Annotated in this window: 46 protein-coding genes; 22 read left to right on the top strand and 24 right to left on the bottom strand. The window is 73.1% G+C overall.

Annotation, left to right across the window (positions count from 1 at the left end):
- The 5 genes from E1291_RS11360 to E1291_RS11340 form a co-directional block, all read right to left on the bottom strand.
- Positions 1–2,348: sensor histidine kinase (locus tag E1291_RS11360; RefSeq protein WP_131737712.1), on the bottom strand; the 2,348-nt coding region annotated here is incomplete at its 3' end.
- Positions 2,349–2,449: 101 nt separating this feature from the next.
- Entirely contained in the window at positions 2,450–2,809 is a 360-nt protein-coding gene (locus E1291_RS11355; RefSeq protein ID WP_131737711.1) for a hypothetical protein, read from the bottom strand.
- Positions 2,790–3,194 (bottom strand): DUF742 domain-containing protein, encoded by a 405-nt coding sequence (locus E1291_RS11350; protein WP_242614078.1) that lies wholly within the window; start codon positions 3,192–3,194, stop codon positions 2,790–2,792. The genes E1291_RS11355 and E1291_RS11350 overlap by 20 nt, the downstream gene beginning before the upstream one ends.
- 38 nt (positions 3,195–3,232) lie before the next feature.
- Complete coding sequence (locus tag E1291_RS11345) at positions 3,233–3,706, bottom strand: roadblock/LC7 domain-containing protein (protein WP_131737720.1); 474 nt, start codon at positions 3,704–3,706, stop codon at positions 3,233–3,235.
- On the bottom strand, positions 3,706–6,276 hold the full coding sequence (locus tag E1291_RS11340; RefSeq protein ID WP_165495069.1) for a sensor histidine kinase: 2,571 nt from the start codon (positions 6,274–6,276) through the stop codon (positions 3,706–3,708). Before E1291_RS11340 ends, E1291_RS11345 begins: the two co-directional genes overlap by 1 nt.
- Positions 6,277–6,735: 459 nt before the next feature.
- Here E1291_RS11340 and E1291_RS11335 point away from each other — a divergent pair, with 459 nt between their 5' ends.
- On the top strand, positions 6,736–7,581 hold the full coding sequence (locus tag E1291_RS11335; protein ID WP_131737709.1) for a sirohydrochlorin chelatase: 846 nt from the start codon (positions 6,736–6,738) through the stop codon (positions 7,579–7,581).
- Positions 7,582–7,653: 72 nt separating this feature from the next.
- Here the strand turns inward: E1291_RS11335 and E1291_RS11330 are convergent, their stop codons facing one another.
- The gene (locus tag E1291_RS11330) at positions 7,654–8,556 is read right to left on the bottom strand and encodes an SDR family oxidoreductase (protein WP_131737708.1); all 903 of its coding nucleotides are present in this window, start codon (positions 8,554–8,556) and stop codon (positions 7,654–7,656) included.
- A gap of 302 nt (positions 8,557–8,858) precedes the next feature.
- Between E1291_RS11330 and E1291_RS11325 the strand changes: the two genes are divergently transcribed.
- On the top strand, positions 8,859–9,893 hold the full coding sequence (locus E1291_RS11325; protein WP_242614076.1) for an NAD(P)H-dependent amine dehydrogenase family protein: 1,035 nt from the start codon (positions 8,859–8,861) through the stop codon (positions 9,891–9,893).
- A 6-nt stretch (positions 9,894–9,899) separates the two neighbouring features.
- On the opposite strand, the gene E1291_RS11320 is transcribed toward E1291_RS11325, so the two are convergent.
- The gene (locus tag E1291_RS11320) at positions 9,900–10,568 is read right to left on the bottom strand and encodes a DedA family protein (RefSeq protein WP_131737706.1); all 669 of its coding nucleotides are present in this window, start codon (positions 10,566–10,568) and stop codon (positions 9,900–9,902) included.
- Positions 10,569–10,733: 165 nt separating this feature from the next.
- On the opposite strand from E1291_RS11320, the gene E1291_RS11315 reads away from it, so the two are divergent.
- The 6 genes from E1291_RS11315 (at position 10,734) to E1291_RS11290 (ending at position 18,383) form a co-directional block, all read left to right on the top strand.
- Positions 10,734–11,645, top strand: coding sequence for a glutathione S-transferase family protein (locus E1291_RS11315; protein WP_131737705.1), 912 nt, complete (start codon positions 10,734–10,736; stop codon positions 11,643–11,645).
- Between the two features lie 95 nt (positions 11,646–11,740).
- Positions 11,741–12,412: an AIM24 family protein gene (locus tag E1291_RS11310; RefSeq protein ID WP_131737704.1), complete on the top strand. Its 672-nt coding sequence runs from the start codon at positions 11,741–11,743 to the stop codon at positions 12,410–12,412.
- Positions 12,413–12,693: 281 nt separating this feature from the next.
- Positions 12,694–16,410, top strand: coding sequence for a multifunctional oxoglutarate decarboxylase/oxoglutarate dehydrogenase thiamine pyrophosphate-binding subunit/dihydrolipoyllysine-residue succinyltransferase subunit (locus tag E1291_RS11305; protein ID WP_131737703.1), 3,717 nt, complete (start codon positions 12,694–12,696; stop codon positions 16,408–16,410).
- 90 nt (positions 16,411–16,500) lie between these two features.
- Positions 16,501–16,680 carry a DUF6104 family protein gene (locus tag E1291_RS11300; protein ID WP_131737702.1) on the top strand — a complete coding sequence of 60 codons (180 nt, stop codon included), beginning with the start codon at positions 16,501–16,503 and terminating at the stop codon, positions 16,678–16,680.
- Positions 16,681–16,813: 133 nt separating this feature from the next.
- Positions 16,814–17,638: a DUF4097 family beta strand repeat-containing protein gene (locus tag E1291_RS11295; RefSeq protein WP_131737701.1), complete on the top strand. Its 825-nt coding sequence runs from the start codon at positions 16,814–16,816 to the stop codon at positions 17,636–17,638.
- 1 nt (position 17,639) lies between these two features.
- The gene (locus E1291_RS11290) at positions 17,640–18,383 is read left to right on the top strand and encodes a PadR family transcriptional regulator (RefSeq protein ID WP_131737700.1); all 744 of its coding nucleotides are present in this window, start codon (positions 17,640–17,642) and stop codon (positions 18,381–18,383) included.
- Between the two features lie 30 nt (positions 18,384–18,413).
- On the opposite strand, the gene E1291_RS11285 is transcribed toward E1291_RS11290, so the two are convergent.
- From E1291_RS11285 to E1291_RS11270, 4 genes are all read right to left on the bottom strand, one after another.
- On the bottom strand, positions 18,414–19,382 hold the full coding sequence (locus tag E1291_RS11285) for a zinc-binding dehydrogenase (RefSeq protein ID WP_131737699.1): 969 nt from the start codon (positions 19,380–19,382) through the stop codon (positions 18,414–18,416).
- A gap of 89 nt (positions 19,383–19,471) precedes the next feature.
- Positions 19,472–20,269, bottom strand: a complete 798-nt coding sequence (locus E1291_RS11280) for an amino acid ABC transporter ATP-binding protein (protein WP_278045249.1) — start codon at positions 20,267–20,269, stop codon at positions 19,472–19,474.
- Positions 20,266–21,237 (bottom strand): amino acid ABC transporter permease, encoded by a 972-nt coding sequence (locus E1291_RS11275; protein WP_131737698.1) that lies wholly within the window; start codon positions 21,235–21,237, stop codon positions 20,266–20,268. Before E1291_RS11275 ends, E1291_RS11280 begins: the two co-directional genes overlap by 4 nt.
- A 4-nt stretch (positions 21,238–21,241) precedes the next feature.
- Positions 21,242–22,150, bottom strand: a complete 909-nt coding sequence (locus tag E1291_RS11270) for an ABC transporter substrate-binding protein (RefSeq protein WP_207400681.1) — start codon at positions 22,148–22,150, stop codon at positions 21,242–21,244.
- A gap of 365 nt (positions 22,151–22,515) precedes the next feature.
- Here E1291_RS11270 and E1291_RS11265 point away from each other — a divergent pair, with 365 nt between their 5' ends.
- Both E1291_RS11265 and E1291_RS11260 read left to right on the top strand, forming a co-directional pair.
- Positions 22,516–23,703 carry an NAD(P)-dependent malic enzyme gene (locus E1291_RS11265; protein WP_131737696.1) on the top strand — a complete coding sequence of 396 codons (1,188 nt, stop codon included), beginning with the start codon at positions 22,516–22,518 and terminating at the stop codon, positions 23,701–23,703.
- Between the two features lie 204 nt (positions 23,704–23,907).
- The gene (locus tag E1291_RS11260) at positions 23,908–24,480 is read left to right on the top strand and encodes a CGNR zinc finger domain-containing protein (RefSeq protein WP_131737695.1); all 573 of its coding nucleotides are present in this window, start codon (positions 23,908–23,910) and stop codon (positions 24,478–24,480) included.
- Here the strand turns inward: E1291_RS11260 and sodX are convergent.
- Positions 24,372–24,860, bottom strand: a complete 489-nt coding sequence (gene sodX / locus E1291_RS11255) for a nickel-type superoxide dismutase maturation protease (RefSeq protein WP_242614075.1) — start codon at positions 24,858–24,860, stop codon at positions 24,372–24,374. The genes E1291_RS11260 and sodX overlap by 109 nt on opposite strands.
- Before the next feature lie 197 nt (positions 24,861–25,057).
- Here sodX and sodN point away from each other — a divergent pair, with 197 nt between their 5' ends.
- Together sodN and E1291_RS11245 are read left to right on the top strand one after the other, a co-directional pair.
- Positions 25,058–25,459 carry a superoxide dismutase, Ni gene (sodN, locus tag E1291_RS11250; RefSeq protein WP_207400680.1) on the top strand — a complete coding sequence of 134 codons (402 nt, stop codon included), beginning with the start codon at positions 25,058–25,060 and terminating at the stop codon, positions 25,457–25,459.
- Positions 25,460–25,593: 134 nt separating this feature from the next.
- Positions 25,594–27,051, top strand: coding sequence for a M1 family metallopeptidase (locus E1291_RS11245; RefSeq protein ID WP_131737693.1), 1,458 nt, complete (start codon positions 25,594–25,596; stop codon positions 27,049–27,051).
- A gap of 30 nt (positions 27,052–27,081) precedes the next feature.
- Here E1291_RS11245 and E1291_RS11240 read toward each other — a convergent pair whose 3' ends face one another.
- A complete protein-coding gene (locus E1291_RS11240; protein ID WP_131737692.1) occupies positions 27,082–27,567 on the bottom strand; it encodes a GNAT family N-acetyltransferase in 486 nt (161 codons plus the stop codon).
- A gap of 187 nt (positions 27,568–27,754) precedes the next feature.
- Here E1291_RS11240 and E1291_RS11235 point away from each other — a divergent pair, with 187 nt between their 5' ends.
- Together E1291_RS11235 and E1291_RS11230 are read left to right on the top strand one after the other, a co-directional pair.
- The gene (locus E1291_RS11235) at positions 27,755–28,183 is read left to right on the top strand and encodes an ATP-binding protein (RefSeq protein WP_131737691.1); all 429 of its coding nucleotides are present in this window, start codon (positions 27,755–27,757) and stop codon (positions 28,181–28,183) included.
- A complete protein-coding gene (locus E1291_RS11230; RefSeq protein ID WP_207400679.1) occupies positions 28,180–28,992 on the top strand; it encodes an RNA polymerase sigma factor SigF in 813 nt (270 codons plus the stop codon). Before E1291_RS11235 ends, E1291_RS11230 begins: the two co-directional genes overlap by 4 nt.
- Before the next feature lie 91 nt (positions 28,993–29,083).
- On the opposite strand, the gene E1291_RS11225 is transcribed toward E1291_RS11230, so the two are convergent.
- The gene (locus tag E1291_RS11225) at positions 29,084–29,584 is read right to left on the bottom strand and encodes a hypothetical protein (protein ID WP_242614079.1); all 501 of its coding nucleotides are present in this window, start codon (positions 29,582–29,584) and stop codon (positions 29,084–29,086) included.
- A gap of 111 nt (positions 29,585–29,695) precedes the next feature.
- On the opposite strand from E1291_RS11225, the gene E1291_RS11220 reads away from it, so the two are divergent.
- Both E1291_RS11220 and E1291_RS11215 read left to right on the top strand, forming a co-directional pair.
- Complete coding sequence (locus E1291_RS11220) at positions 29,696–30,637, top strand: diacylglycerol/lipid kinase family protein (protein WP_131737690.1); 942 nt, start codon at positions 29,696–29,698, stop codon at positions 30,635–30,637.
- 291 nt (positions 30,638–30,928) lie between these two features.
- Positions 30,929–31,189, top strand: coding sequence for a WhiB family transcriptional regulator (locus E1291_RS11215; protein WP_131737689.1), 261 nt, complete (start codon positions 30,929–30,931; stop codon positions 31,187–31,189).
- 306 nt (positions 31,190–31,495) lie between these two features.
- Here the strand turns inward: E1291_RS11215 and E1291_RS11210 are convergent, their stop codons facing one another.
- The gene (locus E1291_RS11210) at positions 31,496–33,205 is read right to left on the bottom strand and encodes a GAF domain-containing sensor histidine kinase (RefSeq protein WP_131737688.1); all 1,710 of its coding nucleotides are present in this window, start codon (positions 33,203–33,205) and stop codon (positions 31,496–31,498) included.
- Positions 33,206–33,279: 74 nt separating this feature from the next.
- Between E1291_RS11210 and E1291_RS11205 the strand changes: the two genes are divergently transcribed.
- Together E1291_RS11205 and E1291_RS11200 are read left to right on the top strand one after the other, a co-directional pair.
- Positions 33,280–34,452 carry an 8-amino-7-oxononanoate synthase gene (locus E1291_RS11205; RefSeq protein WP_131737687.1) on the top strand — a complete coding sequence of 391 codons (1,173 nt, stop codon included), beginning with the start codon at positions 33,280–33,282 and terminating at the stop codon, positions 34,450–34,452.
- 37 nt (positions 34,453–34,489) lie between these two features.
- Positions 34,490–35,299 carry a GntR family transcriptional regulator gene (locus E1291_RS11200; RefSeq protein WP_370770976.1) on the top strand — a complete coding sequence of 270 codons (810 nt, stop codon included), beginning with the start codon at positions 34,490–34,492 and terminating at the stop codon, positions 35,297–35,299.
- A gap of 19 nt (positions 35,300–35,318) precedes the next feature.
- Here E1291_RS11200 and bioD read toward each other — a convergent pair whose 3' ends face one another.
- The gene (bioD, locus tag E1291_RS11195; RefSeq protein WP_165495068.1) at positions 35,319–36,050 is read right to left on the bottom strand and encodes a dethiobiotin synthase; all 732 of its coding nucleotides are present in this window, start codon (positions 36,048–36,050) and stop codon (positions 35,319–35,321) included.
- A gap of 109 nt (positions 36,051–36,159) precedes the next feature.
- Here bioD and E1291_RS11190 point away from each other — a divergent pair, with 109 nt between their 5' ends.
- The gene (locus E1291_RS11190) at positions 36,160–36,957 is read left to right on the top strand and encodes a hypothetical protein (protein WP_131737685.1); all 798 of its coding nucleotides are present in this window, start codon (positions 36,160–36,162) and stop codon (positions 36,955–36,957) included.
- Positions 36,958–37,024: 67 nt separating this feature from the next.
- A complete protein-coding gene (locus E1291_RS11185; protein WP_131737684.1) occupies positions 37,025–37,525 on the top strand; it encodes a GNAT family N-acetyltransferase in 501 nt (166 codons plus the stop codon).
- Between the two features lie 15 nt (positions 37,526–37,540).
- Here E1291_RS11185 and E1291_RS11180 read toward each other — a convergent pair whose 3' ends face one another.
- The 6 genes from E1291_RS11180 to E1291_RS11155 form a co-directional block, all read right to left on the bottom strand.
- Entirely contained in the window at positions 37,541–38,878 is a 1,338-nt protein-coding gene (locus tag E1291_RS11180; protein ID WP_131737683.1) for an ATP-binding protein, read from the bottom strand.
- A gap of 95 nt (positions 38,879–38,973) precedes the next feature.
- Positions 38,974–40,320 (bottom strand): HD-GYP domain-containing protein, encoded by a 1,347-nt coding sequence (locus tag E1291_RS11175; protein ID WP_131737682.1) that lies wholly within the window; start codon positions 40,318–40,320, stop codon positions 38,974–38,976.
- Positions 40,321–40,331: 11 nt separating this feature from the next.
- The gene (locus E1291_RS11170) at positions 40,332–41,678 is read right to left on the bottom strand and encodes an HD-GYP domain-containing protein (RefSeq protein ID WP_131737681.1); all 1,347 of its coding nucleotides are present in this window, start codon (positions 41,676–41,678) and stop codon (positions 40,332–40,334) included.
- A gap of 507 nt (positions 41,679–42,185) precedes the next feature.
- On the bottom strand, positions 42,186–43,115 hold the full coding sequence (locus tag E1291_RS11165; protein ID WP_131737680.1) for an NAD-dependent epimerase/dehydratase family protein: 930 nt from the start codon (positions 43,113–43,115) through the stop codon (positions 42,186–42,188).
- A gap of 96 nt (positions 43,116–43,211) precedes the next feature.
- Positions 43,212–43,517, bottom strand: a complete 306-nt coding sequence (rsrA, locus tag E1291_RS11160; RefSeq protein WP_131737679.1) for a mycothiol system anti-sigma-R factor — start codon at positions 43,515–43,517, stop codon at positions 43,212–43,214.
- Positions 43,518–43,603: 86 nt separating this feature from the next.
- Complete coding sequence (locus E1291_RS11155) at positions 43,604–44,209, bottom strand: sigma-70 family RNA polymerase sigma factor (protein WP_207400683.1); 606 nt, start codon at positions 44,207–44,209, stop codon at positions 43,604–43,606.
- A 362-nt stretch (positions 44,210–44,571) separates the two neighbouring features.
- Between E1291_RS11155 and E1291_RS11145 the strand changes: the two genes are divergently transcribed.
- Entirely contained in the window at positions 44,572–45,615 is a 1,044-nt protein-coding gene (locus E1291_RS11145; protein WP_242614073.1) for a methyltransferase domain-containing protein, read from the top strand.
- A 45-nt stretch (positions 45,616–45,660) separates the two neighbouring features.
- On the opposite strand, the gene E1291_RS11140 is transcribed toward E1291_RS11145, so the two are convergent.
- Complete coding sequence (locus E1291_RS11140; RefSeq protein ID WP_207400677.1) at positions 45,661–45,993, bottom strand: TraR/DksA family transcriptional regulator; 333 nt, start codon at positions 45,991–45,993, stop codon at positions 45,661–45,663.
- Positions 45,994–46,061: 68 nt separating this feature from the next.
- Positions 46,062–46,868, bottom strand: a complete 807-nt coding sequence (locus E1291_RS11135; RefSeq protein ID WP_165495067.1) for an SOS response-associated peptidase — start codon at positions 46,866–46,868, stop codon at positions 46,062–46,064.
- 51 nt (positions 46,869–46,919) lie between these two features.
- On the opposite strand from E1291_RS11135, the gene E1291_RS11130 reads away from it, so the two are divergent.
- The coding region (locus E1291_RS11130; protein WP_131737677.1) for a DoxX family membrane protein at positions 46,920–47,454 on the top strand (535 nt) is incomplete at its 3' end.

Raw genomic sequence — 47,454 nt, 5'->3', positions numbered from 1 at the left:
GGGGGCTCGCGGCGGGCGGCGAGGCGGGCGTCCACCCGCTCAGCGAGCTGCGGCGCGAGATGCGTCTGCCGCCGCCGCCTGGGCAGCTCGCCCTCCTTCGGCCGCGCCGGTTCCGCGGGCGCGGCGGGAGCCGGGGCAATGGTCTCGGGCACTGCGGACCCGGACCCGACGGGCTCGGGCACCACGGGCTCGGCCTCCGCGCGCACCGGCGTCGCCGGTGCCGCTTCCGCGCCCGCCTCGGCGACCAGCCGCATGACGCCCGGCTCCGCGCGGGCCGACGAGGTCAGCGCCACCGCGGGGGGCTGCGACAGGGTCTGCAGCGGTCCGGTCGCGCGGCGCGCGGCGGGACCGGGGTCGGCGCTCTCCACGATGAGCGAGGCCGGGATCAGCACGACCGCGGTCGTGCCGCCGTAGGCGGACGGCCGGAGCGTGACCGTGATCTCGTGCCGCTCGGCCAGCCGCCCGACCACGAACAGCCCGAGCTGCGCGCTGTCGGCCGGGTCGAACTCCGGCGGCTCGGCGAGCCGCGCGTTGGCGGCGCGCAGCGCCTCCTCGGTCATGCCGAGGCCGCGGTCCTCGACCTCGATCGCGAACCCGCTGGCGACCGGGTGGCCGCTGACCCGCACCGGCGACTGCGGCGGCGAGAACGTGGTGGCGTTCTCCACCACCTCGGCGAGCAGGTGGATGACGCCGGCGACGGCGGAGCCGAGCAGCGCGATCCGCGGCAGCGGCTGGACGCGGACGCGCGGATAGTCCTCGACCTCGGCGACCGCGCCGCGCACGACGTCCACGAGCGGGACGGGCCGCCGCCAGCCGCGCCCGGCGTTCTTGCCCGCGAGGATGACCAGGCCCTCGGCGTGCCGGCGCATGCGGGTCGCGAGGTGGTCGAGGCGGAACAGGTCCGACAGCTCGGCGGGGTCCTCGGTGCGCCGCTCCATCGTGTCGAGCAGGTTGAGCTGGCGGTGCAGCAGCGCCTGGTTGCGGCGGGCGAGGTTGACGAACACCTCGCTGATGCCGCGCCGCGCGGCGACCTCGCCCGCGGCGGCGGCGAGCACCGCGTCGCGGGCCCGGTCGAACGACTCGGCGATCTGCCGGATCTCCCTGATCCGGTAGTCGGCGCCGTTGGGCGGCTCGTCCTCGGCGGCCCCGCCCGCGCGCACCTGGTCGGCGAGCCGCGGCAGCCGCCGCTGCGTGAAGTCGACGACGCCCGCGGCGAGCGAGCGGCACTCGTACAGCAGCCGCCGCGAGACGCGCATCGCGATGAACGTGGACAGCACGACCGCGACCAGGCCGAGCCCGCCCGCGGCCGCGAGCCGCATCATGACGCCGGCCGCGATGTCCTGGGCCCGCCCGGTGATGTCGTCGAGGACCCGCTGTTCCAGGTCGTAGAGACGCCAGTTCACCGCGTCGGCGACCGAGCGCCACACGGCGGCGTCGACCGGCGGCGTCCGCGGCGCGCGGGCGGCGGTCCCGGCCTGCGCCGGCCGCTCCGGCTGCGCGGCGCGCGTCCCCGGGACCGCGCCGCTCGTCTCGCGCGGCCTGCGCACCGGCTCGCCCAGCTCGCCGCCGCGGATGACCTGGTCCTCCAGCGCCCGCAGGCGCAGGAACTCCGGCGAGGACGCGAGGGTCCGGTAGGCGTTGCGGTCGGCGGCAGGCAGGTTCGCGGCCGTGTCGGAGTACAGCAGCCGCTGCGCGCCGACGAGCTGCGCGAAGTCGGCGCGCTCGGTGGCGGTGACGTTCCCCGCGGTGAGCGCCCCGGTGAGCAGCGCGTCCTCGCGGGTGAGGAACTCGCGGGCGCGGCCGAACGCGGTGAGCGTGCGGGCGTCGCCGGTGATGGCCGCGTTCCCGGGCGAGGTCGCGGTGAAGACCGCGTACCCCGCGTCGATCAGCCCGGAGTACTCCCGCAGGACGCGGTCCCGTTCGGCGACGTGCTCGTCGACGCTGCGGCGGGCGGCCTCCAGCGAGCCGAGACGCGCCAGCAGCGCGTCGACGCGCCGGACGACCTCGGGCTGGAGGGAGTCGCGCAGGCCGCCGTCGCCGGCGCCGCGCCGCACCTCCTCGCGCGCCTCGTCGGTGATGCGCCGCTGCGTCGCCATCACGCCGCGCTCGGCGGGCCGCGATCCGCCGAGCTCCGCCATCGACAGCCGCCGCTCCTTCTGCAGCCCGTCGATGAGCCGCATGGTGGGCAGCACCGTCTTCTTCTGGAAGGCGCGGCTCTGCAGCAGCCGGTTCCCGTCGCCGTAGGTGACGGTCGTGAGGAACACCCACAGGGAGGCGAGCGCCAGCAGCGGCACGAGGACCAGCAGCGCGATCCTCGACCGGATGGAGGAGAAGCGGCGCGCCGTCACGGCGTGCGAACCATGCTCAGATGCCGGGCCTTCGCCGTTGGGGGGTGAGACATGTGGGGAAACCTCCCGATCCGGGGTGTACGGGGGTCTGCCGGAGCCTACTACGTCAAAGGTTCCCGGCGTTCGACCTGTTGATCGTCGCCGTCCGGGCGCGTTGCGCCGGGCCCGGGCGGGCTCAGGACGTGCTCCATCAGCGCGACCAGCACCCGCCGGGACGACTCGCGGCGGCGCGCGTCGCAGTCCAGCACCGGCACGCCCGGGTCCAGGTCGAGCGCGACCGCCACGTCCTCGGGACGGCGCGCCTCGGCCCCCTCGAAGCGGTTGAGCGCGACGACGAACGGCAGCCGGCGGCGCTCGAAGTAGTCGATCGCGGGAAAACAGCCGGTCAGCCGGCGGGCGTCGGCGAGCACGACCGGGACGGGCGCGGCGGCGGCCGCCCGCTCAGAGGGCGCGCAGTCCATGCAGCACCTCCCGCAGCACCCCGGCGTCCGGCCGCCCGGCCGCCGCCGCGCCGGGCCGCACCACCGCGACCAGGCCCTCGTCGCGCAGGTCGCCGAGCAGCACCCGGACCACGCCGAGCGGCAGCCGCAGGTCGGCGGCCAGGTCGGCCACCGGCACCGGCCGCGCGCACCCGCGCAGGATCCGCAGGTGCTCGGGCCGGAAGCGGAGCCGGTCGCCGGGCGGCACGCCGGTCGCCGCGACGACGGCGAGGAGCTCGAAGTCCTCGCCGTCGGGGCGGGTCCGGCCGCCGGTCACGGCGTACGGGCGCACGACCGGGCCGGCGTCGCGGTCCAGCCAGCGCTCCGCCGGCGGGGTCATCGGCCCGTGCTCCGGCGGTGCGACCATGGCCGGACCCGCTCCCGGTCAGCGCTCGGAGTCATCGGTCAGTACCCCCGCGGCGCCGCCCCTCCGTAACCGCCGCGGCCCTCGGCCGCCGCGCTCGTGCCGGGCACCCGGTCGGCGTGACCGGCCCGCGGGTTGGCCTGCAGATGCTGCCCGACCCGCTTGACCAGCACCGCCATCTCATAGGCGACCAGGCCCGCGTCGGCCTCCGCCTCGGAGAGAACGGCCAGGCAGGTGCCGTCGCCCGCGGCCGTCACGAACAGCAGCAGCGCGTCCATCTCGATGATGGTCTGGCGCACGTTCCCGCCGGCGAAATGCCGGCCGGCGCCGCGCGCGAGGCTCTGCACGCCGGACGCCAGCGCCGACAGGTGCTCGGCGTCCTCCCGGCCCAGTTCGCTGGACGCGGCGACCGCGAGCCCGTCCCGGGACAGGATCACCGCCTGCCGGACGGTCGTCACCCGTTCGGCGAAGTCGTTGAGCAGCCAGTTCAGCTCACCGGACACCGTGTTGTGCATCATCGCTTTCCCTCATCCCGGGCGTCGGACTCGAGCCCGCGCCGCCAACCCTGCTGTATCGACGTCATCAGCCTGCGCGCCTCCTCCGGCGATCGGGCGACCCCGCCGTCCGGGCCGTCCCCGGCCGGCGGAGGCTCCTCCCGCAGCTGCGGCGCCAGGCTCTCCTGGCGCACCCGGCGGGGCAGCCCCGCGTAGGTCCCCGCGGAGCGCCCCCGCCCGGAGCCGCCGCCGACGGTACCGTCCCCGGGATCCGCCTCGTGCGCGTTCCCCTCGGACGCCACGTCCGCGCGGCCCGGCGCGTGCTCCCCGGCCGCCTCCGCCCCGGTCGGTAACTCACCCGCGCTCCCGTCGTCCTCGCCCGCCCGGTCGTGCGGCGCGGCGTCGTCCGACCAGGGGTTCGGGTACGGGAGGGGCGCCGGGGAGCCGTCCGGGACCAGCGGCTCGGGGGAACCCCACGGCGTCGGCGGGCCCATCCGCCCGAGGGGCACCGGACGGGTCGCGAGGCGCCCGGTCAGGGTCCGCTCGCGGAGCGGCACCACGGTGTCCGCGCCTCCGGAGCGCTGGGCCCCGCGCACCGGCCCGTCCCCGGACCCCGGCGCGGCGGAGCCGTCCGGCCCGCCGGCGTCCCCGCCCTCGGCGTCCCTCTCCTCGGCGTCCATCCGCCCGGCCGGAACGATCAGGTCGTGCGGCAGCAGCACGACCGCCGTGACCCCGCCGTACGGGGAGCGCTGCAGCGACACCGAAATGCCGTGCCGGCCCGCCAGCCGCGCGACGACGAACAGGCCGAGCCGGTCGGTGTCGACCAGGTCGAATCCCGGCGGCTCCGCCAGCCGCCGGTTCGCGTCGGCGAGCTGCTCGGCCCGGACGCCGAGCCCGCGGTCCTCGATCTCGATCGCGAACCCGGTGCCGACCCCGTCGGCCATGACCCGCACCTCGGTGTTCGGCGGCGAGAACGCCGCCGCGTTCTCCAGCAGCTCCGCCAGCAGGTGCACGACGTCGGTGACCGCCGGGCCGGCCAGGCCGTCCCCGGTCTGCGTCAGCACGGACACCCGGGTGTAGTCCTCGATCTCGGCGACCGCGGCGCGCAGCACGTCCACGACGCGGACGGGGCGCCGCCAGCCGCGGCCGGGCGTCGCGCCGGACAGGATGATCAGGCTCTCGGCGTGCCGCCGCATCCGGGTGGTGAGGTGGTCGATCCGGAACAGGTCGGCGAGGGCGTCGGACTCGGCCCGGCTCTCCAGCCCGTCCAGCATCGTGAGCTGGCGGTGCAGCAGCGTCTGGTTGCGGCGGGCGATGTTCAGGAACAGGCGGCCGACCCCGGCGCGCAGCTCCGCCTGCCCGACGGCCGCGTCCACCGCGGTCCGCTGGACCGTCCCGAACGCCTCCGCGAGCCGCGCGACCTCGGTCGTGCGGCCCGGCGGCAGCGCGGGGACCTCCGCGCCGACGTCCACGCTCTCGTTGCGCCGCAGCCGCTCCACGACGTCCGGCAGCCGCCGGTCGGCCAGCTCCTGCGCCGAGGCGCGCAGGCAGACCAGGTCCCGGACGAACCCGCGCGCGAACCGCACCGACATCAGCACCGACGTCACGATCGCCAGCAGGCCCAGGCCGCCGACCACGCCCAGCCGGACGTAGGCGGCGCGGCCGAGGTCGTCGGCGTGCTCGCCCGCCCGCCGCGAGTTGCCGAGGATCATCGTGTTGACCGACAGCACCAGCGGCTGCGCCGTCGCCTCCCACTCGGCGGCGCGGACCGGGACGGGCCCGCCGGGACGGTCGGCGATCCGGTCCTCCATCGCCCGGAACGCCGCGTACCGCGGCGACTCGAACACCTGCCGGGTCCCGGCGTCGTAGACCCGCGGGTCGAGCAGCGACCGTTGCCGCGACCACTGCCAGCGCTGCTCGCCGACCATCTCCACGAACAGCCGGTGCTCGGCCGGGGTCATCCCGCCGGGGCCGGCCAGCGCCCCGGCGACCAGTGCGTTCTCCCGCTGCATCAGCTCCATCGCGCGGCCGGCGGCGCGAGTCGACAGCGTCCAGCCGTACAGCTCCGCGTCGTCGATGACGACGAGCCGGTCGTACAGCCGGTGCATGGCGTCCACCATGCCGCCGTAGCCCCGCACGGCCGACAGCCGGTCGGTGCCGCGGGAGTCGACCGCGGCGCGCAGCCCGCCGAGCCCGCCGAGCGCGGCCAGCACGCCGTCGACGCGGCGCTTCATCTCGGCGTCGGTCGCGCCGCGGGCGGCGTCCGAGGAGGCCGCCTCCCGGAACGTCTCCACCGCCGCGTCCACCCGGGTCCGCTGCACCCTGAGGCCGGGCGGCGGCACCGGGACGGCGAGCCGCGGCGAGCCGAGGTAGGCGGCGGTCCCGAGCCGCTCCCTGCCGAGCTCGACCAGGACGCCCTGCCCGGTCGGCGCGAACTCGCGGTCCAGCGTGCGGTAGCGGCGCTGGGCGAGCGCGTCGCGCCCGCCGAGGACGGCGGCGTACCCCCACAGCGCGACCAGCGACAGCAGCGGCACCAGCAGGAGCGCGGCGACCCCGGAGCGGATCGAGCGCGTCCGCCGCGGAGCTCGCACCGGACGGCCCGGAGAGTCGTCCTCCCGGGATACAGCGGTTCTCAATGTGACCTCGACGTTCCGGTGCGCAGGGTGTTGCGATCATAAAGGCGGCCCGCGACGGACCCGCAACCCCTTTGGAGCCTTTAGTACGGCGTGTCGTTATTTGATCGTTCCCTAAGCCCGTGAGGCCCTCCGGATCACCTCCCCGGCACCGCCGGAGCCCCCTTCCCGCACCGGGTGCGACCACATAACGCAAATCTGGACTGTCCACAGCGGCCGAATGCGCCATACTCTGCTGTTTTCGCTCATCGTTCACCGGAGCCGCGTGCGCCGATCGTGCACGACAGGGAAAGGAGTTCGACGATCTATACGAGCAGCGACAGGGGCGCGGGCGACGGCGCGCCAGGAGCGCCGCGGAGCGAGTCCGGCGAGGGCGGGGGGCCGACGGCCGGACCAGGTGGCGTTACGATTCCCGCCGTGAGTCCCGAAAGCCAGGCATCCGAGGCACTTCCGTCGCGTCGCCGCCGCGCCCCCCGGGGCGGACGGCACCGCGGCGACGAATCCTTCCTGCTGCCCCCCGGTTCCCCCGCCCTGGTCCTCGCCGTCCCCGGCCCCGCCCGGCGGGCCGGCACCGACATCGCGTCCGAGCTCGCCCGGCTCGTCGAGATCGAGCACACCGGCCAGCCCGCGCACGTCGGCCACCTGGAGGGGAACGAGGGCGCGCTGCCCTCCGTCCTCGCGTCCCTGCGCCAGGAACGGGCGGACGAACCCGCGGCGGTCGTCGTCCCCCTGACCACCGGGCCGGACCCGGCGCTGGAGGCCGCCGTCCGCGCCGCGGTCGCGGCGGCGCCGGTGCCCTCGGTGGCCGCCGAGCCGCTCGGCCCGCACCCGCTCATCGCCGAGGCGCTGCACGACCGCCTCGCCGACGCGGGCCTCGCCCGCGCCGACCGGATCCGGCTGATGACGATGGTCACCGCCGCGTCCGGCGTGATCGTCGCCACCCCGGGCGGCCCGGAGGCGGTCCGCCAGGCCGAGGTCACCAGCGTCCTGCTCGCCTCGCGGCTGGCCGCGCCGGTCTTCACCGCCTCCCTCAACGACGAGGCCGCCGTGCTGGCCGCCGCCGAGCGGCTGCGCGGCTCGGGCGTCGCGTCGGTGGCCCTGGCCCCCCACCTCATCGGCTCCGAGCCCGAATGGGACCGCGTGCCGGCGCTGGCCGCCGTCGCGGGCGCGTCCTACGCCGCGCCCCTGACCGCGCACCCGGCCCTCGCCAGGCTGGCCGCCCTCCGCTACGTGGAGGCCCTGGCGACGGCCCTGGCGGACTGATCCTCCCGGCGGGACGGGGCGCGGTGGGCGCCCCGCTCCGCCGGCCCCGCCCTCGTCGGCCGCCGGCCCCTCTCAGGAGGAGAGCCGCTTGATGAGCAGGCTCATCTGCTCGCCCATGTCGCGGTGGGCGGTCAGCGAATCAGTGGCGTTGACGGCCGCCCAGTTGTCGCGGACGTCCTCCGCCGACAGCACCTCCCGCTGCCCGTAGCCGGGCCCCTCCGCCACGACGACCTTCGCGATCCGGCCGCCGCCGACGGTGTAGACCTCGCCGGAGTCCTCGTTGTCCTCGTGGACGAGGTAGGCCACCAGCGGGGTGACCTGATCCGGGCCGAGCCTGTCCGCGGCGTCGGCGGGCAGGAGGTCCTCGGTCATCCGCGTCCAGGCGATCGGGGCGATCGCGTTGACCTTGATCCCGTACTTGACGCCCTCCTGGGCGAGGGTCTTGGTCAGCCCGACCAGGCCCATCTTGGCGCTGGCGTAGTTGGCCTGGCCGAAGTTGCCGAACAGCCCCGACGGGGACGAGGTGTTGACGATCCGGCCGTAGCCCTGCTCGCGCAGACGCGGCCAGGCGGCGCTCGTGACGAGGAACGAGCCGCGCAGGTGGACGGCGATGACCGCGTCGAACTCCTCGGCGGTCATGTTCTTGAACGACCGGTCGCGCAGGATGCCGGCGTTGTTGACCACGATGTCGATCCCGCCGAAGGCGTCGAGCGCGGTCTGGACGATCCCCCGCGCCCCCTCCCGCGTCGCGACGCTGCCGGGGTCGGCGACGGCCTCGCCGCCGCTTCCGGTGATCTCGTCCACGACGTCCTGGGCGGGCCCTGCGGACGAGCCGGCGCCGGAGCGGTCGCCGCCGAGGTCGTTGACGACCACCTTCGCGCCGCGGGCGGCGAGCTCCAGCGCGTGCCGGCGGCCGAGGCCGTGCCCGGCCCCCGTCACGACCGCGACCCGGCCGTCAAAGCGCAGTTCCGACATCCTGTCTCCTCACGTCGCACCCGCCGCGTCCCCGGCGGGGCGCCGGGGACCTACAGGTATCACCTGATACCACCTGACCGAATCCCGCTCGGACGCACCCCGCCGATTTTGCCTCTGGACGGGAGGCCCGTCTGTCGCCAAGGTGCAACTATGGAGAAAGTTGCGCTAAATGCCGCATTTCGACTGGCGTACCGCGTAGTCTCCTCACCCATCGCGGTACCCCGCCGCCGCGAGGAGCACGGAGGTCCGTCCCGATGAGCCCGGCCGACGCGACATCGCCAGGCCAGCGCCCTTACCGTGTCGTGCAGTGGGCCACCGGCGCGCTCGGGCGCGTCATCATCCGCGGCGTGCTGGACGGGCGGGGCACCGAACTGGCCGGCGTCTGGGTGCACGACCCCGCCAAGGACGGCGTCGACGCGGGCGTCCTCGCGGGCCGCGACCCGGTCGGGGTCACCGCCACCCGCGACGTCGCCGAGATCCTCGCCCTGGACGCCGACTGCGTGGTGCACGCGCCCGGCCGGCCGGGCGACCCGCTCGTGGACCTCGACACGATCTGCGCACTGCTGGCGTCCGGCAAGAACGTGATCTGCATGAACGGGCTCACCTACCCCTACGCCTACGGCCCCTTCGTGGTCGACGACCTGGAGCGGGCGTGCAAGCGCGGCGGCGTCTCGGTGCACGGCTGCGGGATCAGCCGCGGCTTCATCGCCGACGCGCTGCCGCTCATGCTGACCCGCCTGTCCCAGCGGATCACCCACGTGTACGCCCGGGAGTGCTGGGACTTCACCCTTCACCCGTCCCGGCTGATGGTCCACTCGGTCATCGGCTTCGGCAAGACGGAGGAGGAGTACCTGGGCGTCCTGCGGTCCCACCGCTCGACGATGCGGGCGATCTACTCCGAGGGCCTGCACATGATGGCGGCCGGCCTCCACCTCGACCTCGACGACGTGGACGTCGACGTCGAGCACCGCCTGGCCGGCACCGACCTGGAGATCGCGTCCGGGATGGTCCCGCGCGGTACGGTCGCCGCGGCCCGCTGGACGTTCAGCGGGCTGGCGGGCGGCCGTCCGGTGCTGACGATCGAGGCCGTGCACAAGGCGTCCGCCGCGGGCGTCCCCGACTGGGGCCCGCCCGGCTACGCCGTCCGCGTCGACGGCCGCCCGCCGCTGACCCTCACCGCCGGGGCGGACTGGGTGCCCGACCCGATCGCGGCCGCCGCGGCGCACGCCCTCAACTCGATCCCGATCGTGTGCGCCGCCGACCCCGGCATCCGCACCTACCTGGACCTGCCCCCCGTCATGTCCCGGATGGAGGACGACCGGCGGGGCCGCCGGTAGCCGCGCTCAGGGGCTGCTCTGCTCCAGTTCCCGCGCCGCCGCGGCCTCCTCGGCCCGCGCCTCCTCCCGCGCCTCGCGCCGGTGCTTGCGGACGCTCCAGACCACGATCGCGACGACGGCGGCGACCGCCAGGCCGATCGCGAGGCCGCGGCCCGCCAGCTTGGCGGCGTGGTCGAAGGCGTTGCCCGCGAAGTAGCCGCCGAGCGTGAACGTCAGCACCCAGGTGATGCCGCCGATCACGTTGAACAGCAGGAACTTCGGATACGGGAGCCGGGAGCTGCCGACGAGCGCGGGCATCAGCGCGCGCAGCAGCGCGGTGAACCGCCCGATGAACACCGCGAACGCGCCGCGGCGGCGGATCAGGTCCTGCGCCTTGCCGACCTTGGCCTGGTGTTTGCGCATGGCCCTGGTCTCGAGCAGCCTCGTGCCGTACTTGCGGCCGATCTCATAGCCGACCGAGTCGCCGACGACCGCCGCGACCACCGAGATGACCAGCAGCAGCGGCAGGGACAGCGTGCCCTGGCTGGCGAGCACCCCGCCGACCACGATCGCCGTCTCGCCCGGGAACAGGAACCCGAAGAAGAGCGCGGCCTCGGCGAACACCAGGCCGGCGATGATGAGGTAGATGAGGGAAGGCGGGAGCCCGTCCACCAGAGAGTTGAAATTCTCGAGCATGGGTTGACCCGCCACCTCGTCCCGTCGGGCCCGTTTCCACCACGGGCCGGTACGTGCTCGCCAAAGCTACTGACGGTTATCGTAGCCAGGAGGTTCCCGGCGGCGGATCCCTCGCGAGGACGGGCTTCCCCGCCGGTCCGACACGACTTTGGGAGGAGTCCGGTCATGACGGCGCAGGAGCTCGAGCGGGGCCGGTTCGTCCGGCAGGCCAACCGGTTCACCGACATCATCACCGCGGACGGGTCGAGCGGCCACCCCGCCGAACCCGGCCGCTACCGCCTCTTCGTGTCCTACGCGTGCCCGTGGGCGCACCGCACGCTGATCGTCCGGCGGCTGCTCGGTCTGGAGGACGTCCTGCCCGTGGCCGTCGTCGACCCCATCCGGGACGAGCGCGGCTGGCGGTTCCCCGAACCCGACCCCGTGACGGGCGCCACCTTCCTCTCCGAGCTCTACCTGGCCAGCGACCCCTCCTTCGAGGGCCGCTACACCGTCCCCTGCGTCTGGGACACGGTGGCGGAGCGGCTCGTCACCAACGACTTCCCGGTGATCACCACGACGCTGGAGACCGAGTTCACCGCCCATCACCGCGACGGCGCGCCCGACCTGTACCCCGAGGCGCTGCGCCCGGAGATCGACGAGTTGAACGAGCTCGTCTACACCACGGTCAACAACGGCGTGTACAAGTCGGGTTTCGCCGCGTCGCAGGACGCCTACGAGGACGCCGTCGACACGCTGTTCGCCACGCTGGACCAGCTGGAGGAGCGTCTGGCGGACCGCCGGTACCTGTTCGGGGACGCCATCACCGAGGCCGACGTCCGCCTCTACCCGACCCTCGCCCGCTTCGACGCCGTCTACTACTCCCACTTCAAGTGCAACCTGCGGAGGCTGACCGACTACACGAACCTGTGGGCCTACGCCCGCGACCTGTACTCGGTGCCCGCGTTCGGTGAGACGACCGATTTCGACCAGATCAAGCGCCACTACTACATCACGCAGCGTAACGTCAACCCGTCCGGCGTCGTGCCCAAGGGCCCTCTCGTCGACTGGACCGTCCCGCATGGTCGTGACCGAGGCTGACGACTGGCCGGACTCTCCACCGGAGGAACCCTCCGCGTCGTTATGCTGGCGAATCTCCAGAAAGATCCCCACGAGACACGAGAGGTCTCCTCACCATGCGCAGCCAGTTCTTCGGCAACATCGACCAGGGTCAGCAGCTCCCGGGCCACTTCGCGCTCCAGAACTCCAAGATGCTCCGCGTCCACCTGAACGGGGACGTCCTGGCCCGCCAGGGCTCCATGGTCGCCTTCCAGGGCCAGATGGAGTTCGACTACGAAGGCTCCGGCGGCATCGGCAAGTTCATCAAGAAGGCCGTCACGGGCGAGGGCGTGCCGCTGATGCGCGTCAAGGGCCAGGGCCTGCTGTTCATCGCCAACGACGCCGACGACATCCACCTCTTCTACCTGGAGAACGAGGGGATCACCGTCAACGGCGCGAACATCCTCGCCTACGACTCGCACCTGCAGTCCGACATCCAGCGCGTCCAGGGGGCGGGCATCGCCGCGGGCGGCCTGTTCAACACCACCCTCACGGGGACGGGCTGGGTGGCCCTCACCACCCACGGCACCCCGGTCATGCTCGACTGCGGCCGCGCCCCGACCTTCGCCGACGGCCAGTCCGCGGTGGCGTGGAGCACCAGCCTGCAGGTCGGCGTCAACCGCACCTTCAAGGCCGGCGCGCTGATCGGCCGCGGCAGCGGCGAGGCGATGCAGCTGGCCTACCAGGGCCAGGGCTTCGTGCTGGTCCAGGCGAGCGAGGGCCCGACCGTCCCCGCGCACTCCCACTGACCCAAGCCCCTGGAGACGCGGACTTGGCCGCCCTCCCCCGACGCGGCTGGCGGCCCCCAGCCGCGGGGCACCAAGAACCGCCCCGATCCCGCCCCGGACCCCGCCCCGGGCGTTTTGATCCTCAACCTCCGGGTTCTACCCAGGGCTTGAACCCCAACTCCGGCCACCCGGGAGGAAGGCGTCCCCCCAGGGGGGACATGGCGTGGGTGAGGTGCAAGTGCGAGTAGCCTTGATGCGTCTCAGAACTCACCTGCGAGCTGCGGAAGAGGGCGATCTCCGCCGTGTCGACAGAGTCGTCGCAATCTAGTGCCGACCCAAAGATCACAGATTTCGGTGCCAACGAGTGGCTGGTCGACGAGCTGTACCAGAAGTACCTCGAGGACCCGAACTCGGTTGACGAAGCCTGGTGGAACTTCTTCGCGGACTACCAGCCGGACACCCGGCCGTCGTCCGTGACCCCCGCCTCCCCCCCCGGGGCGGCCCAGGCCACCGAAGGGGCGGCCCCGGCCGCCAACGGCACCGCGGCCGCTCCGCCGACACCGAAGAAGCCGCCGGTCGCGCCGAAGCCGAAGGCCGACGGCACGGCGGGCGGCAAGACCGAGTCCAAGCCGGCGCCGCCGCCGGTGCCGGCGGGTGCCGAAGAGGTGCGGCTGCGCGGCGTGGCCGCCCGGACCGCGCAGAACATGGAGTCGAGCCTCGGCGTGCCGACGGCGACGAGCGTGCGCGCGGTGCCGGCCAAGCTGCTGATCGACAACCGCATCGTCATCAACAACCACCTGAAGCGCGGCCGCGGGGGGAAGGTCTCCTTCACCCACCTCATCGGGTACGCGATCGTCCGGGCGCTGTCGGCGATGCCGGAGATGAACGCGGCGTTCACCGAGGTGGACGGCAAGCCGGTGCTGGTGCGGCCCGAGCACGTGAACTTCGGGCTGGCGATCGACCTGCAGAAGGCCGACGGCCAGCGGCAGCTGGTGGTGCCGAGCATCAAGGCGGCCGAGGGGCTGGACTTCCGCCAGTTCTGGGCGGCCTACGAGGAGATCGTCCGTAAGGCGCGCGGGAACAAGCTGACGCTCGAGGACTACCAGGGCACGACGATCAGCCTGACGAACCCGGGGACGATCGGCACGGTGCATTCCGTGCCGCGGCTCATGCCGGGACAGGGCACGATCATCGGCGTGGGCGCGATGGAGTACCCGGCGGAGTTCGCCGGGGCGTCCAGCGACACGCTGTCGCGCATGGGGATCAGCAAGGTCATGACGCTGACCTCGACGTACGACCACCGGATCATCCAGGGCGCGCAGTCGGGCGACTTCCTGCGCCGCATCCACCAGCTGCTGCTCGGCGAGGACGGCTTCTACGACGAGATCTTCGAGGCGCTGCGCATCCCGTACGAGCCGGTGCGCTGGGTCAAGGACATCTCCGCCTCCCACGAGGACGACGTCGCCAAGGTCGCGCGGGTCCACGAGCTGATCCACGCCTACCGGGTGCGCGGCCACCTGATGGCCGACACGGACCCGCTGGAGTACAAGCAGCGGCGCCACCCCGACCTGGACATCCTCAAGCACGGTCTCACGCTGTGGGATCTGGAGCGGGAGTTCGCGACGGGCGGGTTCGGCGGCGAGCCGACGATGAAGCTGCGCGACATCCTCGGCGTGCTGCGGATGGCCTACTGCCGGACGGTCGGCATCGAGTACATGCACATCCAGGACCCCGAGGAGCGCGCCTGGATCCAGGAGCGCGTGGAGGTCCCGCACGACAAGCCGTCGCGCGAGGAGCAGCTGCACGTGCTGCGGCGGCTGAACAGCGCCGAGGCGTTCGAGACCTTCCTGCAGACGAAGTTCGTCGGGCAGAAGCGGTTCTCGCTGGAGGGCGGGGAGTCGGTCATCCCGCTGCTGGACTCGGTGATCTCCGCGGCGGCGAAGGCGAGCCTTGACGAGGTCGTCATCGGCATGGCCCACCGGGGCCGGCTGAACGTCCTCGCCAACATCGTCGGCAAGTCCTACGGGCAGATCTTCGGTGAGTTCGAGGGCAACCTCGACCCGCGCAGCGCGCAGGGGTCGGGCGACGTGAAGTACCACCTCGGCGCGTCCGGGGACTTCGTCGCGGCCGACGGCTCCAAGATCCACACCGAGCTGGTCGCCAACCCGTCGCACCTGGAGACGGTCGACCCGGTGCTGGAGGGCGTGGTCCGCGCCAAGCAGGACCTGCTGGACGTCGGCGAGGCCGGGTTCAGCGTGCTGCCCGTGCTGATCCACGGTGACGCGGCGTTCGCCGGGCAGGGCGTGGTGGCCGAGACGCTGAACCTGTCGCAGCTGCGCGGCTACCGCACCGGCGGCACCGTCCACGTGGTGATCAATAACCAGGTGGGCTTCACCACGGCGCCGGAGTACTCGCGCTCCAGCGTGTACTCCACCGACGTGGCCCGGATGATCCAGGCGCCGATCTTCCACGTGAACGGGGACGACCCGGAGGCGTGCGCGCGGGTGGCGCGGCTGGCGTTCGAGTACCGGCAGACGTTCAAGAAGGACGTCGTCATCGACATGGTGTGCTACCGGCGGCGGGGGCACAACGAGTCGGACAACCCCTCGTTCACCCAGCCGCTGATGTACGACCTGATCGACGCCAAGCGCTCGGTGCGCAAGCTGTACACCGAGGCTCTGATCGGCCGCGGCGACATCACGGTCGAGGAGGCCGAGCAGGCGCTGCGCGACTACCAGGAGCAGCTCGAGCGGGCGTTCACCGAGACCCGCGAGGCGGTGAAGAAGCCGCTGGAGCCGGGTTCGGTGGTGAAGCCGGACGTCGAGGAGAGCATCCCGATCGACCACGGCCGGGCCGGGTCGGCGATCCCGCTGGAGACCGTCAAGCGGATCATCGACTCGCAGGTGAGCCTGCCGGAGGGCTTCCACGTCCACCCGCGGCTCCAGCCGATCCTGCAGCGCCGCGCCCAGATGGTCGAGGAGGACGCGATCGACTGGGCGACGGGCGAGCTGCTGGCGATCGGCTCGCTGCTGATCGACGGGCGCCCGGTGCGCCTGGTCGGCCAGGACAGCCGGCGCGGCACGTTCGGCCAGCGGCACTCGGTGCTGGTCGACCGCAAGACCGGTGAGGAGTACACGCCGCTCAAGCAGTTCTCGCAGGGCGTGTCGAAGTTCTACGTGCACGACTCGCTGCTCAGCGAGTACGCGGCGATGGGCTTCGAGTACGGCTACTCGATGACCCGCCCGGACGCGCTGGTCGCGTGGGAGGCCCAGTTCGGCGACTTCGCCAACGGCGCCCAGTCGATCATGGACGAGTACATCTCGTCCGGCGAGCAGAAGTGGGGCCAGCACTCCAGCGTCGTGCTGCTGCTGCCGCACGGCTACGAGGGCCAGGGGCCCGACCACTCGTCCGCGCGGATCGAGCGGTACCTGCAGCTGTGCGCCCAGGACAACATGACGGTGGTGTACCCGACCACCCCAGCGAACTACTTCCACCTGCTGCGCTGGCAGGTGCTGTCGGGCCGGGGCAAGCCGCTGATCGTGTTCACGCCGAAGTCGCTGCTGCGGCACAAGTCGGCGACGTCGGCGGTCGCGCAGGTCACCGAGGGCGCGTTCCGGCCGGTCATCTCCGAGACGAACCCGGAGATCGACCCGGCGGGGGTGCGCCGGGTGCTGCTGACCACCGGCAAGATCTACTACGACGTGCGGAACGCGCGGGACGCCGCGGGCGCGAACGACACGGCGATCGTGCGGGTGGAGCGGCTGTACCCGCCGCCGGTCGACGAGATCAAGGCGGAGCTGGCGAAGTACCCCGGGCACACCGAGGTCGTGTGGGTCCAGGACGAGCCGGCGAACATGGGCGCGTGGCCGTTCATGGCGCTCAAGCTGCCGCACCACATCGAGGGGCTTTCGATGTCGCGGGTGTCGCGCCCGGCGTCGTCGTCGCCGGCGGTGGGCTCGGCGAAGCTGCACGCCGCCGAGCAGGAGGCGCTGCTGCGCCGGTTGTTCGGCGGCGAGTAGGCACGATCGCACGTCCCGAGGGCTCCGGCGCGCCGCGCGCCGGGGCCCTCGGCCGTCCGAGGGAAGATCTTCCGCGGGAGAGAGATCCGGATGTACTTCACTGACCGGGGCATCGAGGAGCTGGCCGACCGCCGTGGCGCGGAGGAGGTCAGCCTGACCTGGCTGGCCGAGCGGCTGCGCGAGTTCGTCGACCTGAACCCCGAGTTCGAGACGCCCGTCGAGCGGCTGGCCACGTGGCTGGCGCGGCTGGACGACGACGAGGACGACTAGTCCGCGTGACCGGAGCCCGGCCCGGCGGGGCCGTCCGGCGGCTCGGCCTGCCGCACACGATACATCTTGACTTCCCGGCGACGCGACATATCGTGTTTACTGGCAACGGACCGGCAGACGAAGGGCATCCACGATGTCGCGCTGGACGATCGACGAACCGACCACCCTGGACTTCGACGGGGTGGTGACGCTGAAGGCGACGCTGATCGCCGGGAGCATCTCGGTGCTCGCCTCGGACGAGCGCCCGTCCGTCATGATCGGCGACGTGGAGGGCCCGCCCCTCGTGGTCGGGCATGAGGCGGGCATGCTGACGATCACCCACGAGCGGCTGATCGAGGGCGTGCTGAGCTGGCTGCGCACGCACCGGACCAAGGCCGCGATCACGGTGACGGTGCCCTACGACTGCCCGGTCACACTGAACCTCGTCTCCGCGGACGCCGTGGTCACCGGGCTGGCGGCCCGCACGTCCATCAGGAGCGGCTCGGGGGACGTGACGCTGGACGGGGTGGTGGGCGCGATCGACGCCAACACCGTGTCCGGGGCGGTCGAGGCCCGGGGGCTGGACGGGTCGGTGTCGTTCACGTCGGTGTCCGGCGACCTGTCGCTGGCGGGCGGGGCGGTCGACCGGATGGGGGCGCGCACGGTCAGCGGCCGGATCGCCGCCGACGTCGACCTGGTCGGCGACAGCGGGATCGAGGTGAACACCGTCTCCGGCGAGGTCGTGCTGCGCGTGCCCGGGTCCGCGAACGCGCTGGTGGCGCTGACCTCGGCCGCGGGACGGATCGACACGGCCTTCCCCGGCCTCGGCCGGCAGGACCGGCCCGTCGCGCGCAGCGTCGGCGGCACGCTGGGCGACGGCTCGGCACGGCTCGCGGTCACCACGGTGTCCGGCGCGATCACGCTCCTCGGCCGCGAGGACGACGCGCAGGAGATCACCACACCCCGAATGGAGAAGTGAGTTGAGCCCCGTCTTCGGCCATGGACGCCTGCGGCTGTACCTGCTGAAACTTCTGGAGGAGAGCCCCCGGCACGGCTATGAGGTGATCCGGCTCCTGCAGGACCGCTTCCTCGGCGTGTACTCGCCCTCGCCCGGCACGATCTATCCGCGGCTGGCCCGGCTGGAGGCCGAGGGACTGGTCACGCACGAGGTCGTGAAGGGCAAGAAGGTGTACTCGCTGACCGACAAGGGCCGCGAGGAGCTGGAGCACCGGATGGACGAGCTGGCCGAGCTGGAGGAGGAGATCACCGCCTCGGCCCAGGAGTTCGCCCGGGGCGTGCAGGAGGACGTCCGGCAGACGGTGCGGTCGCTGCGCGAGGAGCTCACCCAGGCCGCGCGGGACATGCGCGACCAGGGCAAGGCCACCTCCAGGGACGCCTGGAAGGAGACGACCGAGCGGCAGAAGGACGAGTGGCGGCGGCAGAAGGAGCACTGGCGCGAGCAGAAGCAGCAGTGGAAGGAGGAGTGGCGGCAGAACTGGGAGGACGCCTGGAAGACGGCGACCGGCACCGGCGAGGACATCGCCCGCCTCAAGCTGGAGCGGCTGCTGCGCCGGTTCGTCGAGGATGTCCGCAAGGGCGCCCAGCACGCCCGGCTCGACGACGAGGACCTCGCCGCCGTCCAGGCCCTGCTGGAGGAGACGCGGGACCGGCTCCGGGACGAGGTGTTCCGCCGGGACGGCGAGCACCGCGACCGAACGCCCTGACCGGAGCGGCGGGCCTCCGCCGAGGTCACCTCAGGGCGTGAAGACGATCTTGCCGAAGAGGTCGCCCGCGGCCATCGCGGCGAAGCCCTCGCGGGCCCGCGCGAGCGGCAGCGTGCGGTCGATCGATGGGCGCAGGCCCGTCTTCACCAGGAACCGCGCCAGCCGTTCGAGCTGGGCGCGCGTCCCCATGGTCGAGCCGATCACCTGGAGCTGGAGGAAGAACACCCGGTTCAGCTCCGCCGGGGGGACCTGGCCGCTCGTCGCGCCGGACACCACGATCCGGCCGCCGGGCCGCAGCGATTTCAGCGAGTGCGACCAGGTCGCCTCGCCGACCGTCTCGATGACGGCGTCCACCCGCTCGGGGAGCCGGGCCCCCGGCTCGAGGGCCGTGTCCGCGCCGAGTTCCAGCGCCCGCGCGCGCTTGGCCGCGTCACGGCTGGTGGCGTGGACGCGGAACCCGGCCGCGGAGGCGAGCGCGATCGCCGCGCTGGCGACCCCGCCGCCCGCGCCCTGCACGAGGACGGACGAGCCCGGCTCCAGCGCCGCCTTGTCGAACAGCATCCGGTAGGCGGTGAGCCACGCGGTCGGCAGGCAGGCCGCCTCCGCGAAGGACAGCTCCGCCGGCTTCGGGACGAGGTTGCGCCGCGGCACCGCGACCTTCTCCGCGAACGTCCCCGGGTGCAGCTCCGACAGCAGCGACCGCCGGGGATCGAGCGTCTCGTCGCCGCCGCCGCGTCCGGGGTCGCCGACGACCGCGTGCACGATGACCTCGTCGCCGTCCTCGTCCACGCCCGCGGCGTCACAGCCGAGGATCATCGGCAGCCGGTCGGCGGGCAGGCCGACGCCCCGCAGCGACCACAGGTCGTGGTGGTTGAGCGCGGTGGCCCGCACCGTGACGGTGGTCCAGCCGTCCGGCACCTCGGGGTCGGGCCGCTCCCCCAGCGTGAGGCCGGTCAGCGGGTCCTCTGCGTCGATCTGCGTAGCCGTGACAGCGAACATGCCCGCACCCTAGTGGCCGGCCCCGGACGCCGCGCGGCCCGCCCCCTGACGAGGGGGCGGGCCGCGGCGACGGAGCGGGCCCGTACGGCTCAGAGGACCTTGGAGAGGAAGTCCTGCGTCCGGGCGTGCCGGGGGTTGGCCAGCACCTCGCGGGGAGCGCCCTTCTCGACGACGACGCCGCCGTCCATGAACACCAGGGAGTCGCCGACCTCGCGGGCGAAGCCGATCTCGTGGGTGACGACGATCATGGTCATCCCGTCCACCGCGAGCTGCTTCATGACCTCCAGCACCTCCCCGACGAGCTCGGGGTCGAGCGCCGAGGTCGGCTCGTCGAACAGCATCAGCCTCGGCTCCATGGCCAGGGCCCGCGCGATCGCGACGCGCTGCTGCTGCCCGCCCGACAGCTGCGCCGGGTAGGTGTCCATCTTGTCGGCCAGGCCGACCCGTTCCAGCAGCGCGGCGGCCTGCTCGCGCGCCTTGGCCCTGCCGAGCCGGCGGACCCGCAGCGGCGCCTCGCAGACGTTCTCCATGGCCGTCTTGTGCGGGAAGAGGTTGAACCGCTGGAAGACCATGCCGATCTCGCGGCGCTGCGCCGACACCTCCTTGTCGCGCAGTTCGTAGAGCTTGTCGCCCTTCTGCCGGTAGCCCATGAGGTGCCCGTTCACCCAGAGCCGGCCGGCATCGATCTTCTCCAGGTGGTTGATGCAGCGCAGGAACGTCGACTTGCCCGATCCGGACGGGCCGATGACGCACATCACCTCGCCGGGCCGGACCTCCAGGTCGATGCCCTTGAGCACCTCGACCCGGCCGAACGACTTGTGCACGGACTCGGCCTTGACCATCAGGGCGGCGCCGTCCGGCGCCGCGTCCACCGCGTGGTCGCTCATGCCCCGCCTCCCCCGCTGCCGAAGCCGAGCGCCCGCAGCCCCGCCCGCTTCTCCTTGGGCACGCCGGTGCCGCGGGAGAAGTGGCGCTCCAGGAAGTACTGCCCGACCAGCAGGAAGCTGGTCAGGATGAGGTACCAGATGCAGGAGGCGACCAGCATCGGGAAGGCGTTGAACGACTTGTCGCCGACCGACTTGAGCTGGAAGAACAGCTCGTTGGTGACGGGCACGAAGGCGACCAGCGAGGTGTCCTTGAGCATCGCGATCGTCTCGTTGCCGGTGGGCGGCACGATGACCCGCATGGCCTGCGGCAGGACGATCCGGCGCATGGTCTGCATGCGGGACATGCCGAGCGCGCCGGCGGCCTCGTTCTGCCCGGGGTCGACCGACAGCATGCCGGCCCGGACGATCTCGGCCATGTACGCGCCCTCGGACAGCGCCAGCGCGAGGAGGCCGGCCATGAAGCCGGTGAGGAAGGTGTTGGCGTTGATCGTGAACAGCGTGCCGTCCATGTCCACGCCGAGCACGCCGCCGACCTGGTGGGAGAAGGGCACGCCGCCGACGTGGTACTTGGCGTACAGGATCCCCATGTTGCCGAACAGGATCGCCAGGACCAGCCGCGGCACCGCCCGGAAGAACCAGGTGTAGAGCCAGGCCACCGCCCCGAGGATCGGGTTGCCCGAGAGCCGCATGATGGCGAGCACGATGCCCAGCACCACACCGATGATCATGGAGAACACCGTCAGCAGGACCGTGGTCCTGACGCCCTCGACGATGTTCGGGCGGAACGCGTTGTCGATGATGAAGGACCACTGGAAGGCCTTGTTCGTGACCAGCATGTGCACGAACATCGCGGCCAGCACGGCGAGCACCGCCACGGCGGCCCAGCGTCCCGGGTGCCGGACGGGCACGGCCCTGATGGCCTCCGGCCGCGTCCCCTCCGGCGTCACGGCGTCAGGAGTCTCCGACATACGGTCAGGAGACCTTCGGGTTCACGGCCGGATCGGTGATGGCCCCCTTGGCGACCTTCCACTTGTCCAGGATCTGCTTGTAGGTCCCGTCCGTGATGATCGCCTTGTAGGCGCCGGCGACGGCCTCGGCGAACTGCGTCTGGCCCTTCTTGAGCGCGACGCCGTAGGGGGCCTGCCCGTAGGGCTCGCCCAGCAGCTCCAGCTGCCCGTTGGACTTGTCGACGGCGTCGACGAAGACCGGGTAGTCGGCCGAGCCCGCGTCGTCCTTGCCGGACACGACCGCGGCGGTCGCGGTGCTCTGGTCCTGGAACTGGTCGATCGTGATGGCGGGCTTGCCGGCGTCCTTGCAGGCCTTGGACTTCTGCTGCAGGTCCGGGACCTCGACGGTGCCGGTCTGGACGGCGACCTTCTTGCCACAGGCCGACTCCGGCTGGACGCCCTGCGGGTTGCCCTTCTTGACCACCCACTGGATCGGCGAGTTGAAGTAGCTCACCATCTCGGTGTCCTTCAGCCGGTCGGGGTTGATCGTCAGCGAGGAGATCCCGGCCTCGTACTTGCCGGACTTCACGCCGGTGATCACGCCGGTGAACGGGGTGGTGATCCACTGGGTCTTCAGGCCCAGCTTGGCGGCGGCGGCGTCGAACAGGTCGACGTCGAACCCGATGGCCTTGTTGTTCTCCAGGAACTCGGCCGGGGCGTAGGTGGTGTCCGAGCCGATCTTGATGACTCCGTCGGACTTGACATCGGCCGGGACCATGGCCGCCAGCTTCTGGTCCGGGCCGCTCTTCGGCGTGATCGACGCCGTCGGCTCGGTGGTGTCCTTCTTCTCGCCGCATGCGGTCAGGGCGAGGGCGCCCGTCAGCACGAGCGCGCCCGCCGCGACGATGCGACGGCGCAGAGAACCGGTGATCACTGGTCCCCCTCCAGATGGTGTCGTACGGACCCGTGCGGGCCCGTAGGTCAGGAGCATATTTTGGCGCATACCAGGCCAGATTCGGATTAAGGGTCCGAAACAATCGGACAACGAGCGGGGCCGGTACGTCTGCCCCGGCACTGGAGGTTCCCAACCACGGGCAATCGATCCGCCATCGCGCGACCCGCGTGGTGGCGGCCGTCACGGCATCCTCACCTGACCGGCAGGGGCCGGTATGGCAAAATGGGGCAACGGGTGACCCCCGTACGTCGCGAGATGTCCCTCGAGGTGACCGGCCACCACGCCGTCACCACCGCGGCGGCCATCGCCCGAAAGCCAACTTTCACTGACTGACAGGGGTCGCTGTGGCTGCTGAGCCCATTCCCACCGAACTCTCCCTCGACGATGATCCGGCCTTCCCGCTGCACCGCGGCGGCAAGCTGGAGATGCGCTCGACCATCCCGGTCCGCAACAAGGACGACCTGTCCCTCGCCTACACGCCCGGGGTCGCGCGCGTCTGCACCGCGATCGCCGACAACCCCGAGCTGGCCTACGACTACACCTGGACGTCCAGGGTCGTCGCGGTCGTCACCGACGGCACCGCGGTGCTCGGCCTCGGCGACATCGGCCCGGCCGCCTCCATGCCGGTCATGGAGGGCAAGTCCCTGCTGTTCAAGGAGTTCGCCAACGTCGACTCGGTGCCGATCGCGCTGGGCTGCACCGGCGTCGACGAGATCGTCGAGACCGTGATCCGGCTGGCGCCGAGCTTCGGCGGCATCAACCTGGAGGACATCAGCGCCCCGCGCTGCTTCGAGATCGAGGACCGGCTGCGCGCCGCCCTGGACATCCCGGTCTTCCACGACGACCAGCACGGCACCGCGATCGTGGCGCTGGCGGCGCTCACCAACGCCGCCCGCCTGGTCGGCCGGCCGCTGTCGGACCTGCGCGCCGTCGTGGCGGGCGCGGGGGCGTCGGGCATCGCGGTGTCGCGGATCCTGATCGAGGCCGGCATCGGCGACATCGCGCTGTCGGACAGCAAGGGCCTGATCTACGAGGGCCGGGACGGCCTGAACCCGGTCAAGCGGCGGATCTCGGAGATCACCAACAGGTCGCGGCTGACCGGGTCGACCGAGGAGGCGCTGCGCGGCGCCGACGTGTTCATCGGCCTGTCCGGCGGCACGGTCCACGAGTCGAGCGTCGCCACGATGTCCAAGGACGCGATCGTGTTCGCGCTGTCCAACCCGACCCCCGAGGTGCACCCGGAGGTCGCGCGGCGGCACGCCCGCGTGGTGGCCACCGGGCGCAGCGACTTCCCCAACCAGATCAACAACGTGCTGGCGTTCCCGGGCATCTTCCGCGGCGCGCTGGACGTGCGGGCCCACTCGATCACCGAGGGCATGAAGCTGGCCGCGGCGACCGCGCTGGCCGGCATCGTCGGCGACGACCTGTCGCCCGACTACGTCGTCCCCGGCCCGTTCGACGACCGGGTCGCCCCGGCCGTCACCGCGGCGGTGGCCGCGCAGGCCCGTGCGGAGGGCGTCAACCGGATCTGATCGCGCCTTTCCCGTCCGCCCGCGTCCCTTCGGGGGCGCGGGCCTTCGGCAATGGCCGGAAATGTCCATTGATTCCGGTCAGGCTTTGCGGGCCATTGCCGACCGCACCTCTGCACTCTGCGCGAAAAAATGCGGTGTAATTCTCGCTACGGGGGAATGAAACTGACGATTCGTCCGATCGACCCGGACTTGTCAGGAGCGATTGTGGACCTCGCCTCGTACGCGGACCTGGCGGTCGACCTGGTGAACACCCAGCGCCCCGGCCAGGACGACCTGCGCGACCTCGACGCGCTGAGGGCCCTGCTGGGGCAGCGGCCGGACTTCGGCGGCCGGATCGCCCACCGGGACCTCGACGCCATGCGCGGGCTGCGCGCGCAGCTGCGCGCCATCTTCTCCGCCGCCGCCCGCGGGAACGCCGAGGACGCGGTCGACCTGCTCAACACGCTGCTCATCCAGCACCCGTGTCATCCCCAGGTGACCCGGCACGACGGCCAGGACTGGCACCTGCACTTCAACGAGGCGGGCTCGATCCCCGACCGGTTCGCGGCGCGCGCCGCGATGGGCCTCGCCGCGAAGATCGCCGCGCAGGGACCGGACCGGCTCGGCGTCTGCCGGGCCGACGGGTGCGAGCGGGTGTTCTTCGACGCGACCGCGAACCGGTCGCGCCGTCACTGCTCGGACCGCTGTGCGGGACGCCCGCTCACCACCGCCGCCTGCCATCCGAGCGCGCCGCGCGTGACGGCCCGGCGCCCCGTCGCCCGCGAGGGCGGCCAGTAGCGGGCGACGACCCGGCCGACGACCAGGTCGTCCGGGACGGCGCCGAAGTCCCAGCTGTCCCGGCGTCCGGCCGCGCGCTGGTTGTCGCTCTCCAGCCACCATCCGCCGCGCTCGCGGCGGACCGCCCGCTTGACGACCAGGAGCTCCGGCCGGCCGGGATGGCGGGCCACGACGACGTCGCCCGCGGCGACCGGGCCGCCGGCGCGCACCACCAGCCAGTCGCCGGGCCGCAGCGCGGGCAGCATCGACTCGCCCTCGACCGCGACGGTCCGCAGCCGCCCGCGCGCCGCGGCGAGGGCGAGCGCGGCGACCGGCGTGAGCAGCAGCAGCGTGCCGCCGCAGGCCCGGGCCACCGGCCCCGGCCGTACCCGGATCGGCATGACGGTCCTTCCTGGAGCGGGGGCGGCGGCGCGGCACCGACCCCCTGAAGGGGACGAATCCCCTGGAATCACTCGGGGGTTCGCGGCCACCCGGGTCTTAGGCCCAATTACCGAGAACCCTGGGCGTACGACGCCTTGGTCACAAGGGTAATGTCGGTGCCCTGAGCATGATCCGAAACGAGGGAAGGGAATCGCAGGTGTTGCTCAAGCTTCTGCGTCCGAAGACGACGGTCTCCGCGCACTGCGACCTGCCGTGCGGCGTCTACGACCCGGCGCAGGCCCGGATCGAGGCCGAGTCGGTCAAGGCGATCGCCGAGAAGTACGCGGCCAACGAGGACCCGGAGTTCCGCACCCGGGCGATCGTGATCAAGGAGCAGCGTTCGCAGCTGGTCAAGGAGCACCTGTGGGTGCTGTGGACCGACTACTTCAAGCCGCCGCACTTCGAGAAGTACCCGCAGCTGCACCAGCTGTTCAACGAGGCGACCAAGCTCGCGGGCGCGGCCGGCACCAAGGGCGGCGTGGACGTCAAGGTGGCCGACGAGCTGCTGGCCAAGATCGACGAGATCGCCGCGATCTTCAAGGAGACCAAGCAGGCGTGACGCGGGACACCGCGCCAGTACGCGGGGGCCGTCCGGAACCGGACGGCCCCCGCGGCATGTTCGGGCCAGCGAATACTGACTTTTCGTGACATCGCATGATCTTCTATGGCGCACGGCCAACGAGAGGACGTTCTATGCCGATCAGGATCAGACCCGCCCGGTCGACGACCATGGTCACGTTCGCGGCGGTGTGCGTGCTGGCGCCCGCGCTGCCCGCCGCCGCGGCGCCCGGCGCGGCCCCCGCTCCGGCTCCGGCCGCGCCGGCGGCGGCCAAGGGGGGCAAGCCGGGGACACCGGGCGCGGGCGACCCTTACTTCCCCCAGGAGGGGAACGGCGGGTACGACGTCGGGCACTACGACCTGACGCTGAACTACCAGCCCAAGTCCAACGCCCTGGCCGCCACCGCCCGCATCAGTGCGCGCGCTACACATGACCTCTCCCGCTTCGACCTGGACCTCAAGCAGCTCAGCGTCAAGAGCGTCCAGGTGGACGGGAAGGGCGCGACCTTCACCCGTAAGGGGCAGGAGCTCGTCATCACGCCCCGCAAGAGCCTGCGCAAGGGCGCCCATTTCACCGTGGCCGTCGTCTACGCGGGTACCCCCAAGCCCGTCAACCGGCCCGACATCGGCCGGTTCGGGTGGATCCGGACGCCGGACGGCGCGTACGTCGTGTGCGAACCGGACGGCGCCTCCACCTGGTTCCCCAGCAACGACCACCCGTCCGACAAGGCCACCTACACCTACCGGGTCACCGTCCCCAAGGGCACGCAGGTCCTCTCGAACGGCGAGCCCGGCGGCGAGTCGACCCGGGGCGGCAAAACGACGTTCGTGTGGAACGAGCGCTCCCCCATGGCGAGCTACCTGGCGATGCTCGCGATCGGCAAGTTCACCGTCAAGAAGGGCAGGACGCAGGGCGGCGTGCCCGTCATCACCGCGGTCGCGCCGAACCGCGCCGGTGAGCTGAAGACCATCCACGAGGGGACGATCAAGGCGATCGACTGGGAGGAGAAGGTCTTCGGCGACTACCCCTTCTCCTCCACCGGCGGCATCCGGGTGGGCGTCGACGTGGCGTTCTCCCTGGAGACGCAGAGCCGCCCGATCTACGGCTTCCAGCCCGACACCGCGACGATCGTCCACGAACTGTCGCACCAGTGGTTCGGCGACAGCGTCAGCGTGAAGCGCTGGAAGGACATCTGGCTCAACGAGGGCTTCGCCACCTACGCCGAGTGGCTGTGGGACGAGCAGCACGGCGGCCCGACCGCGAAGAAGACCTTCGACGACCTCTACAAGCTGCCCCAGAACTCGCCCTACTACAAGGACCTGTGGACGGCCCGCCGGACCGGTGACCCGGGCCCGAACGAGCTGTTCACCCTCACCCCGTACTGGCGGGGCGGCATGACCCTCCAGGCGCTGCGGGAGCGGATCGGGGACAAGGCGTTCTTCGAGCTGCTGAAGGCCTGGACGAAGGCGCACCGCGACGGCAACGTCACCACCGGGCAGTTCATCGCGCTGGCCGAGAAGATCTCCGGCCGGCGGCTGGACGGGCTCTTCAACGCCTGGCTCTACACCAAGACCAAGCCCACCAGGTGGTAGGCGGCCGGCCTGGGGCCCGCCTCGCGGGCCTCAGGCCGTCGCTCCGGCCCGCCCCGCCGCCTCGGCCAGGGCGTCGCCCGTGAGGCGGTAGACGGTCCACTCGTCCTGCGGGCGGGCGCCGAGCGCCCGGTAGAAGCCGATGGCGGGGGCGTTCCAGTCGAGCACCGACCACTCGACGCGGGCGTAGCCGCGCTCCTCGGCGATCCGGGTCAGCTCGGTCAGCAGGGCCTTGCCGTAGCCGTGGCCGCGCATGTCCGGCTCGACGAACAGATCCTCCAGGTAGATGCCGTGCCTGCCCGTCCACGTGGAGTAGCTGAGGAACCACAGCGCGAATCCCACGACCTTCCCGCCGTGCTCGGCGACATGGGCGTGAACGCGCGGCTCCGGGGCGAACAGGGCGTCCCGGAGGTGCTCCTCGGTCGCCTCGACCTCGTGCAGGGACCGCTCGTACTCCGCCAGGTCGCGCACCAGCCGCAGGATCGCGGGGACGTCGTCGGGAGTCGAAGGTCGAATCACACAGGTCAGGCTATCCGCCCCTCCGGGGTGCCCCGGAAGTGATCCATGCCTCGTCCTGGGGAGGTTTGGAACTCGTCGTTTCGCCTCGGCGCGGACATTGGTGCGAAAGCCACGCGTGCCGGAGTCTCGCGCAGGGTCCCGCAGGCGGTAGTTTCGGAAGGGCGGGACCATCCTGCGAGGGAGTGACGTGACCGAGGAAACCGCTGCCATGCCGGCCAGTACACAGTTGTCCGTCCGCGATGTGGTGACCGTGAGGTTGCCCGCCGCGAGCGCCTACCTGTCCGTCCTGCGGACCGCGACCGCGGGGCTGGCGGCCAGGCTGGACTTCACGCTGGACGAGATCGAGGACCTGCGCATCGCGGTCGACGAGGCCTGCGCGATGCTGCTCGCCCAGGCCGTCCCGGGGACCGACCTGAGCTGCGAGTTCGAGCTGACGGGCGACGCCATGCGCATCTCCGTCTCGGTGCTGACCGTGGACGGCCAGGAACCCAGCCGCGACACCTTCGCCTGGACGGTCCTGTCGTCGCTCGCCGGCGAGGTCGACGCCCGGGTGGGCGCCGACGACCGGGTCACCGTGACGCTGCAGAAGCGCCGCGGCGCGGCGGGGGCCCCGTGACGGAGAAGACGACGATCGCCGGAGCCGGGAACGAGCGGTCCGAGAGCGCGGTCCCCGACCGCGCCCGGGCCCGCGCGCTGTTCGAGCGCCTCGCCGAGCTGCCCGAGGGCGATCCCGAGCGCCAGCGCATCCGCGACCAGCTCGTCGAGCTGCACCTGCCCCTGGTGGAGTACCTCGCCCGCCGGTTCCGCAACCGGGGCGAGTGGTTGGACGACCTGATCCAGGTCGCCACCATCGGGCTGATCAAGTCGATCGACCGGTTCGACCTCGGCCGCGGCGTGGAGTTCTCCACCTACGCCACGCCCACGATCGTCGGCGAGATCAAGCGGCACTTCCGCGACAAGGGCTGGGCGGTGCGGGTTCCGCGCCGGCTCCAGGAGCTGAAGCTGTCGCTCACCAAGGCGATCAGCGACCTGGCCCAGCGGGAGGGGCGCGCCCCGACCGTCAGCGAGCTGGCCGCCCATCTGCAGATGAGCGAGGAGGAGGTGCTCGAGGGCCTGGAGTCGGCCAACGCCTACTCCACCGTGTCCCTGGACGCCCCCGACTCCGGCGACGAGGACGCCCCGGCGGTGGCCGACTCCCTCGGCATGGTCGACGAGTCGCTGGAGGGCGTCGAGTACCGCGAGTCCCTCAAGCCGCTGCTGGAGAAGCTCCCCGCCCGCGAGAAGAAGATCCTTCTGCTGCGGTTCTTCGGCAACATGACCCAGTCGCAGATCGCCGCCGAGCTCGGCATCTCCCAGATGCACGTGTCCCGGCTGCTGGCCCGCACCCTCGCCCAGCTCCGCGAAGGCCTCACGGCCGAGGAGTGACCGCCCGCGGCCGCCTCCGCCGGGCGGGCCCCCGAGGGGCCCCCGGCGGCCCGGCCCATGGTCGGCGCCCGGTGCGCCCCGGTGGGCGGGGTCAGCGCTTGGTCGGCCGTTCGGCCGCGGAGGTCCCGGCGCCGTCTTCCGCGCCGTCCGCGTCCTCTTCCGCGCCGTCCGCGTCCTCTTCCGCGCCGTCCTCGTCCTCTTCCGCAGCGTCCTCGCGGTCGACCACCAGCCACGCGGTGCTCGGCGGGCTGAGCACCGCCACCAGCGCGAGGACCGCCGCCAGGCCCATCGGCACAGCGACGGCGGGCCGGTCGCTCTGCCACAACGACCACGCCACCGGCAGCGCGAACAGCTGCGTCAGCACCGTGGGGGCGCGGCTCCACTGGTCGGCGCGCAGCAGGCCGCGGGCGCAGGCCAGCATCCCGAGACCGCCCGCGAGCGCGAGCACCGTCACCCCGATCGCGCTCACCGGGTCGACGGCGGCCCCGGCGGCGGTCTCCACGCCGGTGAACACCCCGAATCCGACGGCGGCCAGGCCCTCCGCGGCCTCGAGGGCGGCGGCGGCGTGCACGGTGAACGGACGCTTCGACACAACCAGAAACCCTACTCGCCCCGGGCGCGCGGCCCGTTCCGGGCCGCCGAACCGGCCGCCCGAGGCCGCCGACCGGCCGAACCGCCCGCTAACGATCGATACCCTGACGCCGTGCGCGCCATGCTCATCACCAACCCCAAGGCGACCTCGACCTCCAGGCGGTCCCGTGACCTGCTCGTCCGGGCGCTGTCCGGTGATCTCGACCTGGTCGTCGCCGAGACGGCCCGCCGCGGCCACGCGACCGAGCTGGCCCGCCGGGCCGCCGAGGAGGGCTTCAGCACGGTGATCGCGCTCGGCGGGGACGGCACCGTGAACGAGGCGGTCAACGGGCTCCTCGCCGAGGGCCCCTCGCCCGACCTGCCCGCGCTGGCGGTGCTGCCGATCGGCAGCGCCAACGTCTTCGCGCGCGCGCTCGGGCTGCCGAGCGACGTGATCGCCGCGACCCGGATGGTGCTGCGGGCGCTGCGCGCCGGGCGGCACCGGACCGTCGGGCTCGGCACCGCCGTCCACCCGGGCGGCACCGAACGCTACTTCACCTTCTGCGCGGGCGTCGGGTTCGACGCCGAGGTCGTCCGCGAGGTGGAGCGCCGCCGCGGCGCCGGCGCCAAGGCCGACCCCTCCCTGTATGTGCGCACCGCGGTCCGGCATTTCTTCTCCGGCACCGATCGGCGCAGCCCCGCGCTAACGCTGGAAGTGCCGGGACGGCCGCCGAAAGAGGGCCTGTTCCTGGCCTTCATCTCCAATACCGCGCCGTGGACTTTCCTGGGACCGCTCCCGGTGAATCCGAGCCCCAAGGCGAACTTCTCCCGCGGCCTCGACCTGTTCGGGATGCGGACGCTGGGCACCGCCCCCACGCTCGGCGCGCTGGCCCGGATGCTGGTCCCCCGCACGGTGCCCGTCCAGGGCCCGGACCTGCTGAACGTGCACGACGCGGCGGAGATCACATTGCGCGCGGAGCGTCCAGTGGCCTTTCAGCTCGACGGCGACTACCTTGGCGCGCAGCAGAGCATCACCTTCCGATCGGTACCGAAGGCCATCCGCATCGTCATATGACGCCGTCCGGCCGATCAGTTAACGACAAAGCAACGCGCCCGACCCGCCGGTGTGACACATGCGACACCCATACTTTGAGAATCCTTTCTCAAGGGTCTTGCGTCTGCCCGCGCCCGGCTGACACGCTCAAAGTGCGCCAGCCGACAGGGGCCCCAACGTCGTCCGCCTCCTGATCGCAGCGCCGCCGAACAACCAACCCCGCGACCAGGCACCGCCCTCCGGGGGTTCGCGACATGTGAAACCGTTCACAAAAGTGGAGTGTCTCCACCACCTGACGAAGGAGTGGACCGCATGGACTGGCGCCATCGCGCAGCCTGCCGTGACGTGGACCCCGAGCTGTTCTTCCCGATCGGCAACACCGGGCCCGCGATCCTGCAGATCGAAGAGGCCAAGCAGGTGTGCAAGCGCTGCGACGTCACCGACTCCTGCCTGCGCTGGGCGCTGGACTCCGGCCAGGACTCGGGCGTGTGGGGCGGGATGGGCGAGGACGAGCGCCGCGCCCTCAAGCGCCGCACCGCGCGGGCCCGCGCCCGCGCCGGCGCCGGTCTGTAACCGGCGCGTCCACCCAGTCCGACCGATCCGCCCGCACCGCGCCCCGGCTCCGCCCGGCGGGCGCCGGCCGGAACGGCGCCCGCCTCCGAACCTCACGGCCGGAGAGCACCACGCCGAACCGAGCCGCCACAACGACACGCGAACGCCCGTGGCCCCGCCACGGGCGTTCGCCATTCCCGCCCAGGCACACGCCGGCCCAGGCCAGGCCGCCTGATCACCGCAGGTCACAGCCACCTCAGCAACACCCCACGGACGGGAACACCCTCGCAGGCCGGTACCGCTTCGTGGCCTGGGGCGCTGCGGGGGTCAGGGGCGGGGTGGGCCGGGGCGGTGGTGCGGCTCGATCGGCACGTCCACGACGACCTCCGTTCCGCCGCCGGTTCGGGCCCGGAAGTCGAGCCGGCCGCCCAGCTCGCCCACGATCAGCGTGCGGACGATCTGCAAGCCGAGGCTGTCGCTGCTCTCCACGTCGAAGTCCGCCGGGAGGCCCACCCCGTCGTCGGCCACCACGACCACCAGGCGGCGGCCCGCCGCCTCCGCCGTGTCCCGCTCCGCCGGCCCCTGCCGGGGGGCGCGTCCGCCGGGCGCTCCGGCCCACTCGCCCCACACCGGCGCACCGTCCCGCTCACGGCGCCCGGCCTCCTCGCCGTAGCGGTGCGCGACGACCTCCAGCGTCCCGAACCGGTTCGCCAGGCCGTGCTCCAGGGCGTTCTGCAGCAGTTCGGTCAGCGCCATCGCCAGCGGCGTGGCCACCTCGGCGGGCAGCACCCCGAAGTTCCCGGTCCGCTTGGGCGCGACCTTGGTCTCCGGCGTGGACACCTCCCCCGCCATCATGATCACCCGGTCCGCGATGTCGTCGAAGTCGATCAGCTCGTCCGGGGTGTGCGAGAGGGTCTCGTGCACGATCGCGATCGACCCGACCCGGCGCACCGCCTCGTCCAGCGCCGCCCGGCCCTCCGGGATCTGCAGCCGCCGTGCCTGCAGCCGCAGCAGCGCCGCCACCGTCTGCAGGTTGTTCTTGACCCGGTGGTGGATCTCCCGGATCGTCGCGTCCTTGGTCATCAGCTCGCGGTCGCGCCAGCGCAGCTCGGTGACGTCGCGGCACAGCACGATCGCGCCGATCCGCGTCCCGCCGACCACCAGCGGGATCGTCCGCAGCTGCATCACCGACCCGTGCGCCTCCACCTCGACCTCGCGCGGCGCCCGGCCGCTGAGCACGACGCTCAGCGCCTCCTCCCTGGGCTCCCCGGTGTCGCACAGCCCCGCCGTGACGTCGCCGACCGCCTCGCCGACCAGGTCCGCCGGGTATCCGAGCCGCCGGTAGGCCGACTGGGCGTTCGGGCTGGCGTAGGTCACCCGCCCCGAGCGGTCGAGCCGCATCAGCCCGTCCCCCACGCGGGGCGAGCGGACCATGTTCGGCTCCTCGCCCGGAACCGGGAACCGGCCCTCGGAGATCATCTTGGCGAGGTCGCTGGCGCTCTGCAGGTAGGTCAGCTCCAGCCGGCTCGGGGTGCGCGCCGAGCTGAGGTTCGTGCTGCGCTGGATCACCCCGAGGATCTTCGCGCCGCGCCGCACCGGGATCGACTCCTCCCGGACGGGGATGCCGCTGCCCCACTCCGGGTCGCCCTCCCGGACGATGCGCCGCTCCCGCCAGGCCACGTCGATCAGCCCGCGCCGGCCCGTCCGGACGATCTTGCCGACGAGGTCCTCGGGGTAGGCGGTCGGCCCGGTCGTCGGCCGCATCTGCGCGATCGCCACCCAGCCGGGGACCTGCGCGCCGGTGTCCACCGCGGGTTCCGGCCGGCGCCCGGCGGCGCCCCGCCGGGCGCCGGGCCGCCGCTCGGAGGCCGCGTCCGGCAGCAACGTCTCGCCGGACCGCAGCGGCACCCACAGCAGCAGGTCGGCGAACGACAGGTCCGCGAGCAGTTGCCAGTCCGACACCAGGGCGTGCAGCCACTCCAGATCGGTGTCGGTGAGCGCGGTGTGATCGCGGACAAGGTCGGTCAAGGTAGGCACCCGACAATCATCGCCCATCCGGTTCGGCCCGGGCCGGTCGTCCCCCGCCCAGGGTGAACTGGCAGTATTCCGGCATGACCGCTGCCGCCGACCCCCTGGCCCGGCTCCGGGACGCCACCGCGCGGCGTGCGGAGGCCGGGCTCCGCCGCACGCTGCGGCCGCGCCCCGCCGGCCCCGGCGGTCCGATCGACCTGGCCTCCAACGACTACCTCGGCCTCGCCGGGGACCCCCGGCTGACCGCCGGCGCCGTCGCCGCCGTCCGGGAGTGGGGCACCGGGGCGGGCGGGTCGCGGCTGGTCACCGGGACGACCGAGCTGCACGCCGAGCTGGACCGGCGGCTCGCCGCGTTCGCGGGCGCCCCCGCCGGGCTGGTGTTCTCCTCCGGCTTCCTGGCCAACCTCGGCGCCGTCACCGCGCTCGCCGGGCCCGGCACGCTGGTGGTCTCCGACCAGACCAACCACGCCTCGATCGTGGACGCCTGCCGGCTGTCGCGCGCCCGGGTGGTGATCGCGCCGCACCGCGACGTCGCCGCGGTCGAGCAGGCCCTCGCCGAGCGGGAGGAGGAGCACGCCCTCGTCGTCACCGACGCCGTGTTCTCGGTGGACGGCGATCTCGCGCCGCTGGCCGCGCTGCACCGGACCGCCCGGGCGCACGGCGCGCTGCTGGTGATCGACGAGGCGCACGCGCTCGGCGTCGTCGGCGACCGGGGCCGCGGCGCCGCGCACGCCGCGGGCCTGGCCGGCGAGCCCGACGTCGTCCTCACCCTCACGCTGTCGAAGTCGCTGGCGTCCCAGGGCGGCGCGGTCCTCGGGGCGCCCGAGGTGATCGAGACGCTGGTCGACACCAGCCGGGCCTTCATCTTCGACACCGGCCTGACCCCGCCCGCGGCGGGCGCCGCGCTCGCCGCCCTCGACGTGCTGGAGGCCGACCCCGGGCTGCCCGGCCGGGCCCGTGACCGGGCCCGGCGGCTGTCAAACCTCGCGGCCGGTTCCGGCCTGGAGACCACCGACCCCGCCGCCGCCGTCGTACCGGTCTACCTCGGCGAACCCCTGGCCGCGCTCCGGGCGGCCGAGATCTGCGCTGAGCACGGCGTCCGCGTAGGCTGCTTCAGGCCTCCCTCGGTCCCCAAGGGACGCGCATGCCTGCGGCTGACCGCACGCGCCACGCTGGACGAGTCCGACCTCACAACGTTCCATGAGGCCCTGGCGGAGGTCGCACGCTCTACCGGCCGTAGTCTTCACGCATAACATCGGGGAGAACCGGTGATGAACGTGAGGAGATGCCGTGACGGAGGTCAGGGGCGGGCCCCGGCACGGGGGCGGATTCGAGCGCGGATTCGACCGGGCGACACTCGGTGACATCGGCCGGAACCACGTGGGCCCGGCGCCCCGCATCCCCAAGTACTACAAGCTCAAAGAGCTCCTTGTCGAATTGATCCAGTCGCTTCCCCCGGGCAGCCCCCTGCCGCCCGAGCGGACCCTCGCGGAGAAGTACGAGACGTCCCGGACGACCGTCCGGCAGGCGCTCGCCGAACTCGTCGTCGAGGGCCGCCTCCAGCGCATCCAGGGCAAGGGCACCTTCGTCGCCAAGCCGAAGGTCTCCCAGGAGCTCCAGCTCGTCAGCTACACCGAGGACATGCGGCACCACGGCCTGCGGCCGGAGACCCGCATCCTGGAGGCGGGCTACGTCAGCGCCGACGAGCGGCTGGCCACCCTGCTGTGCATCCGCCCTGGCGGGCGGGTGCTGCGCATCCACCGGCTCAGGCTCGCCGACGGGGAGCCGATGTCGATCGACACCTCGCACCTGCCCGCCCGCCGCTTCCCGGGCCTGCGCCGCGAGCTGCCCCGGCACCACTCCCTGTACGAGACGCTGGCCACCGCCTACGACGTCCACCTGACCGAGGCCGAGGAGACGATCGAGACCGTCCTCGCCACCCCCCACGACGCGCAGCTCCTCGGCGTGGACGTCGGCCTCCCGATGCTGCTGCTGTCCCGGCATGCGTTCGATTCCACCGGCCAGCCCGTGGAATGGGCCCAGTCGCTCTACCGCGGCGACCGCTACAAGTTCATCACCCGGCTGCGGCGCGGGGTCTGAGGGCCGGCCGGGCGGCGGGTCACAGGTCGTCGTCCTCCAGCCCCTGGACGGCGCGGAAGACCGCGGGGTCGAAGGAGCCGCCGAACGACGGGGCGAGCCCGCGGTGCGCGGCGACGAGGAACTCCGCCGCTCCGAGCGCCCCGGCGCCCGCGGGCAGCGCCCCCGCCAGCGGGCGGGCGGCGATGGTCTCCAGGTCCCGGATGTTGCTGCGCATGGCGAGGTCCGGCTCGTCCGGCCACTCCCCGATCACGACCCCGGCGAGCTGGACGCCCCGGTGCGCCATCGCCTCCAGGGTGAGCGCGGTGTGGTTGAGCGTGCCGAGGTCGGGCCGGGCCACCACCACCACGGCGGCGCCGAGCCAGCGCGCCAGGTCGGCGATCGTGGTGCCCTCCTCGTCGTAGCGGACGAGCAGCCCGCCCGCGCCCTCCACCAGCACCAGCCGGCGCCCGGCCGACAGCTCCTGGACGCGCTTGGCCACGTCCGGCAGCCGGACCGGCGGCACCCCCGCCCGGCGGGCCGCCGCCGCGGGCGACAGCGGGTCGGGGAAGCGCGCGAACTCGTGCAGGTCGGTGATCCCGGCGAGCCGGGCGACCTCGTCCAGGTCTCCGGGCTCGGCGGGTTCCACGCCGGTCTGGCCGGGTTTGACCACGGCCACCGACGCGCCGCGCGCGGCGGCCACCGCGGCCAGCGCCGCGGTGACGACGGTCTTGCCGACGCCGGTACAGGTCCCGGAAATCACGAGCACGCTCACGAGCCGCACACTAGCGCGCGCGGGCGCCGCCGCCGGGCTCCGGACCCCACAGTCTTCGGCCTGGCTTTTTGTAACGGAACCGGCGGGGGCTCTCGCGCGTCCAACCCGCATGGCCGGTCCGTACGCACGTTCCAGCTGGGTGCTGGCGCTCGCCTGCGCGGGCGCCCTGACCGCATGCGACGGGGGTTCCGGCTCCGCCAAGCCCCCGCATTCGCTCCCCGCACCCCGCGCTTCCACGCCGCCGTCCCCGGCGGCCCCGCCGAGCGCGTCCCCCGCCAAGGACTCCCCCGCCGGGGAGAGACTCGTCCTGCGCTGGCGCGAGACCGGCGGTCTCGTCGGCAAGGGCGGCCCCGGCTCGCTCCCCGACTTCTCCCTGTACTCGTCGGGACGCGCGGTGACGGCGTCCGACGGGAAGATGACCGAGTACCGCCTGAAACCCGGGGCGCTGCGGCGTCTCCTGGACGAGGCCCGCGCCGCCGGGCTCGACCGTTCCCGCACCACGGCACCCGGACGGGTCGCGGACGCGTTCGCGCTGGAGTTCACCATGGGCGGCGCGCACACGAAGATCGTCCAGGCGGAGGCGCGGGCCGACCCCGCGGTGCGCTTCCGCGAGCGGCTGGACCCGCGCGCCTGGCCGGCCGCCGACCTGGCCGCCCCGGGCAGGCCGTACGCGCCCGCCAGGGTGGCGGTCCTGGCGTCCGAGGGCACCGGGGGCACGCCCCGGGCCTGGCCCCTCGCGCCGCTCGGGCGGGGACGGCCCGTCCCCGGCGGCGTCTGCACGCTCGCGGCCTCCGGCAGGATCCCCGCCACGAGCCCGGACACCACGTGGCGCAGCCAGGGCAAGACCTACACCGTCCGGCTGCGTCCCCTGCTTCCGGGCGAAACCGCCTGCGACGACCTGGGATAACCCGAACCCGGATAATCTGGTCCACGGCGCGGTCCCTCGCCGCGCCGTGGACCAGGGAGCCGCACCCGTGTCAGAACCCGTGGTCGTCCGGGACGCCCGCCCGGACGAGTACCGGCGGATCGGTGAGCTGACCGTCGAGGTCTACGTCCACGGGGGCCTGGTCTCGCCCGAGTCGCCCTACGTGAGCACGCTCCTGGACGCCGAGGACCGCGCGGCGAGATCCGTGCTGCTGGCCGCCGAGCTCGACGGCGACCTGGCCGGCGCCGTCGCCTACTGCCCGCCCGGAACCCCCTACGCCGAACTGGCCGGACCGGACGAGGCGGAGTTCCGCATGCTGGCCGTCCTGGAGAAGGCGCGCGGCCGGGGCGCCGGCCGCGCCATGGTCGAGGCGTGCCTCGACCGTGCCCGCGCGGCGGGCCTGCGCGGGCTGCGCCTGTCGACCCAGCGCAACATGGAGGACGCCCACCGCCTGTACGAGCGCATGGGCTTCGTCCGCACCCCCGGCCACGACTGGTCCCCCGTCCCCGGCGTGGACCTGATCACATACGCGTACTCGTTCCGGCCCTGAGGCCGCGGGCCCGTCCTAGTGGGGGCGCATGCGCGCCACCAAGGCGGTGTCGTAGGCGCCCTTCGCGAACTCGGGGTGGTCGAGCAGCTCTGCGAGGAAGGGCAGGTTCGTCGCGGGGCCCTCGATGCGGAACGCGGCCACGGCGGCCCTGGCGCGCCGCAGGGCGTGGCCGCGGTCGTCGCCGAGGACGCAGAGGGTGGCGAGCGGCGGACCGTAGTAGGAGGTGACCGCGTTGCCCTCGGCGTAGCCCGCGTCGATGCGAATGCCCTCGCCGACCGGCTCCTCCCACACCGTGATCTCGCCGGGGCCGGGCAGGAAGCGCCGCGGGTCCTCGGCGAGGACGCGGAGCCCGATCGCGTGCCCGCGCGGGGCCGTGGCCGTGGCGGACACCGGCTCCCCGGCGGCGATCCGGAGCTGCTGCTCGACGAGGTCGACGCCCGTCACCAGCTCGGTGACGGCGTGCCCCGCCGCCAGCCGGGTGTTCAGCTCCACGAAGTAGAACTCCCCCGTGAGCGGGTCGACCAGGAACTCGACGGTGCCGGCGCCCCGGTGGCCGACCGCCTCGCCCGCCCGGACCGCCGCGGCGAGCATCCGCTCGCGCAGCGCCGGGCCGACGCCCGGCGACGGCGTCTCCTCGACGATCTTCTGGTGCCGGCGCTGGACGGAGCACTCCCGCTCGCCGAGCGCGACCACGGCGCCGCCGTCCAGGCCGAGGATCTGCACCTCGACGTGCCGGGCTCCCGCGATGTAGCGCTCCAGCAGCACCTCGGCGCCGCCGGGCAGCCGCTCGGCGACGTCCCGGGCCAGCGCGTAGGCGCGGCACAGCCCGTCCCCGTCGTGCGCGGCGGCCAGGCCCGCGCCGCCGCCGCCCGCGGCGGGCTTCACCATGACGGGGTAGCCGATGCGCTCGGCCTCCTCCAGCGCGGTCCGGACGTCCGGGACGGGCTCCCACACGCCCGGCGCGACCGGGACGCCCGCCTCCTTCATCAGGTTCCGCGCGTTGATCTTGTCTGCGGTCCGGGCGATCGTCAGCGCCGGCGGACCGATCCACGCCAGGTCCCGCCCCGCGACCTCGCCGGCGAACGCGGCGTTCCCGGCGAGGAACCCGTGGCCCGGGTGGACGGCCCGCGCGTTCGTCCGGCGGGCGGCCTCCAGCACGGCGGCCGCGTCGAGGTAGCTGCGCGCGGGATCGGCGGGACCGATCAGGAGGGACTCGTCCGCCTCGGCGACGAAGGGCAGGCCGGCGTCGGCCTCGGAGTACACCGCGATGGCCTTGACCCCCATCGCGCGCACGGTGTGGACGATCCGGCTGGCGATCTCGCCGCGGTCCGCCACGAGCACCGACTCGAACACCCGCGGGCCTCCCTATCATTTGCGTCGTCTCCGCCCCGGCCGAGACTAGTGGGCGCGGCGGCCTCGCGTCCCCAACAACCCCCGTCCGGGTGAACTCACGGGCGGGGGCGGCGGTCGACGACGCGGCCGAGGGCCTCGACGACGGTCGGGTCGTACTCGGCGGCGGAGTCCAGCCGGAGCCGTTCCAGGACGGCCGCGCCCCGGTCGCGGTCGGCCGAGTCGCCGACGAGGTCGTCGTAGGCGTTGGCGACCTTGATGATACGGCCGGCCAGCGGCGGCGGGACGGCCTGCTCGGCGGCGCCGGGCTCGCCCGCGCCGGCGGCGGTCTCGCGTCCCGTCCGGTACGGGTGCGAGGACAGCCGGACGATGTGCGCGACGCGGTCCAGCACCCCGGTCTGCTTGATGACCTCGGCGCCGAGCTCGGCGATGCGGCGCTGCTCGGTCGGCGAGGCCAGCACGGTCGCGCCGCCGGGGATCGGGTCGCGCAGCGACAGCTGCCCGATGTCGTGCATGAGCGCCGCGTACTCCAGTTCGAGCAGTTCCTCCTCGGACATGCCGAGCTCGCGGCCCATCGCCACCGCCAGCCGGGACACCCGCCGCGAGTGCCCGGTCTCGACGTACCCGCCGACCTCGGTGACGCGCGACAGCGCCCGGACGGTCTGCAGGTAGGTGGCGCGGATCCCGGCGTAGCGGCGGAACGCGAACTGGGTCACCAGGATCGGTACCGTGAAGATCAGCAGTGCGGCCTCGCCCATCGCGGTGGTCGCGACCGCGATCAGCATGGCGGTGGCGCTGGTGGCCGCGCACAGCGCCAGCTTCGCCTCGATCTCGTCGCGCAGCGCGATGCCGAACCGGGCCCGGACGGCCTCCGCGCGGATCAGCGCGGCGATCAGCACGTCGGTGAAGCAGGACGCGACCACGACCAGGCCCATCACGGCGAGCAGCAGCTGCCACGCCAGGTGCAGCGAGGTCACCGGGCGAAAGCACAGCGCGACGATCGCGACGGTGAACAGCCGCCGGGCCATCGCGTCGAGCCGCGGCGACCGGCCGACCGCGATGTGCGGCAGCGAGCCGACGAGCATCCCGGCCGCGGTCACCGCGACGACCTGCAGCGAGGAGTGCTCGGCGGCCACGACGCCGAGCGGCGCGCCGGGCGGCGCCCCCTCGGGGCCGAGCCCGACGAGCAGGGCGTAGCCCATCGCGCCGGCGCTGGCGATGGGCGCGACCTCCCGGTTGCCGGGCATCACCATCCGGAACAGCTCGCCGAGCGCGATCAGCACGCCGAAGATGATCGCGACGTCGGACTGCCGCAGGCCCGCCGCGGCGACCTGGGTGACGGCGACGACGACGAAGAGCCCGGCGGTGGCGATCAGCAGCAGCTGGCCGGAGTCGAGGGTCTGCCAGGCGGCCCGGTCCCGGGCCCCCATCTCGGTTCCGCTCATGGGGGGACCGGTCACCGCCGTACTTCGTCGCCGGCGACCTTGAGGGGCGCGCTCGGGTCGTCGTGGTCCTGCTGGGTGGTCTCGACGACGTCGTCGTCGGGCAGCACCACCGGGTCGGGCGGCTCCCAGCCGTCGCGTTCGAGCGCGCACAGGAACGCCTCGACCATCGCCGGGTCGAAGTGGTCGCCCATGCCGCGGCGCAGCTCCCGCACGGCCTCCTCGATGCTGCGGGCCGGCCGGTAGGAGCGGGTGGAGGTCATCGAGTCGAACGCGTCCGCGACGGAGATGACGCGGGCGAACTCGGGGATCTCGTCGCCGGCCAGGCCCATCGGGTAGCCGCGGCCGTTCATCTTCTCGTGGTGGTGCATGATCCCGGCGAGCGCCTCGTCCAGGAAGCCGATCTCACGGACGATCTCCAGCCCGCGCATCGGGTGCAGCTGGATCGCGGCGAACTCCTCCTCGGTCATCGGCCCGTTCTTCTGCAGCACCTTGGTGGGGACGCCGAGCTTGCCGACGTCGTGGAGCATCCCGGCGTACCGGATCGCCTCGACCCGGTCGGCGCGCATCCCGATCTCCTGGGCGATCATCACCGAGCCGCGGGAGACCCGCTCGGAGTGCCCGCGGGTATAGAAGTCCTTGGTCTCGACGGCCTGGCACAGCGCGGCGAGGGTGGCGGCGTGCGCCTGCTGCTGGGCGTGCGCCTGCTCCAGCGCCCACCGGGCGATGAACAGCGGCAGCAGCACCAGCACGGCCGCGAACGGCCCGACGCGCGGCCACAGCCCCGCGATCAGCAGCCCGACCATGCCGTACCCGAGGCAGCCGAAGGCGAGCTGGCCGCTCTCGTGCAGCAGCTCGCGGGGCGTCGCCTGCCGGCTCAGCAGCAGCACGCCCGCCATCAGGGTCAGGTTCACCACCACGAAGGTGACGAGGGCGCCGAGGAACGGGCCGGTGACGTCCTCCACCCAGCGCGCCTGCTCGGGCTTGAACTCACGGCCGCCGAGCAGGTCGAAGACGGTTCCGGCGATGAAGCCGCTCAGCGCGAGCTGCGCGCCGTTGAAGATCCGCTTGACCGGGGCGAAGAAGCGCTGCCCGGTGACGACGGCGCAGATGCCGAGCAGCGCGGCGCCGGGCGGCCCGAGCAGCACCACCGAGGCCAGGCTCGCGGCGAAGCTGAGCGAGACCCGCGCGCGCTCGACGTTGAGCCGGGCCGGCGCCGAGTCACAGACGAGAAAGAGCAGGGCCAGCACGACCAGCTTGGTCCAGTCCAGCTCCGCGAAGGACGACGTGGCGATGAGGCCGGCCGCGACGGCCACCACACCGCAGACGTACGCCCAGGCAGCAGGAGGTAGTCCACGCATTGCCGCCCCCTCGGGAGAGACGAATGAGCGGGCCGCCGCCGGGATCGGTCGTGCCTCGCGGCACTAGACCCAGGACACGCCCTTGGCCATCATCAGCGACGACGACGCCGAGGCGTAGGCGCGCCGGTCGGTCACGGCCGGCGTCTCACGCTCGAGCATGGCTCCTTGACCTCCCCCCGCGTGACCGGGCCGCCGGCCGCATGGCCGGCCGCCGGGACCGGTGCGGCCCCGACCTCCCGGGCGAGCACATACCCCGATTTCCGGGGCCTGCACTTGCTCCCGTCGCTGATTTCCGCACAAGGGTAACGCGCGCGGCCCTGGTCACACAGGCGTGCGGGGAATCGTGAGCAAAGCGTGAACCGATCGTCACCTCGCGTGATCAATTCCCGCCGTTAAAGGCACGCTGAGTAAGCGCACACTCGCGATGCACGGAAGCAATGCACGTGCATCGCCGGCCGAGTCACTAAAGTTGTCAGAATCGGAACGCAAAAGGCTCGCCGCGCGTTTTCAACGGGCCGCGGCGGCGTTCCGTTCCCGGGCCCAGGCGACCGTGTCGGCGAGTCCTTCGCCGAGCGGCACGGCGGGCGCCCAGCCGAGCCCCGCGCGGGTCGGTTCCGGGTCGACCGCCATCGCGGGGAGGTCGCCGAGCCGCGGCGGGGCGGCCTCCGGCTCGTCCGGCGCGCCCGCCGCCGCCGCGACGAGCGTGTGCAGGTCCCGGTCGGTGGTCTGCAGCCCGGTGCCCACGTTGAACCGCCGCCCGCCGCCCGCGTCGCCGGCGGCGCGGGCGAACGCGTCCACCACGTCCCGCACGTGGACGTAGTCGCGGGTCTGCCGGCCGTCCCCGAACACCCGTGTCGGCCGCCCGGCCAGCAGCGCGTCGGTGAAGATCGCGATGACGCCGGCCTCGCCCTCGGGGGTCTGCCTCGGCCCGTAGACGTTGGCGAGCGTCAGCGTGGTGAAGTCGACGCCGTGCAGGTCCCGGTACATCCGCGCGTACATCTCGCCGGCGACCTTCGACGCCGCGTAGGGCGAGGCGGGCCGCAGCTCCGCGTCCGGCGGGACGGGCAGCGCGTCGGGCACCCCGTACACCGCGCAGCTGGAGGTGAACACGACCTTGCGGGCGCCCGCCGCCCGCGCCGCCTCCAGCACGTTCGCGGTGCCGAGGACGTTCACGCGCGCGTCGTGCAGCGGGTCCTGCACGCTGGCCCGCACGCTCACCTGGGCCGCCAGATGGCAGACGACCTCGGGACGCAGCCGGGCCGCGCGCCCGGCGAGCGCCGGGTCGGCCACGTCCATCCGCCACAGCTCGACGCCGGGCCGGACGTTGCGGCCCGAGGACAGGTCGTCCACGCCGACGACCTCGTGACCGTCGGCGACGAGCCGGTCGACGAGATGGGATCCGATGAAACCGGCCGCGCCGGTGACGAGTGCGAGCACCTCAGCACGATATCGAGGCGGGCTCCGGCGGGCCGTGCCCCTCACCCGCGGCGCCAACGGCGCGGAGCCCGGCTCCCGCTGGAAGCGGCCGGCCGGTCAGACCGGCTCGGATCTCCCCGCGGCGCCCGCGCCGCCCTTGGCCTTGATCTCGCCGCAGATCTCCTCGATGCGGCCGAGGACCTTGCCGCGCAGGTCCTCCGGCGCGTGCTCGCGGCTGCAGCACTTCCCGACGAGCTTCTTGACGGCCTCCTCGAGCCCGTACTCGCGCAGGCAGGGCCCGCATTCGTCGAGGTGCTCGCGCACCTCGCCGCAGCCCCCCTGGTCGAGTTCGCCGTCGAGGTAGGTGTAGACCCGCGCCAGTACCTCGTCGCACGGGGTCTCATGGTGGTTGCCACAGCTCATGGCTCACTCACCCTTCTCGGTCACCGCGTGGGCGCGCGCGGTGAACGGCCGGTCGCTTGGCTCGGCGCGGCGGAGACGGGCCCGGTTCATGCCGGACCCCCGCTCGCGCGCGTGAGACCGCGGTCACGGGCGTAGTCCTCCAGCATGCCGCGAAGCTGCCGGCGGCCGCGGTGCAGCCGCGACATCACCGTGCCGATGGGCGTGCCCATGATCTCGGCGATCTCCTTGTAGGCGAAACCCTCGACGTCCGCGAGATACACCGCGATGCGGAACTCCTCCGGAAGCTCCTGCAGCGCCCTCTTCACGTCGGAGTCGGGCAGATGCTCCAGCGCCTCGGCCTCGGCCGACTTCAGGCCGCTGGAGGTGTGCGACTCGGCGCGGGCGAGCTGCCAGTCCTCGATCTCCTCCGTGGCCGACTGCTGGGGCTGCCGCTGCCGTTTGCGGTAGGAGTTGATGAACGTGTTGGTCAGGATGCGGTAGAGCCACGCCTTGAGGTTGGTGCCTTCCTTGAACTGGTGGAAGGACGCGAACGCCTTCGCGAAGGTCTCCTGCACGAGATCTTCGGCGTCCGCCGGATTGCGCGTCATGCGCAGCGCGGCCGAGTACAGCTGGTCCAAGAACGGGAGCACGTCGCGCTGGAAGCGCTCCTGGCGCTGCTCCACGGTCTCCGCGGTGCCCGGTACCTGACCCACCCCCTTGGCTGTGGCGACGCCGGCGGCGTCGTACCCCACAGACGATATCGGTCCGCGCGGCCCGCTCACGCGGGCAGGGCCCCGCACGTCGCCGGGGGACGCCGCCGCCCCGGCGTCCCGCCGGTGATCGGCAACGGCTGTGGTCATCGGCCTGCACCTCCGCTGTACTTGGCTGTGAGACGGTGCAACGCCGGGACGCGCCCGCCGATTCCCCGACGGGGAGGGTCGTGCGGGAAAGGTTCCGGCACGTTCCCTCCAGCACGGGATCACCTCCCCACGGCCTGTACGCAGGGTGATGACCGGGGCCTGGCGGGGAAGGAAGTCACATACATGGCGAGAACAGGAGCAAACCGTTGCTACCGGTGCCGGCGCGACCTCCCGAGCCCACCATCGCCAGCCTGCGCGATGCCCCCGCCGAGGGGGCCGGGGACACATTGGCGCGCTATTGGACGTTCTACTGGGCCGTGGCCGACGCCCAGCTCGCGCGGTGGCTGCCGCGGCGGCCGTCGCGTGTGCTGGACATCTCGGGCGGCGGCGGCCGCAGCGCCCGGCGGACGGCCGCGGCCGGCCACACGGTGATCGAGGTCCGCGACCCGATGCTGGAGCGCCGGGCCCCCGGCCGCCTCGGGGACGGCAAGTCCGCGAAGGGACGCCCGGTGGGCGGGGGCCTGGAGAACGGGAGCACGGAGAGGCAGAGCACGGAGAGGCCGGGCACGGAGAGGCCGGGCACGGAGAGGCCGGGCACGGAGAGGCAGAGCACGGAGAGGCAGGGCGCAGAGAACGGGGGCGGGGACGGCGACGCGGGACAAGGGGGCGCGGGGCAAGGGGGTACCGGGAACGGGCGGGCCGCGGGCGAGCGGATGGGGGACGCCGGGAGGCGGGAGCGGGGCGCGCGGGAGACGATCCCCGTGGTCGGCGACTCGTCGGCGCTGCCCTTCCTCGGCGACGCGTGCGTGGACGCGGTCGTCGCCGACGACCGGGTGCTCTCCCGTCACCTGGCGACCGAGTCGACGGTCGGCGAGATCGCCCGGGTGCTGCGGCCCGGCGGCCGGGTCCTGCTCTGCGTGGACTCGCTGACCCTCGGCCTGGCGCTGCTGGCCGAGCAGAACTACTGGGCGCACCTGTCGGACGTGCCGAGCGCCGAGGTCGTGCTGGTGCCCTGGCCGGACGGCACGATCACCCGCTGCTTCTGGGCCGAGCAGCTCCGCGAGCTGCTCACCGACGTGGGCCTGGAGGTCGAGTGGATCAGGCCGCGGACGGCGCTGTCGCCCTCGACCGTCGAGCACGTCCTCGCCGACTCGCCCGACGCGCTGGCCCGGCTGGTGCGCACCGAGCTCAACGCCGTGCCCGGCGACGAGTCGCTGGGCATGCACCTGCTGGCCAGCGCCCGCCGGGTCTCCCCCTGACCCGCCGGCCCTCGCCGCACGGGCGCCCGGCCCCGCCGCGCGGGATCAGCGGGCGGCGCGGTCGTGCGCCGCCTGGCAGGTCAGGCAGCGGGCGGCGAAGGGGCGGGCTTCGAGGCGCCCTTCCGGGACGGGCCTTCCGCAGCCGAGGCAGCGCCCGTACGTACCCGCCGAGACCCGGTCCAGGGCGGCGGCGACGGCGCGGCGGTGCCGCTCCAGCGAGTCCAGCGCCGCCTCCACGCGGTCGCTGTCGGTGAGACCCGAGCCGGCGTCGGCGGCCGAGTCGTCGCGGCCGGGGCGCTCGCCCCGGAGGATCGCGATGGAGCGGTCCAGATCGTCCAGCATGGTCTCGAGGCGGGCACGGGCGGCGGCGGTGTCCACGGTGCTCCGAACTCCTCCCGGTGAACCCCGGGCATGGGGGGGCGTGCGTCCGGCCGCCGCGGAGGCGGTCAGAACAAGGCGTCGGAATGGTCCCCCGGACTATCCCCGTTCGCCGCGGGTTCTATGAGCTGAGGCCCGTTGTTTTTCACGTTGTTGACGGCCTTTGAGACGGGATAGGCGTCCATCGTCCCGGCCATCGCGGGAACCAGCAGGCCCCGCACGAGGTCGGTGTCGGTGAGCGCGGGGTCGAGCCAGGCGTCCCAGCGGTCCGGTTCGACGACCATGGGCATCCGGTCGTGGATGCGGCCGAGGTCGTCGGGCGCCTCGGTGGTGATCACCGTGCAGGTCCACACCCACTCGTCCTCGGCGGACTTCCACAGTTCGTACAGCCCGGCGATCGCCATGAGCGCCTCGTCCTTCGGGCGGATGAAGAACGGCTGCTTCTGCGGCTTCCCGCTCTTCTTGCGGGGCCCGGCCGGGTCGGCGGCGTCCCCGCCGGGGGAATCGCCGGAGGACTGGAGGGTGTACCACTCGAAGTAGCCGTCGGCCGGCAGCAGGCACCGGCGCTTGGCGAAGGCCCGGCGGTAGGACGGCTTCTCGTGCACCGTCTCCACCCGCGCGTTGATCATGCGGGAGCCGATCGACAGGTCCTTCGCCCAGGACGGCACGAGGCCCCATCTCAGCGTCCGGAGCTGCCGGACGGCGGCCTCCTCCTCCGGGGCGTCCTTCGGGCGCCGCGTGAGCACGGCGGGGACCTGTTTGGTGGGTGCGACGTTGTAGTCGGGCTCGAGATCGGCCTCGACGGCGTCCGTCTGCACCTGGAACTCGTCCAGCAGTTCCTGACGCGCCCGGGTGGTGGCATATCGACCGCACATGGTTCCCATCCTGCCCGCTTGAGGCGCGGCGCGGTGGGCATGTAGCCGGTCATGCGACCCATCACCACCCTGGCCCGCCCCTTCGTGGCGGCCCCCTACATCATGATCGGGCTGGATTCGCTCCGCGATCCGAGCGAGCGCGCCGAGCGGGTCGGCCCGGGAGTCAAGCCGCTGGCCGACCGCGTCGAGTGGCTGCCGAAGGACCCCGAGACGCTCGTCCGCATCGAGGGCGCCCTCAGTCTCGGTACCGGCGCGCTGCTGCTCACCGGGCGGCTGCGGCGGCTGACGACGCTGCTGCTCGCCGCGCAGCTGGTGCCCGCGCTGGCGACCGAGCACCGGTACTGGACCGAGGACGACCCGGAGCGCCGCGCGAACGAGCGCTCCCACCTGCTCAAGAACGCGGGACTGTTCGGCGCGCTGCTCATGGTGGCCGGGGAGCCGCGCCGTCAGCCGCGGCTGGCCGAGCTGCGGCGGCAGGCGCGTGAGACGCGCATCCGCGGCGGCGCCGAGGCCAAGGCGCTGCGCCGCGAGGCCGCCGCCACGCTCAAGGAGGCCCGCCGGGAGGCCGCCCGGCAGGTCCGCCAGG

Origin of the sequence: Actinomadura roseirufa (assembly GCF_900659635.1) — a bacterium.
In the GTDB taxonomy this organism is placed as follows: Bacteria; Actinomycetota; Actinomycetes; order Streptosporangiales; family Streptosporangiaceae; genus Spirillospora; species Spirillospora roseirufa.
The sequence above is the reverse complement of the archived record's forward strand: the minus strand, read 5'-3'. Positions and strand labels throughout refer to the sequence as shown.

What these genes read in the sequence shown, in the direction of transcription:
- E1291_RS11355 (WP_131737711.1), bottom strand. Translation starts at nt 2,809, where the DNA reads ATGGACTGCGCGCCCTCTGAGCGGGCGGCCGCCGCCGCGCCCGTCCCG.
- E1291_RS11350 (WP_242614078.1), bottom strand. Translation starts at nt 3,194, where the DNA reads ATGGTCGCACCGCCGGAGCACGGGCCGATGACCCCGCCGGCGGAGCGC.
- E1291_RS11345 (WP_131737720.1), bottom strand. Translation starts at nt 3,706, where the DNA reads ATGCACAACACGGTGTCCGGTGAGCTGAACTGGCTGCTCAACGACTTC.
- E1291_RS11330 (WP_131737708.1), bottom strand. Translation starts at nt 8,556, where the DNA reads ATGTCGGAACTGCGCTTTGACGGCCGGGTCGCGGTCGTGACGGGGGCC.
- E1291_RS11320 (WP_131737706.1), bottom strand. Translation starts at nt 10,568, where the DNA reads ATGCTCGAGAATTTCAACTCTCTGGTGGACGGGCTCCCGCCTTCCCTC.
- E1291_RS11315 (WP_131737705.1), top strand. Translation starts at nt 10,734, where the DNA reads ATGACGGCGCAGGAGCTCGAGCGGGGCCGGTTCGTCCGGCAGGCCAAC.
- E1291_RS11310 (WP_131737704.1), top strand. Translation starts at nt 11,741, where the DNA reads ATGCGCAGCCAGTTCTTCGGCAACATCGACCAGGGTCAGCAGCTCCCG.
- E1291_RS11300 (WP_131737702.1), top strand. Translation starts at nt 16,501, where the DNA reads ATGTACTTCACTGACCGGGGCATCGAGGAGCTGGCCGACCGCCGTGGC.
- E1291_RS11295 (WP_131737701.1), top strand. Translation starts at nt 16,814, where the DNA reads ATGTCGCGCTGGACGATCGACGAACCGACCACCCTGGACTTCGACGGG.
- E1291_RS11285 (WP_131737699.1), bottom strand. Translation starts at nt 19,382, where the DNA reads ATGTTCGCTGTCACGGCTACGCAGATCGACGCAGAGGACCCGCTGACC.
- E1291_RS11280 (WP_278045249.1), bottom strand. Translation starts at nt 20,269, where the DNA reads ATGAGCGACCACGCGGTGGACGCGGCGCCGGACGGCGCCGCCCTGATG.
- E1291_RS11275 (WP_131737698.1), bottom strand. Translation starts at nt 21,237, where the DNA reads ATGTCGGAGACTCCTGACGCCGTGACGCCGGAGGGGACGCGGCCGGAG.
- sodX (WP_242614075.1), bottom strand. Translation starts at nt 24,860, where the DNA reads ATGCCGATCCGGGTACGGCCGGGGCCGGTGGCCCGGGCCTGCGGCGGC.
- E1291_RS11245 (WP_131737693.1), top strand. Translation starts at nt 25,594, where the DNA reads ATGCCGATCAGGATCAGACCCGCCCGGTCGACGACCATGGTCACGTTC.
- E1291_RS11215 (WP_131737689.1), top strand. Translation starts at nt 30,929, where the DNA reads ATGGACTGGCGCCATCGCGCAGCCTGCCGTGACGTGGACCCCGAGCTG.
- E1291_RS11205 (WP_131737687.1), top strand. Translation starts at nt 33,280, where the DNA reads ATGACCGCTGCCGCCGACCCCCTGGCCCGGCTCCGGGACGCCACCGCG.
- E1291_RS11190 (WP_131737685.1), top strand. Translation starts at nt 36,160, where the DNA reads ATGGCCGGTCCGTACGCACGTTCCAGCTGGGTGCTGGCGCTCGCCTGC.
- E1291_RS11175 (WP_131737682.1), bottom strand. Translation starts at nt 40,320, where the DNA reads ATGAGCGGAACCGAGATGGGGGCCCGGGACCGGGCCGCCTGGCAGACC.
- E1291_RS11170 (WP_131737681.1), bottom strand. Translation starts at nt 41,678, where the DNA reads ATGCGTGGACTACCTCCTGCTGCCTGGGCGTACGTCTGCGGTGTGGTG.
- rsrA (WP_131737679.1), bottom strand. Translation starts at nt 43,517, where the DNA reads ATGAGCTGTGGCAACCACCATGAGACCCCGTGCGACGAGGTACTGGCG.
- E1291_RS11135 (WP_165495067.1), bottom strand. Translation starts at nt 46,868, where the DNA reads ATGTGCGGTCGATATGCCACCACCCGGGCGCGTCAGGAACTGCTGGAC.